Origin of the sequence: Paenibacillus mesotrionivorans (assembly GCF_046098205.1) — a bacterium.
Lineage (GTDB): Bacteria > Bacillota > Bacilli > Paenibacillales > NBRC-103111 > Paenibacillus_AR > Paenibacillus_AR mesotrionivorans.
Map to the genome: position 1 here is coordinate 115,343 of NZ_JBJURJ010000015.1, position 57,671 is coordinate 173,013.

The 57,671-nt window shown below is 52.7% G+C and carries 54 protein-coding genes (2 of these 54 running past the window's edge); 37 read left to right on the forward strand and 17 right to left on the reverse strand.

Features of this window, described 5'->3' with window-relative positions:
- The 6 genes in view from ACI1P1_RS21545 to ACI1P1_RS21570 are tightly spaced (at most 43 nt apart) and all read left to right on the forward strand, a layout consistent with a single transcriptional unit that may run on beyond the window.
- Positions 1-42, forward strand: the 3' portion of a protein-coding gene (locus ACI1P1_RS21545) for an NAD-dependent epimerase/dehydratase family protein (protein ID WP_416218508.1). Its footprint begins 855 nt before the window's first position; 42 of the gene's 897 nt are visible here — the last part of the coding sequence; its start codon lies off the left edge, out of view; it ends in the stop codon at positions 40-42.
- 43 nt (positions 43-85) lie between these two features.
- On the forward strand, positions 86-802 hold the full coding sequence (locus tag ACI1P1_RS21550) for a glycosyltransferase (RefSeq protein WP_416218509.1): 717 nt from the start codon (positions 86-88) through the stop codon (positions 800-802).
- 11 nt (positions 803-813) lie between these two features.
- Complete coding sequence (locus ACI1P1_RS21555; RefSeq protein ID WP_416218510.1) at positions 814-1,524, forward strand: glycosyltransferase; 711 nt, start codon at positions 814-816, stop codon at positions 1,522-1,524.
- Between the two features lie 19 nt (positions 1,525-1,543).
- Complete coding sequence (locus tag ACI1P1_RS21560; protein ID WP_416218511.1) at positions 1,544-2,773, forward strand: glycosyltransferase family 4 protein; 1,230 nt, start codon at positions 1,544-1,546, stop codon at positions 2,771-2,773.
- A gap of 24 nt (positions 2,774-2,797) precedes the next feature.
- Entirely contained in the window at positions 2,798-2,971 is a 174-nt protein-coding gene (locus ACI1P1_RS21565) for a hypothetical protein (RefSeq protein ID WP_416218512.1), read from the forward strand.
- A gap of 15 nt (positions 2,972-2,986) precedes the next feature.
- A complete protein-coding gene (locus ACI1P1_RS21570) occupies positions 2,987-3,574 on the forward strand; it encodes a class I SAM-dependent methyltransferase (protein WP_416218513.1) in 588 nt (195 codons plus the stop codon).
- A 91-nt stretch (positions 3,575-3,665) separates the two neighbouring features.
- Here ACI1P1_RS21570 and ACI1P1_RS21575 read toward each other — a convergent pair whose 3' ends face one another.
- Positions 3,666-4,298 (reverse strand): DUF1796 family putative cysteine peptidase, encoded by a 633-nt coding sequence (locus ACI1P1_RS21575; protein ID WP_416218514.1) that lies wholly within the window; start codon positions 4,296-4,298, stop codon positions 3,666-3,668.
- 260 nt (positions 4,299-4,558) lie between these two features.
- On the opposite strand from ACI1P1_RS21575, the gene ACI1P1_RS21580 reads away from it, so the two are divergent.
- From ACI1P1_RS21580 to ACI1P1_RS21590, 3 genes are read left to right on the forward strand one after another with little or no spacing between them, the layout of a single operon-like run.
- On the forward strand, positions 4,559-4,885 hold the full coding sequence (locus ACI1P1_RS21580) for a hypothetical protein (RefSeq protein ID WP_416218594.1): 327 nt from the start codon (positions 4,559-4,561) through the stop codon (positions 4,883-4,885).
- A gap of 25 nt (positions 4,886-4,910) precedes the next feature.
- Positions 4,911-5,972, forward strand: coding sequence for a glycosyltransferase family 4 protein (locus tag ACI1P1_RS21585; RefSeq protein ID WP_416218515.1), 1,062 nt, complete (start codon positions 4,911-4,913; stop codon positions 5,970-5,972).
- 7 nt (positions 5,973-5,979) lie between these two features.
- A complete protein-coding gene (locus ACI1P1_RS21590; protein WP_416218516.1) occupies positions 5,980-6,372 on the forward strand; it encodes a hypothetical protein in 393 nt (130 codons plus the stop codon).
- A 76-nt stretch (positions 6,373-6,448) separates the two neighbouring features.
- On the opposite strand, the gene ACI1P1_RS21595 is transcribed toward ACI1P1_RS21590, so the two are convergent.
- Positions 6,449-7,381 carry an NAD-dependent epimerase/dehydratase family protein gene (locus ACI1P1_RS21595; RefSeq protein ID WP_416218517.1) on the reverse strand — a complete coding sequence of 311 codons (933 nt, stop codon included), beginning with the start codon at positions 7,379-7,381 and terminating at the stop codon, positions 6,449-6,451.
- A gap of 264 nt (positions 7,382-7,645) precedes the next feature.
- On the opposite strand from ACI1P1_RS21595, the gene ACI1P1_RS21600 reads away from it, so the two are divergent.
- The 11 genes from ACI1P1_RS21600 (at position 7,646) to ACI1P1_RS21650 (ending at position 14,621) form a co-directional block, all read left to right on the forward strand.
- Entirely contained in the window at positions 7,646-7,933 is a 288-nt protein-coding gene (locus tag ACI1P1_RS21600; RefSeq protein WP_416218518.1) for a nucleoside-diphosphate sugar epimerase, read from the forward strand.
- Between the two features lie 16 nt (positions 7,934-7,949).
- Positions 7,950-8,282: a restriction endonuclease subunit S gene (locus tag ACI1P1_RS21605; RefSeq protein WP_416218519.1), complete on the forward strand. Its 333-nt coding sequence runs from the start codon at positions 7,950-7,952 to the stop codon at positions 8,280-8,282.
- The gene (locus ACI1P1_RS21610; RefSeq protein ID WP_416218520.1) at positions 8,279-8,557 is read left to right on the forward strand and encodes an RNA-binding protein; all 279 of its coding nucleotides are present in this window, start codon (positions 8,279-8,281) and stop codon (positions 8,555-8,557) included. Before ACI1P1_RS21605 ends, ACI1P1_RS21610 begins: the two co-directional genes overlap by 4 nt.
- A gap of 548 nt (positions 8,558-9,105) precedes the next feature.
- Positions 9,106-9,564, forward strand: coding sequence for a MarR family winged helix-turn-helix transcriptional regulator (locus ACI1P1_RS21615; protein WP_416218521.1), 459 nt, complete (start codon positions 9,106-9,108; stop codon positions 9,562-9,564).
- A gap of 65 nt (positions 9,565-9,629) precedes the next feature.
- Positions 9,630-10,424: an arsenite methyltransferase gene (locus ACI1P1_RS21620; RefSeq protein ID WP_416218522.1), complete on the forward strand. Its 795-nt coding sequence runs from the start codon at positions 9,630-9,632 to the stop codon at positions 10,422-10,424.
- Positions 10,425-10,538: 114 nt separating this feature from the next.
- Positions 10,539-10,859, forward strand: coding sequence for an ArsR/SmtB family transcription factor (locus tag ACI1P1_RS21625; protein ID WP_416218523.1), 321 nt, complete (start codon positions 10,539-10,541; stop codon positions 10,857-10,859).
- An 18-nt stretch (positions 10,860-10,877) separates the two neighbouring features.
- Positions 10,878-11,948: an ACR3 family arsenite efflux transporter gene (gene arsB, locus ACI1P1_RS21630; protein WP_416218524.1), complete on the forward strand. Its 1,071-nt coding sequence runs from the start codon at positions 10,878-10,880 to the stop codon at positions 11,946-11,948.
- A complete protein-coding gene (gene arsC / locus ACI1P1_RS21635; RefSeq protein ID WP_416218525.1) occupies positions 11,945-12,367 on the forward strand; it encodes an arsenate reductase (thioredoxin) in 423 nt (140 codons plus the stop codon). The genes arsB and arsC overlap by 4 nt, the downstream gene beginning before the upstream one ends.
- Before the next feature lie 161 nt (positions 12,368-12,528).
- Complete coding sequence (locus ACI1P1_RS21640; protein ID WP_416218526.1) at positions 12,529-14,019, forward strand: MDR family MFS transporter; 1,491 nt, start codon at positions 12,529-12,531, stop codon at positions 14,017-14,019.
- 35 nt (positions 14,020-14,054) lie between these two features.
- The gene (locus ACI1P1_RS21645; RefSeq protein WP_416218527.1) at positions 14,055-14,390 is read left to right on the forward strand and encodes an MmcQ/YjbR family DNA-binding protein; all 336 of its coding nucleotides are present in this window, start codon (positions 14,055-14,057) and stop codon (positions 14,388-14,390) included.
- 147 nt (positions 14,391-14,537) lie between these two features.
- Positions 14,538-14,621, forward strand: a complete 84-nt coding sequence (locus ACI1P1_RS21650; RefSeq protein WP_276202654.1) for a putative holin-like toxin — start codon at positions 14,538-14,540, stop codon at positions 14,619-14,621.
- 154 nt (positions 14,622-14,775) lie between these two features.
- Here ACI1P1_RS21650 and ACI1P1_RS21655 read toward each other — a convergent pair whose 3' ends face one another.
- From ACI1P1_RS21655 to ACI1P1_RS21665, 3 genes are all read right to left on the reverse strand, one after another.
- A complete protein-coding gene (locus tag ACI1P1_RS21655) occupies positions 14,776-15,519 on the reverse strand; it encodes a GTP pyrophosphokinase (protein WP_416218528.1) in 744 nt (247 codons plus the stop codon).
- Between the two features lie 147 nt (positions 15,520-15,666).
- Complete coding sequence (locus ACI1P1_RS21660; protein WP_416218529.1) at positions 15,667-16,644, reverse strand: S-layer homology domain-containing protein; 978 nt, start codon at positions 16,642-16,644, stop codon at positions 15,667-15,669.
- Positions 16,645-16,911: 267 nt separating this feature from the next.
- Complete coding sequence (locus tag ACI1P1_RS21665) at positions 16,912-17,316, reverse strand: RidA family protein (protein WP_416218595.1); 405 nt, start codon at positions 17,314-17,316, stop codon at positions 16,912-16,914.
- Between the two features lie 139 nt (positions 17,317-17,455).
- Here ACI1P1_RS21665 and ACI1P1_RS21670 point away from each other — a divergent pair, with 139 nt between their 5' ends.
- Entirely contained in the window at positions 17,456-17,881 is a 426-nt protein-coding gene (locus ACI1P1_RS21670; protein ID WP_416218530.1) for a MarR family winged helix-turn-helix transcriptional regulator, read from the forward strand.
- A gap of 63 nt (positions 17,882-17,944) precedes the next feature.
- Positions 17,945-18,685: a DUF169 domain-containing protein gene (locus ACI1P1_RS21675; RefSeq protein ID WP_416218531.1), complete on the forward strand. Its 741-nt coding sequence runs from the start codon at positions 17,945-17,947 to the stop codon at positions 18,683-18,685.
- Here the strand turns inward: ACI1P1_RS21675 and ACI1P1_RS21680 are convergent.
- From ACI1P1_RS21680 to ACI1P1_RS21700, 5 genes are all read right to left on the reverse strand, one after another.
- Complete coding sequence (locus ACI1P1_RS21680; protein ID WP_416218532.1) at positions 18,682-19,452, reverse strand: tryptophan-rich sensory protein; 771 nt, start codon at positions 19,450-19,452, stop codon at positions 18,682-18,684. The genes ACI1P1_RS21675 and ACI1P1_RS21680 overlap by 4 nt on opposite strands.
- A 73-nt stretch (positions 19,453-19,525) precedes the next feature.
- Positions 19,526-20,203 (reverse strand): DUF554 domain-containing protein, encoded by a 678-nt coding sequence (locus tag ACI1P1_RS21685; RefSeq protein WP_416218533.1) that lies wholly within the window; start codon positions 20,201-20,203, stop codon positions 19,526-19,528.
- Positions 20,204-20,261: 58 nt separating this feature from the next.
- Complete coding sequence (locus tag ACI1P1_RS21690; RefSeq protein WP_416218534.1) at positions 20,262-21,089, reverse strand: MerR family transcriptional regulator; 828 nt, start codon at positions 21,087-21,089, stop codon at positions 20,262-20,264.
- 96 nt (positions 21,090-21,185) lie between these two features.
- Positions 21,186-22,319 carry a glycoside hydrolase family 88 protein gene (locus tag ACI1P1_RS21695; RefSeq protein ID WP_416218535.1) on the reverse strand — a complete coding sequence of 378 codons (1,134 nt, stop codon included), beginning with the start codon at positions 22,317-22,319 and terminating at the stop codon, positions 21,186-21,188.
- Complete coding sequence (locus ACI1P1_RS21700) at positions 22,300-24,054, reverse strand: DUF2264 domain-containing protein (protein ID WP_416218536.1); 1,755 nt, start codon at positions 24,052-24,054, stop codon at positions 22,300-22,302. Before ACI1P1_RS21700 ends, ACI1P1_RS21695 begins: the two co-directional genes overlap by 20 nt.
- A gap of 251 nt (positions 24,055-24,305) precedes the next feature.
- Here ACI1P1_RS21700 and ACI1P1_RS21705 point away from each other — a divergent pair, with 251 nt between their 5' ends.
- From ACI1P1_RS21705 to ACI1P1_RS21715, 3 genes are all read left to right on the forward strand, one after another.
- Positions 24,306-25,421: a glycoside hydrolase family 88/105 protein gene (locus ACI1P1_RS21705; protein ID WP_416218537.1), complete on the forward strand. Its 1,116-nt coding sequence runs from the start codon at positions 24,306-24,308 to the stop codon at positions 25,419-25,421.
- 446 nt (positions 25,422-25,867) lie between these two features.
- Entirely contained in the window at positions 25,868-27,112 is a 1,245-nt protein-coding gene (locus ACI1P1_RS21710) for a nucleoside hydrolase-like domain-containing protein (protein ID WP_416218538.1), read from the forward strand.
- 306 nt (positions 27,113-27,418) lie between these two features.
- Positions 27,419-29,242, forward strand: a complete 1,824-nt coding sequence (locus tag ACI1P1_RS21715; protein WP_416218539.1) for a rhamnogalacturonan lyase family protein — start codon at positions 27,419-27,421, stop codon at positions 29,240-29,242.
- A 241-nt stretch (positions 29,243-29,483) separates the two neighbouring features.
- Here the strand turns inward: ACI1P1_RS21715 and ACI1P1_RS21720 are convergent, their stop codons facing one another.
- Both ACI1P1_RS21720 and ACI1P1_RS21725 read right to left on the reverse strand, forming a co-directional pair.
- Entirely contained in the window at positions 29,484-30,809 is a 1,326-nt protein-coding gene (locus tag ACI1P1_RS21720; RefSeq protein WP_416218540.1) for a HAMP domain-containing sensor histidine kinase, read from the reverse strand.
- Positions 30,802-31,500 (reverse strand): response regulator transcription factor, encoded by a 699-nt coding sequence (locus ACI1P1_RS21725; RefSeq protein ID WP_416218541.1) that lies wholly within the window; start codon positions 31,498-31,500, stop codon positions 30,802-30,804. The genes ACI1P1_RS21720 and ACI1P1_RS21725 overlap by 8 nt, the downstream gene beginning before the upstream one ends.
- Before the next feature lie 177 nt (positions 31,501-31,677).
- On the opposite strand from ACI1P1_RS21725, the gene ACI1P1_RS21730 reads away from it, so the two are divergent.
- From ACI1P1_RS21730 to ACI1P1_RS21750, 5 genes are read left to right on the forward strand one after another with little or no spacing between them, the layout of a single operon-like run.
- Entirely contained in the window at positions 31,678-32,379 is a 702-nt protein-coding gene (locus ACI1P1_RS21730; protein WP_416218542.1) for a TVP38/TMEM64 family protein, read from the forward strand.
- Positions 32,380-32,394: 15 nt separating this feature from the next.
- Positions 32,395-32,916: a CDP-alcohol phosphatidyltransferase family protein gene (locus ACI1P1_RS21735; protein WP_416218543.1), complete on the forward strand. Its 522-nt coding sequence runs from the start codon at positions 32,395-32,397 to the stop codon at positions 32,914-32,916.
- Positions 32,917-32,970: 54 nt separating this feature from the next.
- Complete coding sequence (locus ACI1P1_RS21740; protein WP_416218544.1) at positions 32,971-34,671, forward strand: ABC transporter ATP-binding protein; 1,701 nt, start codon at positions 32,971-32,973, stop codon at positions 34,669-34,671.
- Positions 34,664-36,505, forward strand: a complete 1,842-nt coding sequence (locus ACI1P1_RS21745; protein WP_416218545.1) for an ABC transporter ATP-binding protein — start codon at positions 34,664-34,666, stop codon at positions 36,503-36,505. The genes ACI1P1_RS21740 and ACI1P1_RS21745 overlap by 8 nt, the downstream gene beginning before the upstream one ends.
- 19 nt (positions 36,506-36,524) lie before the next feature.
- Positions 36,525-37,097, forward strand: a complete 573-nt coding sequence (locus tag ACI1P1_RS21750) for a class I SAM-dependent methyltransferase (protein ID WP_416218546.1) — start codon at positions 36,525-36,527, stop codon at positions 37,095-37,097.
- 26 nt (positions 37,098-37,123) lie between these two features.
- Here the strand turns inward: ACI1P1_RS21750 and ACI1P1_RS21755 are convergent, their stop codons facing one another.
- Together ACI1P1_RS21755 and ACI1P1_RS21760 are read right to left on the reverse strand one after the other, a co-directional pair.
- The gene (locus ACI1P1_RS21755) at positions 37,124-38,302 is read right to left on the reverse strand and encodes a chromate transporter (RefSeq protein WP_416218547.1); all 1,179 of its coding nucleotides are present in this window, start codon (positions 38,300-38,302) and stop codon (positions 37,124-37,126) included.
- Between the two features lie 149 nt (positions 38,303-38,451).
- On the reverse strand, positions 38,452-39,501 hold the full coding sequence (locus ACI1P1_RS21760; protein ID WP_416218548.1) for a LacI family DNA-binding transcriptional regulator: 1,050 nt from the start codon (positions 39,499-39,501) through the stop codon (positions 38,452-38,454).
- Between the two features lie 256 nt (positions 39,502-39,757).
- Here ACI1P1_RS21760 and ACI1P1_RS21765 point away from each other — a divergent pair, with 256 nt between their 5' ends.
- A complete protein-coding gene (locus tag ACI1P1_RS21765) occupies positions 39,758-42,100 on the forward strand; it encodes a helix-turn-helix domain-containing protein (protein ID WP_416218549.1) in 2,343 nt (780 codons plus the stop codon).
- A gap of 237 nt (positions 42,101-42,337) precedes the next feature.
- On the opposite strand, the gene ACI1P1_RS21770 is transcribed toward ACI1P1_RS21765, so the two are convergent.
- Genes ACI1P1_RS21770 through ACI1P1_RS21780 form a run of 3 tightly spaced genes read right to left on the reverse strand, consistent with a single transcriptional unit; the run spans position 42,338 to position 45,711 of the window.
- A complete protein-coding gene (locus ACI1P1_RS21770; protein ID WP_416218550.1) occupies positions 42,338-43,849 on the reverse strand; it encodes an extracellular solute-binding protein in 1,512 nt (503 codons plus the stop codon).
- Positions 43,850-43,893: 44 nt separating this feature from the next.
- The gene (locus ACI1P1_RS21775) at positions 43,894-44,772 is read right to left on the reverse strand and encodes a carbohydrate ABC transporter permease (protein ID WP_416218551.1); all 879 of its coding nucleotides are present in this window, start codon (positions 44,770-44,772) and stop codon (positions 43,894-43,896) included.
- An 18-nt stretch (positions 44,773-44,790) separates the two neighbouring features.
- Positions 44,791-45,711, reverse strand: coding sequence for an ABC transporter permease (locus tag ACI1P1_RS21780; protein WP_416218596.1), 921 nt, complete (start codon positions 45,709-45,711; stop codon positions 44,791-44,793).
- Between the two features lie 343 nt (positions 45,712-46,054).
- Between ACI1P1_RS21780 and ACI1P1_RS21785 the strand changes: the two genes are divergently transcribed.
- The 6 genes from ACI1P1_RS21785 to ACI1P1_RS21810 form a co-directional block, all read left to right on the forward strand.
- Positions 46,055-48,049 carry a GDSL-type esterase/lipase family protein gene (locus ACI1P1_RS21785; RefSeq protein WP_416218552.1) on the forward strand — a complete coding sequence of 665 codons (1,995 nt, stop codon included), beginning with the start codon at positions 46,055-46,057 and terminating at the stop codon, positions 48,047-48,049.
- Positions 48,050-48,175: 126 nt separating this feature from the next.
- Positions 48,176-50,197: a pectinesterase family protein gene (locus tag ACI1P1_RS21790; RefSeq protein ID WP_416218553.1), complete on the forward strand. Its 2,022-nt coding sequence runs from the start codon at positions 48,176-48,178 to the stop codon at positions 50,195-50,197.
- 28 nt (positions 50,198-50,225) lie between these two features.
- Positions 50,226-51,710: a serine hydrolase domain-containing protein gene (locus tag ACI1P1_RS21795; protein WP_416218554.1), complete on the forward strand. Its 1,485-nt coding sequence runs from the start codon at positions 50,226-50,228 to the stop codon at positions 51,708-51,710.
- Between the two features lie 169 nt (positions 51,711-51,879).
- On the forward strand, positions 51,880-54,894 hold the full coding sequence (locus tag ACI1P1_RS21800; protein WP_416218555.1) for a family 78 glycoside hydrolase catalytic domain: 3,015 nt from the start codon (positions 51,880-51,882) through the stop codon (positions 54,892-54,894).
- A gap of 28 nt (positions 54,895-54,922) precedes the next feature.
- Entirely contained in the window at positions 54,923-56,296 is a 1,374-nt protein-coding gene (locus ACI1P1_RS21805; RefSeq protein ID WP_416218556.1) for a DUF1593 domain-containing protein, read from the forward strand.
- Positions 56,297-57,549: 1,253 nt separating this feature from the next.
- Positions 57,550-57,671, forward strand: partial view of an L-fucose/L-arabinose isomerase family protein gene (locus ACI1P1_RS21810; protein ID WP_416218557.1) — the 5' portion only. Its footprint extends 1,312 nt past the window's final position; 122 of the gene's 1,434 nt are visible here — the first part of the coding sequence; it begins with the start codon at positions 57,550-57,552; its stop codon lies off the right edge, out of view.

The window sequence follows — 57,671 nt, forward strand, 5'->3', positions numbered from 1 at the left end:
CTGTCGGAGGGGCTTGATTTCTACAGGGGGGCCTTGACATAGGCCGTATGCCCGCCGCACCAGATAGAAGAGGAGGAACCATGCCATGCTTCCCAGAGTGACCATTGTCATTCCATTTTATAATGATCCCTACGTGGAACAGGCCATCTCCAGCGCCCTTGGGCAAACCTACCCTAACCTGGAGGTTATCGTCGTGGATGATGGCTCCACCCTGTACCAGGACAGAATCAATCCCTTCGTCTCCCGGGTCCATTATTTGGGCAAAGCCAACGGAGGAACAGCCAGCGCCATCAATCACGGTGTCCGGATGTCCTCCGGCGATTATATCGCCTGGCTCAGCTCCGACGATTTGTTCTATCCCCACAAAATTGCCCGCCAGCTGGCATTTATGCAGCAATATAATTCCCTCCTGTCCTTTACCGCCTTCGACCAGATCAACGAATTGGGGCATGTGACGGCTCACGCACAAGCAGCCCGTTATCCTTCTCAAAGCGACTTCATCCGGGCTTTCGCAACCTGTGATCCCATCAACGGCTGCACCGTTATGTTCAGAAAGGAATTGGTGGCGCGGGTAGGCCTGTTCGACGAGAGCCTGCGGTATACCCAGGATTATGAGTATTGGATCCGTGCGCTGCTGTGCGGGGTAAACATACATTTTCTGGATGAACCCTTAACCAAGTACCGTTGGCATGACCAAATGGGAACCATGCGGTATCAACCGCATATTCTGGCGGAAGTCCAGGCTGTGCAGAATACCTTCCGCCACCGGCTGGAGGCGCTGGCTTTGGCAACGCCGTATTAAGGAGGTGCGGCATGAATCCGAAGGTAACGGTCGTCATTCCCTTTTACAACTGTCCATATATCGGGCGGGCCATCCAAAGCGTGGTGGACCAGAGTTATCCAAATCTGGAGATTATCGTGGTGGATGACGGCTCGACCCGGCATATGGAGCTGATTACACCTTACGCAGGCCGCCTTCTCTATTACCGCAAGGGCAACGGCGGAACAGCCAGCGCCATGAATTTCGGTATCCTCAAGGCCACCGGCGAGTACGTGACCTGGTTGAGCTCGGATGATATGTATAAGCCGGGTAAGGTGGCCCGCCAGCTGGAATTTATGAGGCGCAGCCATGCGGAGTTTTCCTTCACCGCCTACGCCGTCATGGATAAGGACGATGTAGTGACGGAGAGCTTCGCCGGCACACCCATCACGCAGCACGACGATATTTACCGGCTGCTTGCCAACTACAACCCCATTAACGGCTGTACCATGATGTGCAAAAGAGAGCTGTTTTTCAAATACGGCTTGTTTAACGAAAGCCTGCCATACACCCAGGATTATGAGATGTGGCTGCGGCTGACGGTTAACGGCGTCAAGCTGCACTATTTGCCGGAGGCATTGACGATTTACCGGTTTCATGACCAAATGGGCTCTATCCGCTACCGGCCGGAACTGCTGGAGGAGTTCTTCCGGGTGCATGCGGTTTATAAGGACCGGATGCAGCAATTGCTTGAACGCCTGTAACGGCGAGGAGGAACCATGAATGAAAATATTGTTGGCGACCTATTGGCTGATTCCGCATATCGGCGGCGTGTGGACCTTCATGAACCAAATCCGGAACAGGCTGGAGCGGATGGGGCATGAGGTGGATGTGCTGGGGAACAGTCCCGACTACAAAAGCTTTCACCTCTATAACAAGGGGATTTCCTTGGACAAAAAATATTTGTCTCCCATGCTGGAGACGAAGCTGAATGCAAACCTCTTCCCCCATCTGTTCGAGCAGCCGGTCATCTGGCAGAACGAGTATGACCGCTATTGCATGGAGCTCTCCGCCGCTTACTTCGGGCTGGAGCAATATGATGTGATCCACACCCAGGATGTGATTTCAGCCCGTGCTTTGGCCCGGGTCAAGCCGAAGGGGACGCCGCTGGTATCCCATATTCACGGCTCGGTAGCCACGGAGATGTTCTCCCACTTCAAGCTGCATCCGGAGCTGGGCATCCATGAGAACAGCCCGGCCTATAACTATTTCAAAGCAATGGAGTATTATGGGGCTTCCGGGACAGATCTGTCCATTACAGCCAACCATTGGCAGCGGGATATGCTGGTCAGCCAATTCGGGGTGCCTGCGGAAAAGGTGGCAGTATTCCAATACGGGCTGGATACGGGGCCTTTCTGGGAGAAGGTTGCCGCCGGCACCGATACTGTGCGTCCCCCAGGCAAAAAGGTGATTATTTTTCCGGCCCGCCTGGTTTTTATCAAGGGTGTCCATATTCTGATCGATGCGCTGGCCACATTGAAGCAAGCCCGGTCTGACTGGGTTTGCTGGATTGTGGGGGACGGGGACCAGCGGGCGGCTCTGGAGGACCAGACCCGGAGGCTTGGCCTCCAGCAGGAGGTGGCCTTTTTGGGCAACCGCTCCGATGTCCCCGCCTTGCTCAGCCAATCGGACATTTTTGTACATTGCTGTCTCCAGGATAACCAGCCTTTTTCGGTAATGGAGGCCCAGATGGCGGGTTTGCCTGTTCTGGTATCCTCTGCCGCCGGTCTGCCTGAGATGGTGGAGCATGGGGTGACCGGCATGATCTCTCCAGTGGGGGACCCGGTAACGCTCTTCCAGCAGCTCAGGCAGCTGTTGGAGGAGGATGACTTCAGAACCGCATTGGGGCAGCAGGCTCAAACCTGGGCCCGCAGCCACTGGTCTCTGGATCTGATGATCGGGCGTCTGTTGGATGTGTACCGGAAGGTCATGGAGACTTCAGGCAAGGTTTGACAGAGGATTGAAGGAGGTTGAGGCATGCAGGAGGACAGATTTAAGGTGCTCGGGGATCTGTATAACCGGAGATTTGCCATTCAAACCAGCGATCCCCTATGGGTGGATTATTACGTGTGGAACCGGATTTATTCCGGATTGCCCAAGGATTACCTGCTTCCGGATATGGCGATCTATACCTTTTTACCGCAAAAATGAGAGGAGGACCAAACAGTGAACAACTATTGGGAGCATGTCAATCCTAAGGAATTTCTGCAATCAGCCAATGAAGGGTACAACAAGCCGGTCCGGCAATTGTACAGAGCTTTGCTTAACCAGCTGAATATTAACCGGATGCTTGAGGTTGGATGTGGACCCGGTGTGGATTATGTCGGTGCCGTCAGCAGCCGGCCCGCTATTGACTATACTGGTGTGGACATGACCCAGAATATGGTGGATTACTGCACGAGCCAATATCCCGGAGGTACCTTCCTACAGGGCGACATTCACAAACTGCCGTTTCAGGATGGGAGCTTCGAGCTGGTATATTGCAAGGATGTGCTGAATCATCTGCAGGATTGGGGGACCGGCTTCTCCGAGCTGCACCGGGTCAGCTCCAAATATGTTCTGGTCAATTTCTTCTACGGACTGAGCTCTACCACATTCAGCGGTGTGGAGCATCATGATGGCTTTCTCAACCATTGGGTGGATTGGAATGAGGTGATGACGCAGATTTTTGCCTTCATGCCTGTAGCCATCAATGTGTATCCTCTGGATTGCAATCCCAATGAAGAAACGATGATTCTGATCCAGAAGAAATAACAGGGGGGCGGTCGCAGACGTCCTCATACAATCGGCCAGCGCAACCGCCGGAGTCAGGACTGCCGGGGAGCGCTGGCCGATTGTGTGTGGATCAGGAGGTTCGCAGCTGGATGCCGCTTAAGATTTTCTCCCAATAATAGTGGTTGCCTTCCCATTTGTCCTGGCCGGGAAGCTGAATGGAGCAGATCCGGCGCAGAGGCCAGTTATTCTCCATCAGGGCTACCACATTGGGGTCATGCTGGATCAGCAGCACCTTGAAGTCCTTCTTAACCAGCTTGGAGAGCACCATCTCCAGCTCTCTGGCCTGCTCGTAGGTTCCTTCCGTCCGGATGAACAGAATGTGGTCGGCCGTCTCCATTTTTTCCAGGAAACGCGCCACTCTCCGGTCGTACTTGGCCTTGATTTCGGGGTAGGCCGCCAGATGGGGCGGGAAGTTGTTGGCGGTAAAAAAATCATGGTTGGACAGACAATTGTACTGCTGCTCCAGCACCAGATAAAGCTTGTCGCTGGCATTGCCTACCACCTTCAGATTGGGATAGTCCATAAATCCGGCAAACCGGTTGGCCAACAATCGGTTGACGTCCGACAGATTGTAGGAGGCCATCCAGTCCAGCACACCGGCGTAAGGCCGGAGGTTATACTTTTCCAATTGAATGGAAGCCAGGCATAAATCACCCAGGCTGAATATGGCGTCATATTCGCCTCTCAAATCGCTCAACTTCACGTCGGCTCGCTCCTTTGCAAGGGAATGGTATAAGATGCCTTTCTTTTATAGTAAATGCGCCGCCGTTGTCCCGTGATTGTACACTTATAGACTACAGTGAAATAAATCTATTCATCTCGGCCGCTCTTCACCTTAAGAAGTTGGGTTCTCCCACTCCATGAATGCCCTGCCGTTGTTTGCCCTTATGCATAAAGTAATAAGAGAGAATTCCAATGAAGCGCCATGTGTCTCTATAAAAGGAGGTTGTCGGCTTGTCCATCATGCGTTTGGAAACAATGCCAGGCGGGAAGATCGACTCAAACTATATTACGTCCATGGACCTGTCGGTACAGAATCTGGGTGCGGAGGAGTTTGATTTTCTCCTGCATATGTACTATAACGGTGCGGTCGGGTATGTGGCGCTGCATCATGTGCCAGCGTACGGCTCCGTATGGGTGCCGGATATTCCTACCAATCTGATTCCCTTCTCCATGCTGCTGGTGACCAATATCAATTCGTATGCCACGACGGGCATTATTACCTACGCCAAGTTCAACGGTAATGTGGTGGCCGTTTACAGCCAGGAGGATTTTATTCGATTGCCTTAAAAAGGGAGGAGGGGAGCCCAACGTTATGAAGGTATTGTTCGTATATTACGTGCCCAGCGGAGGGGTAGAGACACTAAACCGGGAGCGGTGCCGCGCCCTCCGGAATGTTGGCATCGAAGGGCATTGCCTGTATTACCGGTGGGGGGCGGGACTGCAGAATTCAACGGATTTCCCGGTATACGTCACCACGGATGACATTGCAGTCAAGCATATTCTGGATACCTACCAGTTCGATGCAGTGGTCGCCGTCACTGACCATTTGGCCTTTCCCCGGCTGCGCCTCTTGGGATATACCGGCAAGCTGGTGCTGGAAATCCAGGGCTACGGCCCCAAACACGTGGCCCGCGAGCAGCTGACTCTGGCAGCCCCTTATATCGATGCGTATGCCAACGGGCTGCTCAATCCTTGTACTCCCCACATTGATGCCTTGTTCAGCGAGCTGTTTCCCGGCAAGCCTCAATTTAAGTTCAACAATTGCTTCGATCATACCCGCTTCACTTACCGGGAAGCGCCGAAGCATGATGCTCCTATCATGGCCTGGCTGGGGCGGATTGAGGATAACAAGAACTGGAGGGAATTCCTGCATATCGGCCACCAGCTGGCGGAGCAGGTTCCCAATCTGGAGATGTGGATGTTCGAGGATCACACGCTCTCCCAACCGGAGGAGCGGGAGAAATTCATGGAGCTGATCAGCAAGCTGAATCTGGGCAAACGTCTGACGGTGCGCTCCAATGTGCCCCATGCACAAATGCAGCATTATTTCTCTGTCATCGGCGATTCCGGCGGTTTCCTCTGTTCGACTTCCAAGGTAGAGGGTGCGCCATATGCGCTTCTGGAGGCGATGAGCTGCCGCTGCCCTGTGCTCACCAGCAATTCCGACGGTGTTTCCACCTCCATCTACCATAATCTGACGGGTAAGTATTATCATTTGGGCGATATCTCCCATGCCGTTGCCGAAGCGAAGGAATTGATGGGCAACAAGGGGCTGCGGGAGGCTATCCGGGCCGGCGCCCAGCAGCATGTAGTGAATAACTTCAATCCGGATCTGTATTGCCGCCAATTTACCGGCATGCTCCAATCCTTGTGAGGTGATAATGATGCATAAAAAATCAGGCTACAAAACAGAAGCGAAAAAAGGGGAGTTTCAGCCCTTTCCCGTTGGGGCAAGTGAAATTGTGCTGACCTCTGTAACCTTGTCCGGCCTGGTGCCGGCGGACCGGGTGCTGCTGCTGCTGGAGATCGGCTGGGATAAGCCGTTGAATTGGGATATGGGCGAGCTGGATATCAGAATCCGCAGAAATTCAGCCATGGGTCCTGTCATATACCAGATGACGGAGGGCTGCTTCTTTAAAGCCCACACCCGGACCAAATACGAGGAAAGCGGGCAAACCGGCACGGTTTCCTATTTCCTCACCGTTGCCTCTCCCGAATTAAAGGCGAGGATTGTCGGGCCTTATGGGCTGGAGGGAGCGGTTTACGGCGCCTGAAGCAAGCAGCTCCCCTAAGCCTGCATACAGATCGCCTCAAAGAAAAACGGCCCGCTGCGGGCCGTTTTTTCTGCGCTTATTCCGTCCGGCTGCCGGGGGAGGGAAACCAGTGGCGGTAGGTTTCGGCAAGTCCCTGCGGGAAGCTGACGGAGGGCTGCCAGTGGAGATGCTTCTGCGCCTTGGCGCTGTCCAGACAGCTGTGCCGGATATCTCCGGGCCGGGCCGGCCCATACTCCACCGGAACCTCTGCCGGATGCAGCTCCTTGAGAAGCTGGGCGATCTGATTGACAGAGGTGGTGTTCCCGGTGCTGATCTGGAAGGTGTCTCCGTCGCCTGCATCCACCGCAGCCAGATTGGCTGCCACCACATCCTTGACGTAGATGAAGTCTCTGGTCTGGCCGCCGTCCCCGTGAATGCGCAAGGGTTTGTTTTTGGCCAGCTTCTCCATGAACAGGGCAATAACGCCACCCTCGCCCTTGGCCGTTTGGCCGGGACCGTAGACATTGCCGTACCGCAGGACGGTATAGGGCAGGCCATGCAGGCGGCGGAACACCTCCAGATATTGCTCCCCGGCCCATTTGGACATGCCATAGAAGGAGATGGGCTGGGGAGAATCCCACTCGGTGATTTTGTCCTTGCTCAATTCCCCGTAAACGGCGGAAGTGGAGGAGAAAATCAGCTTGCGGGCCTGTGCCGCCACACATGCCTTGAGAATCCGTGCCGTGCCGGTGATGTTGATGGCAGCATCCGTATCCGGTTCCTTGATGGAACGCTGCACATCCGCTTGGGCGGCCAGGTGGAATACGATGTCCGGCCGGATGTGGGCCATACGCTCCTCCACCTCCGGTTGGCGGATGTCCATCTGGTGAAGCGTTGCTCCCAGGGGAACCTTGGACGCATGGCCTGTGGACAGGTCATCCATTACATGGACCTCCCACTGCCGCTCCAAGAGCTCCCTGGCCAGGTGGGCGCCAATAAAACCGGCACCTCCCGTGACTAGTGCTTTCATGCCATTTCCTCCTTCGCAAGAAACAGGTCTCCCGTGCGCCGGACCAAGCATAAGCCTGCAAACAGACTCCTGCGGCGCCGATAGACTATCCTACGTGGCCTGCGTATGGCGCGTACAGGACACCCGCCCGGTGCTGGCGGGATTTTTGAGCTGCGCGGAAGGAGGAGGGACAACGGTTGTTTTGTTCCCCTTTTTGGCCGGCTGCATATGCTGTGAATGACGGGTACACGGTTGCACATTTCCGAGAATAAAGGGAGTGAGGGAATGAACGAACGCATCGACTGGATCCTGCACCATATGGCCAAATCTCAACGGGAGCTGGCCCGCATTCTGAAGGCGGAGCGGGACTTGGCCTGTCATGCGGCAGGGCTGGTGATCAATATACCCCACGCTCATATGGCCGGGGCCGGAGTGGAAGAAGTGAAGAGCCAGTCTATCGATCTGTCCAAGAACATTGCCGTGTACTTAAACGGCCTGGCAGATTTGGAGGACGCATTGGGGGACAATCTGGAGCCGGTGGTCAAGGAGCTTCAAGGCCAGGAGGAAGAATGAGAGGAGGCGGCATTTCATGAAACGCAGTGATACTCTACTCGACATGCTGGAATCATCGGCGCTGATGCAGGAGCATATCTCGGTTATTCTGGAAGCCAAGGCGCTGGAGGCGGAGCAGCGCCGGAGCTGGGTATGCGGGCACATGCGCGAAAACTGCTTTCCCGGCTGCGAGGAATTCCATAAGAATGCCCTGGAGCTGCATGAGAATATTGTGGAAGTGATTGCCGGTATTACGCGGATGGAGCAGGGGCTAGCCAAGAATCTGGGGATTCTGATCCAGAAGGCGGAATCGGAAGGGTCCGGAGGCGGTCTGGGGGATCTCTTCGGCGATTCGGGAGATGACGCATGACCCCCAAGGAGCGGGAGATGGAGATCCGGCTGGATATCCTCGGCTCCCTGGCCCGCAGCCAGCATGCCCTGGCGGATATGCTGGAGGGCATCGCGGCTCTGACGCTGGAATCTCCCGAGGCTGCGGAGCAGGTCAGGCGTCAGGCTGAGGTGCTGGTCCGGCATCAGGCGGTGCTGGCGGAGAAGCTCTACGGCATCCGCATTTCCCGGCTGGTGAAGGGGAAACCCGGCAGGGTGTGGCTGTCCGCCAAGGTGAAGCGGGGCCGGCTGAAGTGAAGTGCAGTGTGGTGTTGTTTTCGAGCAGGCAGAGGCCGCGTGAGAGAGACGGACAAAAGTCGGGACTGAGGTATGGCTGAAGCAGAGAAGATTTGTGTGCCATGCTAGTGGATGGGGGAGGGCGGGCCGCTGGACGGGCGCCCTTTTTGTATATTTCCATCCGGTTTGCCGCCGCCTAAACTGTACCTGCCCCGTACCTATCTCGTACCTATCTCGTACCTGTCCCGAACGGACCGACGTTCCGCTATTTCGCGGAAAAACGGGGTTTTCACATTTTCGCGGACCGTAGAGCCGTTAAATGGGGGAGGAGCACCCGAATGAAGGCTACTGGGGGCAAATAGCGTCTCCTGTGTCCGCGAAAGTCATAGAAGGCGGAAAATTCCCCCAATAGCGTACCGTGGGTCCGTTGGAGCCTGGGGGCACCGGGCAACAGCTAAGAGGTGCGCATCCTCAGTGATCCAGCACCTCTCTCTTCGCCATATAGATGAAAAATTAAATAGTTGCAAAAGTCAACTATTATATGCTACCATATGGGCAGGTGATCAAACATGGAATTCAGCTCCGCTCAGGTGAATGTCAGGGAAACCTTGCAGCTTCTCGTCCGTCGCTTTGGCTTGCTCCAGAAGGACAGTGCCCAATGCTGCGGCGTCTCCGTTATCCAAAGCCACATTATCTACGAGATATCCAGACGCTCCCGTCTCTCGCTGAATGATCTGTCCGAGGCGCTAAACGTGGATACCAGCACCTTAAGCCGGCAGGTGCAGCAGCTGGTGGAGGCCGGATTGGTCGGCCGCCATCCTGATCCGCAGGACCGGAGGTACGTAGTGCTCTCTCTCACGGATGCCGGCAATCAGCAGGCTGAGGCTGTCTCAGGACTGATGGAGGATTACATACGAAATCTGTTCCAGCATGTGCCTCCGGATAAACAGGCGCAGGTCCTCGAAAGTCTGCAGCTTCTCAGTGATGCCATGGGCAAAAGCCCCAATTGCTGTACGCCTCCCCTTTAATGGGGAGTTTATAATCCTATATAGTTGCAAAAATCAATTATTGATGAAAACAAGGAGTGAGGAGAATGAATCAATTCAGTCATGATGAAATCAGGCAGGCGGTACGCAAGAGGTACAAAAGCATTGTTTTGCAATCTGGCGCGGAGAGAAGCTGCTGCTCGGGAGGAGAGGCGGCTGGGTCCTGTGCCGCTCCCGACGAGGTTTCGGCAAAGCTGGGGTATTCCTCAGAGGAGCTGGCGTCAGTGCCACAGGGTGCGAACCTGGGTCTCGGCTGCGGCAACCCTCAGGCAATCGCAGCGCTTAGGCCGGGCGAAACAGTCCTTGATTTGGGCAGCGGCGGGGGCTTCGATTGTTTCCTGGCCTCCCGGCAGGTAGGTTCAGCAGGGCATGTAATCGGTGTGGATATGACCCCGGAGATGGTGAGCCAGGCACGACGGAATGCGCTGAAAGGCGGCTTTGCCAACACAGACTTTCGGCTGGGAGAAATTGAGCATCTGCCGGTGGCTGACGGGACGGTGGATGCCATTATTTCCAACTGTGTGATCAATTTGTCTCCAGATAAGCCGCAGGTTTACCGTGAGGCTTATCGTGTGCTCAAACCGGGCGGGAGAATCGCGGTATCGGATGTGGTTGCATCAGTCCCATTGCCGGAAGAAGTGAAGGGAGATATGGACGCCCTCTCAAGCTGCATCTCCGGGGCATCCACCGTGGACGAATTGGAGCAAATACTGAAAGATAGCGGGTTTTCCCATATCAGCATTGAGCCTAAGGATGAATCCAAGGCATTCATCAAGGACTGGGAGCCTTGCTCCAATTTGGAGGACTACGTTCTGGCAGCAGTGATTAAGGCGGTAAAATAAGCGAATGCAAGAAGCCCGTCCGGTTATGGACGGGTTTAGTTTATTTTGGGTCTTTTAAATATAATCATTTAATTATATAATAATATAAGAATCTGATTGAAGGGGGAAGCTGCTTTGGTATCCATTGGGCAATTGGCCGATGAGCTTAAACTAACCGGAGACAAAACCAGGCTAACCATCCTTTCTTATCTCAAGGAGAGGGAATGCTGCGTGTGCGAGCTTGCGGCGCTTTTGCAAACCAGCCAGCCCAATATAAGCCAGCATATGCGGAAGCTGCGGGACGGCAAGCTGGTCAAGGAGACCCGGAGAGGGCAATGGATCTACTATTCGCTGGATCTGGCGGATAAGCCCTATCTGGTGGAGCTGCTGAAGGTGCTGCCCAGCCAGCAAGCGAATTTGGATGAGGTATGCGGCGACAACTGTTGTGATGAATGAGTAGAAGGAGCTTTTGCCATGGACATGATACCGCAAAAACGCCTGTCCTTTCTGGACCGGTATCTAACTCTCTGGATTTTTTTGGCCATGGGAGCCGGACTTGCACTTGGGAACCTGTTTCCCGCGTTTGTTGATTTGCTGAACCGGTTCCAGATCGGGACAACCTCGATTCCTATTGCGGCGGGGTTAATTCTGATGATGTACCCGCCCCTTGCCAAGGTCCGCTACGAGGAACTGGGGAAGGTGTTCCGGAACGGCAAAATTCTGGGTTTATCCCTGGTCCAAAACTGGGTGATCGGCCCCATCCTGATGTTTATCCTGGCCATTGTGTTCCTGCGGGATTACCCGGAGTATATGGTAGGCCTGATTATGATCGGTCTGGCCCGGTGCATTGCCATGGTGATTGTCTGGAACGACCTTTGCCGTGGGGATACGGAATACGCGGCGGGGCTGGTGGCGTTTAACTCCATCTTCCAGGTCCTGTTCTATTCAGTCTATACCTACCTCTTCATTACATGGCTGCCGGGCTGGTTCGGTCTCGAGGGGATGGCTGTGGACATTTCCATGGGGGAGGTGGCCAAAAGTGTGTTTATCTACCTGGGTGTGCCTTTCCTGGCTGGCTTTCTGACCCGGTTCATCGGGACCAAAGTGAAAGGGCGCGTCTGGTATGAGAAGACGGTGCTCCCCAAAATCAGCCCCATTACCTTGATTGCCCTGCTATTTACCATTGTGATTATGTTCTCCCTGAAGGCGGACATGGTTCTGGAGCTGCCGCTGGATGTGGTGCGGATCGCCATCCCGCTGCTCATTTATTTTGTGGTGATGTTTCTGGTTTCCTTTCTTATGGGCAAAAAAGCGGGGGCCGGATATCCCGTCACCTCCACACTGGCCTTTACCGCCGCCAGCAATAACTTTGAGCTCGCCATTGCCGTTGCGGTAGGCGTATTCGGGATTCATTCCGGTGCAGCCTTCGCTGCGGTCATCGGCCCGCTGGTGGAGGTGCCGGTGATGATCGGGCTGGTGAACGTCGCTTTATGGTTCCAACGCAAATATTTCCATACAACCCCGAAAAGGAGCAATCTGAAATGAACAAAAAGCTGGTTTACTTTCTCTGCACCGGCAACTCCTGCCGGAGCCAAATGGCGGACGGCTTCCTGAAGGCGTTGGGGAAGGACGAATTTGAAGTGAAAAGCGCCGGACTGGAAGCCCATGGCCTTAATCCCCGCGCTGTCCGGGTCATGAAGGAGGCTGGGATTGACATTAGCGGCCATACCTCTGACGTGATTGATCCGGAGCTTCTGAACCGTGCGGATATGGTCATCACCTTATGCGGCCATGCTGACGAGCACTGCCCTGCCATTATGAACCCGGAGGTTGTGAAGTGGCATTGGGGCTTTGACGATCCTGCCAAAGCAACGGGCACGGAGGACGAGATTCTGGAGAAGTTCCGCCAGGTCCGCAACGCGATAAAGGCCCGCATCCAACAGTTTGTGGTTGACAAATCCTGATGTTACCTATAAAATCGTTTTGTTGGATCCGTACATATGTTTGCCTTATAGGCGGCAGATGCTGATCGCGAGTGAGGTTCAGGCGACCCGGAATCGGGCTGCCTGATTTTTTTTGGCTTGACAAGCGTTAATGAATTGAAAAACGGAAAGGTTGGGCATACGTGGAGAAGGCAAAACGCAACAACAAAACCTATATCCTGATCGGCGTGATCCTGGCGACATTCCTGGCGGCCATTGAAGGAACAATTATCGGCCCGGCAGGTCCCAGCATTGTCAGCGATCTGGGGAATATCAACCTGCTCAGCTGGATTTTTACCTCCTATTTGCTGACAATGGCGGTCACCACCCCGATCTTCGGCAAGCTGAGTGATTTGTACGGCCGCAAGGCGGTATTTATCATCGGGTGTGTACTCTTCTCCCTGGGGTCGCTTATGTGTATGTTTGCGCACAATATGGAGTCGCTGATTCTCTACCGGGCTATCCAGGGAATTGGGGCAGGCGCCCTCACCCCGGTTACCTTTACGATTATCGGGGATACCTATGAAGCAGAGGAGCGGGGCAAAATCCAGGGGGTCATCAGCTCCGTCTGGGGAATCTCCTCCTTGGTCGGTCCGCTGCTGGGCGGTTATGTTATCACCTATTTCGGATGGGAATGGATTTTTGGCTTTAATGTCCCGTTTGCCATCCTGGCGGTATTCTTTATTGCCCGCTACTTGAAGGAAGAGCCCCGCAATCAGACCGTACGACTGGATTGGGCGGGAGCCGTCACCTTCACAGCGGGAATGACAGCGCTGCTTCTGGTCATTACACTGGGCGGGCAATCCTTGGCCTGGTCCTCCCCATACCTGCTTCTGCTGGCTGCCGGGTCTGTGGTTTGCCTGGTCAGCTTCGTCCAGATCGAAATGCGTGTTCCCGAGCCGATGGTGCCCCTGAAGCTGTTCCGCATCCGGGCCATTCTGTTTTCGTGCATCGCCGCATTGTTGGTCAGCTCGCTGATCATCGGCTTAACCAGCTACCTGCCGCTGTGGGTGCAAGGAGTGCAGGGCGGAGATGCGGCCTCTTCGGGGCTGGCACTGCTGCCTATGTCTATCGGCTGGCTAATCAGCTCGATTATCGGCGGCCGGATTCTGTTCTCGCGGGGCTCCCGTCAGACCAGCCTCATCGGGCTTACGTTTGTGGTGGTAGGCGCTTTGGCTCTCATTGCCCTGCAAACAGACACGACTTACTGGTATCTGTCCATGTCTACCTTCCTCTATGGAGTGGGCTTTGGCTTCAGCACCATCGTGTTTACGATTATTTCCCAATCGGCAGTCGGCTACCATTTGAGGGGCTCCTCCACAGCGCTGGTTACCTTCCTCCGAACCTTGGGGCAAACCATCGGCGCCGCGGTATTGGGTTCTCTGCTCAGCAGCCGGATTTCCAGCGGAGCGGAAGCAGGCGGTTTGTATGCCCAAGGCATAACCCAGGGCGACATTAATTCCCTGCTGTCTCCCCATGGCCGCGAACTGAGTGAAACCGTAGCTGTGCTGCTCCGTGGTTTATTGAATCAGAGTCTGCATACCCTGTTTATCATAATGGCAGTCATTGCCGGGGTAGGCTGGCTGGTGGTCTGGGGGCTGCCCAACCGGGTTCCCAAGACAGAGACGGAATAAACGAGAAACTCCGGTCATGAGGGAGTGGAGAGAACATGGAAACAAGAGAAGCAGCCATCCGGTATTGTTTGAGTCTGGGGAATGTCTATGAGGATTACCCCTTCAACGACGCCAACTGGACCCTGATGAGGCACCGGGGTAACCGGAAGGTGTTTGCCTGGATTTTCGAAAAAGAGGGCCATATCTGGATCAATGTGAAGTGTGAGCAGGGATTTCTGGAGCTGTGGAGGCAGATGTATGCCTCCGTTATTCCCGCTTACCATCTGAACAAAAACCATTGGAATTCCATTATCCTCAACGGCTCGGTGCCGGAGGAGGATATCTGTGAGATGATCAGCCACAGCTTCTCCCTTACGAAGGGGAAGAAATAAAAGGCATGTAAAAGAGCCGCCGGATGCCCATCAAGGGTCCTGGCGGCTTGTTTTTTTACGGTATGCGGGTCTATCAAAATCTGGTATAATTGAGTTAGTGCAGGCTTTCAGGGCGGTCGGCTATCCTCTCGGAAGGGAGGTGATGCCATGGAGGTTTACCAAGCGTTGTCTTTGATGTTCATGTTCGGCATGTTCATCCTAGCCTTGCTTAACTACCTCAAAAAGAAATAGACCGCCCTCGCCAAAGGTTAACGGTCTATTTTTGAGCCAGTTTACCTGAAGCCGACCGCCTTTCAAGCGGTTGCTGCACAATCGAGGGGCTGTTCACGCAGTCCCTCTTTTTCTTATTCTACCCACAGTATAACATACATATGTCTTTTTTGTCTTACCAATTCGGCGAATTGGCCAGCTTCAGGAGGGCTTGCGGGATATTGACCTCCTGGCTTAGAGGGGGAAGCAATTTCTCCAGAGCAGTTGTGTTATGGGTGACATCGGTTAATTTAATGGTTTCGATTTCCTTATGCAGCTTCTCCATCTTCATGTCCAGCGCCATGGCAGAACTCGCGGCGTCCGTCAGTTCATCCAGCAGGCGCTTGGGCACGTCGCCTTCGTACTTGTAGAAAATCTTGTGCTCCAGACTGGCCCAGAAATCCATGGCGATGGTGCGGATTTGGACCTCTACATACACCAGCTCCTGCCGGTCCGACATAAATACGGGAACCTGGAGAATCAGGTGAAGGCTGCGGTAGCCGTTGGGCTTGGGGTTCTGGATGTAATCCTTCACCTCCACCACGGTAATATCCTCCTGGCTTTGCAGCATGCTGCTGATCCAATAGATATCCTCGGTGAAGGAGCAGGTTATACGCAAACCCGCGATATCCCGGATGTTCTCCTTGATGCTGGAAAGCGAATCGCCTACGCCCTTACGGGAAAGCTTCCTCAGAATACTCTCCGGCGATTTGACCCGGGACTTGGTATGCTCAATAGGATTATATTCATGCAAGGAATGAAATTCATCGTTCAAAATCCTTATTTTGGTTTCAAGCTCTTCCAGAGCAAACTTATACATCATCATAAAGCGGGTCAGATTATTTTTGAGCGTTCTAAGCTGTTCAAGCTGGTTGTCCATTTTAAGTCTCCTGTCCAAATCAAAGTCCTCGAAGCGGCTGCTTCACCTATGAGGATTCCTTGAGGTATGCCCTCATTTTATCATGCGGGCCATAGGCAAGTAAATTGTATGAAATTGGGCCGCGGTTTCCGAAGGGCAATGGTTCCGTTATGGCGATTGGAAATATACAGAATAATTCTTCGCTATAATGTCTTTGGCCAAGGATAGATACTCGTTTTTCAAATGGATATCCTCCACGTTATATTGGACATCGGAAGCGGTTCGGATGGTGAATATACGGTTTCCCATTTCTCCTATTTTTTCAACGCGCATAGCTTTTACCACATCTTCTTCTTGAATAGACCATTCCTCCACCGGCCAAACGGTAATGGCAAACAGGTTTCCGCCAAAAGCCTTATTCGCGGTATGGATGAAATCGTAGGTTTCCGTCTGATCTTGATTTCGATGGACTGTAACTTCATATTGTCGGTTCCAACTCTTAGGGAGCAGAATGGTGAAATTCTTGTTTTCATATACCTCAAAGTCAATGGTCCGGTCGTACTTGGATTCAGGTCCCGGACTAGCATGCAAAGTGCTGTAACGAAGCTGGAAACGTTCAATAAAGGCAACAGCTTCCGCTCTTGTCAGCTTGCCATCTTTTTCATATCCGCTTAGGTGTTTTCCGTTTTTTCCGTCACTTAACCCCAGATCCAGCAAATATTGAACTGAATCCTCCACATTAAGTTTTTTCCCCGTAGCATTCACCAGGTATTGAGCCGCTTCTCCTCTGGTAAAAGCCAGGGAATCACCGTTGTTAGGCTTCCAGTCCATTTCTGTCGCATAGGCCCAATAGGGATCTGCCCAGCTTCCATTTGCCGAGGTTCCCTTCAAGTCCACGGGTTTATAGGCACGGATCAGCATGGATACAAATTCATCGCGGCTGATGGCCGAATTTGGCCTGAAGGTACCGTCAGGATAACCGTCAACGATTTTTTGATCAATGGCCCATTGAATATGGGCCTGCCCCCAAAAATCCGCGGGTACATCACGAAAAGCTGCGGCTGCAGCGGACACGGTAAGACTTCCGGCAAAAACTCCGATTGAGAGCATCGCCGCTAATTTCGGTTTCAATCTTATCATTTTCATGGAAAAAGCCCCTCACTTTGTTAAGACATAGAACATTTCCATTTTAATGTAAATCCTTAGTGCAGAGCAAGACAAAACTTGCCATCAATTTGCGGGGGAGCAGGCCCAAAACCGCAGAAGCCAGGAGTTGCCGCTCATGAGTGAGAATTGGCACCAGCCCCTGAAAAACAAAAACCGCGAGAAATGGTCGCGGCTGGTAAGGGATTTTTTTTGCAGATGAGCTTTCTTCAAGTCAATATCAAGGATGTCTGTATCCTGTTAGGCCTTTTATGCTCTTACCGCAATGGCCTCCACCTCGATAAGCAGCTCGTCCCGGACAAGTCTGCGCACCTCAACGGCAGAGCTTGCCGGCGGGTTGGCCAGGTTAATGTATTCGTCCCGGATACTCCGGACCACTGGCATCAAGGAGATGTCCGTCAGGAAAAAGGTCAGCTTCACCACATGCCGGAAGTCAACGGAAGCGGCCTCCAAGGCGTGCCTGATATTCTCGAAAACCTGTTTGGTCTGGGCGGCCAGGTCACCTGCTCCGACAATTTCCCCTGCCGGGTTTAACGCAATCTGCCCCGATATGTAGATGGTGGTTACATTGGTGGCCTCCACCACACTGCTGTAGCCCGGACCTGCCGGCATGGAGGCGGGATTGATGAATTTCACATGCTCCTCGATGTTCATTAGCGGTTGCACTCCTTTTTTGGGGTTGAAGCGATATCCTCCCATCTTAGTCCTCCTTGTCTTCTTGTTCAAGACATATTGACGGGCATCTGGAAAAAGAATACAATACGGTTGTCATGACAACTGAGGTGAAGAAACCATGGATTTTCGATTGGAAGAGTCATTGGGCTTTATTCTGAACAAAACCAACACCAAATTGAAGAACCAGCTGTTCCAGCGGTTCAAGGAGGATGACATTACGCCTGAGCAGTGGTCTGTCCTGACCTGCCTGTGGCAACAGGAGGGGATTTCGCCCAAGGAGCTGGCTGATCTCATCTACAAGGATAAGCCTAACACCAACCGGATATTGGAGAAGCTCCAGGCCAAAGGACTGATCCTGCGTAAGCCCCATCCTATAGACAGAAGGGCATACCAGATTTATTTGACCGAACTGGGCTGGGCTATCAAGGATAAATTGATTGCGAAGGTTACACAGCTGCAGGATGAAGTGACCGCGGGTATGGAGCAGGCACAAGTAGAGGAAATGAAACGGCTGCTTAATCAAATGTATGCAAATTTGAAATAAGTTTTTTTGGCTATAAAGTTGTCGTGACAACTAAATCGTGGGATTAAGAAGGAGGCCGCATGTATGGAAAGCCGTTTGGCGAAGGAATTAGGCCTGAAATTTGAACCGGTGGCGGTGCTGCTGAGCGATGAGAAGCCGGAAGGGGCCCTAGAGAGCAAGGAAGGGCGCTGGAGCTGCACCATTCCGTTATTCCTTGCCGCAGCCAAAGGGAGAACGGTGGTGTTCGAGCGGAAAACCACCGGCTGTCCCGGTGCTAAGGCGGGTTTGGGCTTCGGGCAGTTTCCCAACTATCCCGGTGGAATCGAGTATTTCCTGTCCGTAGGTCAAGAGGGCAGGTTTGAGGGGGAGGGGTACCTGAAGAACCCGGAGCTTGGGGAGGACTTTGTCCGATGTCTGCCGATAACCGCCATTCCTTATTCCTACATCATTATGAAGCCGTTATCCCAGGTAGATGCAGCCGTGGAAAGGCCGGAGCTGATTAGCTTCTACGTCAATACCAACCAGCTGTCCGCCCTCACGGTTCTTGCCAACTACTATAGGCCCGGCATTGAAAATGTGATGATCCCCTTCGGCTCCGGCTGCCAATCCGTCTTCCTGTTGCCCTATGCCGAGGCGCAAAAGGAGAATCCAAAGGCGGTTGTGGGTTTGCTGGACATTACCGTACGTCCTATGGTGGGCGCGGATATGCTATCCTTTTCCGTCCCGTATTCCATGTATCTGGACATGGAGGAGCAGGTGGAGGGCAGCTTCCTACAAAAGGAACTGTGGCATAAGGTTGCGGCGAAAATGGAGCAGACGGTTTAACGCCCTGCACTCCGGCGGCCGGAAAGCTTCAGATAGACAATCCACACGGTGTAAACCAGGATTAATCCGGCCAGGATGAGGGCGGTCATGTACACCCGGGAGCTGTCCCGCTGCTCCACCGCAATGGCCACGTAGGCCCACACGAACACCAGGGGGTACGCCCAGTTCCGGTACGGATAGCTGACCAGAACCGCAAGCAACGCACCGACACACAGCATAATCACTGCCCAAGCGGTATCGGAGAGGCCGAAGCCGTCCCAGCCGTTTTTCTTGAGCACGATGCTTACATTGACGATAGTGGCTACGGAAATCCAGCCCAGGTAGATACTGAAGGGCAGCTTGACCAGCCAGCCTTCTCCGGGAGTAGGGGAGACCAGCCCGGCCGTCTTCCGGTAGATGACGATCAGGGAAACCAGAAGCACCACCATGGCGGCGACGGAAAGCTCAATTTGCAGGTTATGCCACAAGAACAGCCAGGTCATATTGGCCGCACAGCTGACGATAAAAGGGATGCTGATCGAGCGGATCAGCTTCGCAGAATCGCCCCGTGCCCGGAATTGATAAAGGATAAAGCCGGCCAGAAGCAGATAAATGAGTCCCCAAATAGAAAAGGCATAGCCAGCCGGGGTGATGGAGGTATGGTACTTGTCCGAAATCTCCCCGGTGCTGTTGCCTCCCAATGGAAGAGTTACGGCAAGCACATTGACCACAATGACGCCCAGATAAAACAGCAGATTGATAAACTTGTAGAGATTATTTTTGGACATAGGCGGAACGCTCCTTCGGGTATGTATTTACTACAATATACCCGGGAGATGCTGGAATCAGACATGCTTTTTTTTATAAAGCGGATCTGACGGCGATAAAGATCACCGGTACCAGAAGGGCCGGAAGCAGATTCATGGTTTTGATGTTACCCACGCCAAGAATGCTTAACCCGGAGCAGAAAATCAGCACGCCGCCGATGATGGAGGTTTCGGTCAGAAGCTCCGGTGTAATGAAGCCGGCCAATGCGCTGGCTGCCAAGTAGAGAGCCCCCTGCCAGCAAAAGAGCACCACGGCGGATATCATTATGCCCATGCCGAAGGTGGACGCCAGCACAATCGAGGTGACCCCGTCCAGGATAGCGTTGGTGAACAAGTAGGTGTGATTGCCGCGGAGTGCACTTTCGATGGGTCCCAGAATGGACATGGTTCCCACACAGAAAAGCAATATGGCCGTCGACAGACCTTCAGCCAAATTCCCCTTGGAAAACCGGGCCACGGCCTCTTTGAAGCGCTGCTCCAGATCAAGCTGCTGGCCAATTAATCCGCCTACTGCCAGACTGACAATAAACAGTACCGGATATTGGCTTTCCGGCATATAAGAAGCGATCCCGTTTATCCCCAGTGCCGCCGCTGCCAGTCCCATAGCTTGCATAAGAACCGTTTGGCTGCTTTCCTTCATTCCTTTCCTGAAAACACTTCCCACCAGACTCCCCGCAAGAATTGTAGCGGTGTTTACGATAGTTCCGATCATAGCTGCTCTCTCCTCTATCCTGTTTGAAAAGAGCATAAACCCTCCAGCAGCTGGAGGGTCAAGACGGTTTTACCGGCAGACGGATTTCCGTTACGAATCGGGAGGTATCCTGGGATAACCCATAATCCACATAAGTGATTTCCAGCGCATCCTCCGCCGGGCTGTATTTCTTTTCTCTGGCATAGGCCAGCAGCCGTTCGTAATAGGGAGCAGCATCCGTATGGGTACCGATGAAACGGACCAGCAGGTATTGTTGTCCGGCAAGAATCTTCAAAGCCGTTGACTGGGGTGGCGGCTGATCCGGCTCCACGAAGACAAAGATGGAATTGTATTCGTCGAACTGACCCTGCTCCAGATTAGCGGCGGATACGGTTAACCCCACTTGCCCCAGAAAGATGCTGGATGTCAAGTTGCCGCTATTCTCCAACAACCGGATGGACATCTCCAGATTGTCCCCGGGCTGAATCCGCTGCTTCAGCAGGATCAGCTTCTGCTCCGGAAGCCATACTTCCCGGATATTGAACAAATCCTCTGTTTTTGACACATCCTCAATCTGGCGGATCAGCTTGTCCAATTTCTGTTCGATCCGCCGATATTCCTGCAGCTTCTCTTCCGTTCTGGTTTTTTGCTCCTTCAGCAAAACGAGAACATCATCCATATTCCGGTTGTCGATAAACTGCTTCATTTCCTTCAGCGGAATATTCAGCGCCTTGAGATAGAGAATCGTATTTAACCGTTCGAATTGCTCAATGGCATAATACCGGTAGCCGGTCTGTTCATCCACCAGAGCCGGGGTGAACAGCCGGATTTCATCGTAATAGCGCAGTGTCCGGATATCGATCCGGAAGAGCTTGGAGATTTCGCCGATCAAAAACAGCTTGCCCATGGGTCACGGTCCTTTCTTAAACGATTCCATTATACACCAAGAGCCCGATGGGCATATCCCCATCAGGCTTTTGGTTAGACGTATGCATGTTTTCAGTTACCAGATTAAAAAGTCCTTATCCAACAGCCGCAGCATGGCCTCCAGGAAGAAATAGTCGCCGTAGATGATGGGCACTTCCCGGTCCGATTCCCGGTGGTATCTGCCGGAGCCGTGGGAAACGATGGAATCCACCGCAGGGTCCCATTGGCAGAATTTCTCGTCGATCTTCCGCAGCAGACGGAGCGCTGCCTTCACGTACAGGGGCTTCTCATATTCGCCGACGAATTCGGAGAGCTCCAGCAGTCCGCAGGCGGCGCACACGGCGGCGGTGGTGTCATAATAAACCGGTTCTTCCGGCGCACGGAAATCAATGACCACCTCGTAATCATTTACCGCCGCATTGGCAATGAAATAATGGGCTGCCCGTTTGGCGGCGTCCAGGTAATCCTTCTTTCCGGTATACCGGTAGGACAGAGCCATCCCGTAGATAGCCCAGGACTGGCCGCGGGTCCAGGAGGAGCCGCTTTCGTACCCTTGGCCTCCCGGATTGTCCAGGTATTCGCCGGTTTCCGTGTCGAATACCACCAGGTGGTTGGCGGAGCCGTCCGGACGCAGCACGTACTGCAGGGCCATATCGGCATGCTTGACGGCAATCTGCCGCATGCCGGAATCCTTGCGCTGCTCTGCGGCCCAATACAGCAGGGGAAGATTCATCAGGCAGTCCACAATGGCGATGCCGTCCTGCCCTTCGTTCCAGGCCCGGATATATTCCCCGGCGGGCTGGAAACGTCCGGCCAGAATACTCGCGGCATGAAGCCCGCGGATCCGGGACTTGGGGTTTCCGGTAAGCCGGTAATCGGCCACCGCCGTATGCAGCCACAGGAAACCCAGGTCATGATCCAGACCCATATAATCCTCCAGCCCCTGATCCAGCCGGGCTTCGATTTGCTCAGCCGTTTCCTTGTAGGCCGGGTCGTTGGTGGCGTTGTACATCTGCCAAAGGATGCCGGCCCAGAAGCCGTTGGTCCACCAAACCAGATTCCGCTCCGCCATATCCCCATAAGCGCCGTTCTCCGGAATATAGGGCATCTTCGGCCCGACCCGCAGGCATTCTTCCTTTAATTTGACCGCAAGCTTATCCCAGATCCCGGCCGCCCACTGGCGGTCCGCTTCATGAATTGCATACTTCATAACCGTTACCTCTTCCTATCTGGATTTGAACCTCTCTGAATTCCGTTTCGATCCGGGTTTCGAAGCTGATGGTCCCCTGGGGAATCCGGTATTCCATGGCCGGAATTTTCGCTGTGGGGAAGATCAGATTGGTATTGGGCGCACTGGTGATGACGATAGCCTTACCGGTTTCCGAGGCGACGCTGCTGCTTCCATTGGCATCCGCCACCTTCGCGACGCCTTGGCTGCAGTTGGTGCTTGTGTGCTCCATTAAGTCCGGATAAGCAAAGCCGCAGTCATATGCGGTGCATTCCAGCTGACTGGTAATGGTGTGGCGCCGGATATGGCCTTTATCGGTGGGAATCAGCCGGGTTTCCACCTCAATCCCCTCTACGGGACTCCAACGGGAATATACCTCCGTCTCCGTAACGGAATACTCCAGGCAGGCTCTCCGCACATAAATCATGTTGTGGACATGGAAGGCCAGCATGCTGTCGGGTGCCGCCTCATGCAATTGGCAATATGACCGGGGGCAGCTGAAGCCAAACCGGGTGGAGTAGGCAAACTTGGCATATTTCTCCGCCGCATGGGTCAGCTGCAGCACCGGATATTGCCCCGCCGTAAGCGCCGTGACATCATAGCCCCGCCGGAGCATAAGCATATCGCACTCGGGAATAACCCTGCGCGCCTTGAGCGGCGGAAGCGGCTGACTCTCCGCCTTCCAGAAGGCATGCTCCGCAGGAAGTGCCAGCAGTGCGAAGGTTTTGAAGGCCCAATAAGGGGAACCGGAGGCATTGTACCCTTCGGAAATATTCAGGTTGGGGTATGCGTAGCCGATAGAGAGAACCCCGCCATTGTCAAAAATCGGCTGGCGGAGCCATTGCTCCATATGCCGTCCAATTAATCCCTTCAATACGCCCATGGGGAGCACGTCCAGCTCCAGCATGGCGCACATACTCCAGAAGGCCCCTTGTGCGAAGCGGTAGGTCATGGACCGTCCGAAGGGCAGCGCTTTGCCCTCATCGTCGAACCAATACAGGAACGTGCCGGCGAACTCACAGGCCCGTGCCTTGAACAATTCCGCCCGGACCGGGTCCTCGCCGCCCATCAATTTCGCATACAGCAGGCAGTAGAAATGGATGGCGAAGGAGATATAATAATCCTTCTGTGGCCGCAGACCGTCGGAATACCAGCCGTTGCCCAGATAGAAGGACTCATACTTGGCCATGGCCTCTTCCAACCGCTGCGTGCTGTGGGGTCTGCCCACATGCTTCAGGGCCAGATTGGTGATAACGTTGAAATACTGCCAATTGTTTTCGGCAAGCGAATACAGATTAATCTGCCCCAGCCATTCCGCCAGATGGGTCCGGGTTTCTTCGGATAAGGGTTCCCAGAGCTTCTCTGGAATCATCAGCATCCCATAGCCGATAGCGGCCATCTCTACCATCCGCTGGTCCTTGTTTTGCAGATCGCCCCAATATTCAGGGGAAGCAGGATTGGTCCCGTTGGCCAGTCCCTCCCAAAAAACGGGCAGCAGGCTTTCATCCGTACCGCCGCCGGCCCAATAGGGAACCATACCCCATAACAGCCGGGAGAAACCCTCCATTCCGGCTACCCGGTATCCATAGCCTGCGGTTTCCGCACCCAGCTCCAATCTTGCCTTTCCCGGGCTGAACCGCCCCTTTAAGGGCTCTATCATAGAAAGCAGCAGGCCTTCATAATACGCCCTGCTGCCGTGATCCATTATTGCTTCCATCGTTCCTTTCCGCCTTTCCCCATAGACTCATACCCTACAAATCATGCTTTACTATAAGGCAGAATCCGGTGCATTGTATATCTTCAGTACATCCAATGAGCTCGGCATTATGCCCAAACGAATAGGCATTTTGTCCAATAGCGGACTTTGACGAAGCAGGACTGCTAGGATCCGGACCAATTGTTGACCAGTGGCGGCCAATCAGGATATGCTACATTCGTAAAGACGAGAAAGTGAAAGGAGCCAACAATATGAGTCAAAGATGGTCCATGGCTATGGCCGATTCCTTCATGCAGCACTACCCCATCGTGTCGGACATGCCCTATCAGAGGGAACGCAGCTGGAATTATGAGAACGGTGTCATTATTACGGCGCTGGAGCGGCTGTGGAGGGAAACCGGCGAGGAGCGGTATTACCGGTACATCAAGGAGAACATGGATCTGTTCGTGCAGGAGGACGGCTCCATCGATACCTACGAGCTGAATGATTATAATGTGGACCGGGTGAATCAGGGGAAAGGTTTGTTCGTGCTGTACGAAACCACCGGCCAGGAGAAATATAAACAAGCGCTGGAGGTGCTGCTTGTCCAGATGAAGAGTCATCCCCGGACCAGCGGCGGCGGATTGTGGCACAAGAAAATCTATCCCTACCAAATGTGGCTGGATGGAGTGTACATGACCTCGCCGCTATTGTCCGCCTATGGGCGGATGTTCAGCGCACCGGAATGGTTCGATGACGTAGCCCACGAAATCCTCTTGATGGAGAAGGTTTCCCGGGACCCGGCCACAGGGCTGCTTTATCACGGCTGGGATGAATCCAGGGAGGAGCGTTGGGCGGATAAGGTGACAGGCTGCTCGCCCCACTTCTGGGGCCGGGCCGTCGGCTGGTTTATGATGGCTGTGGTGGATGTGCTGGACGACCTGCCCTTGGACCATCCCAAGCGTGGAGAGATTATCGGTATCTTCCACAGGCTGGCCCAAGCGGTGATACGGGTTCAGGATGAGGAGAGCGGCATGTGGTATCAGGTGCTGGATCAGGGGAGCCGTGCCGGCAACTATCTGGAGGCATCGGCCACAGCCATGTTTGTCTGCTCTCTTGCCAAAGGTGCGCGGTTGGGTTATCTGGGCCGCAATGCTCTGGAATCCGCCCGGCGGGGGTATGAGGGTTTGCTTGCCCGCTGCGTGGAGAAGACGGAGGATGGGAAGCTGCATCTGAACCATATCTGCGGCGTAGCCGGGCTGGGCAATAATCCTTACCGGGACGGCTCCTACGAATATTACATCGGCGAGATCATCCGCCAGGACGATCCCAAGGGTGTGGGTCCTTTTATTATGGCATGTCTGGAAATTGAGATGGCGGGTGCATAACAAGTTCTCAAGGCCTGTCCCAAAAGACTTCGGATTTTCCATGTGAACATGAAATTTCGAATATAAAAGGGGCAAACCGGGCCTAAGGGAGGCGTTAAACACGATTTTTCAACTATAAATCCGGTAATAGGGGCTGGATGGACACAGTCACACCAATAAAGTTGAACAGATAAACATAAGTTTTTCTGTTCAGCTTTTTTATTTTGGGGCTCTTCTGAGAGCCTCTTTTTTGTATTTGTGGTAAACTAAAAACAGAAACGATTAACTTAATTAATAAATTTATTTAGTTATAGTTTTATTTTAGTTTACTAAATACGTATTGACTATCCCCTCATTTTGATGATAATCTTAGCTTATGCAGGGTTCGGATTCTCTTCTTAGAATAGATCTATTTAGATTGTTTAGGTTTGTTTATCCCAAAATGTTCTGGTAAAGGTGATGACAACATGATCCATAATAGCGGCGGGGCATTAGCCGGTGAGCGGTACAGAGTGATTGTTTCCACAGATATCGGGGGCAGCGATCCAGATGACTTCCAGTCCATGGCGCATTATTTGCTCTACTCCGATTTGTTTGATACCGAGGGGCTGATTTCCTCTCCGTGGGGCGCAGGCACTGCCGGAGATATCCTGGAGGTAATCGGGCATTACAAGACCGACTACCCCAATCTGCGCACCCACTCCGACCGTTACCCGGAGCCGGATTATCTGCGGTCCATAACCAAACAGGGCACAATGGACATCGCTCCCTTCAAGGGCTACAGCCAAAGCACCGAGGGTTCGGATTGGATTATCCAATGCGCCCGCAAGGAGGATAACCGGCCGTTGTATGTGCTGGTTTGGGGGCTCCTGGAGGATGTGGCACAGGCGCTGCACGACGATCCCGGAATCAAGGACAAGCTGCGTGTATACTATATCGGCGGACCCAATAAAAAGTGGGGTTTGAACGCGTATGAATATATCCGGGAGAATTTCCCCGACTTATGGATCATCGAGAACAACTCCACCTACCGCGGCTGGTTTGTGGGCGGCAATCAGGAAGGGGATTTGGGCAATCTCAGCTTCGTCATGACCCACGCCCTTCATCACGGTGCCTTGGGGGATTATTTCGCCAAACATCTGGGGGGAGTGATCAAGATGGGGGATACCCCATCGGTAACCTACCTCATGAAGGGCACGCCGGAGGAGCCGGAAAAGCCGGGCTGGGGCGGAAGCTTCGTCCAAGTGGGCAACCGGCCCAAAGCGGTCTTCCACCGGAATACCACCGAAAAGGACGAAGTTGAAGTGTTTGCTGTGCTGGAGCTGGTATTCCAGGGTCCTGAACTGGACAGGGATACGGAGGAGTCCGTTTTCACCTTGGTGGTGGACGGGCAGGAGTTTGAGGGCTTTTACTGCGGCGGCACGGAATACCGGGTGCGCTTTATGCCCAAGTCCCAAGGAAGCTGGACGTATACGACGAAGAGCAGGTTACCGGAGCTGGATGGACAGAGCGGCGCTTTTACCTGCGTGGAGGAAACCCCGGCAGGCCGCATAGGGGAAGAAGCCCGTTACCCCAACTGGTGGGCGGATGTGCTGGATCCCGAACACGAGGAGCATCCGCACAAAGGAGCCAAAACCGTAAGCATGTGGCGTGAGGAATTTTTGCGGGATTTCCAGACCCGGTTCGATTGGGCCTTGCACCCGAGGAAATAAAGGAAAATCATATAAGCCATACCGTGATCCATGCGGTATGGCTTTTTTGACGATTCTGCCTAAAAGTGATATTTATCCAAAAAAGTCTGATTCTGATATGCCGTTTGAAACGGGCAGTTTGTACATTTTGCCGATGCTTGGGTGAAAGTGAATATGTACAAGGAGGAGCCGCAGGATTAAGATTCCAATGAAAGCATTTACATACCTAATTCAGGGTGTGGGGGAGGAGATGAAGCCTAGCTTTTTGCAGCATGCCCAGTCAGCAGAACAGACGCAAGCCACTATTAGTAGAGAGGATGATCGTTAATGACATGCAGCAGATTATGGAAAAGATTATTCAGCATTTTGGTTGCTTTGGTGCTCGCAGCTTCATCTCTTATTCTGCCTTCCGGCTCGGTGGAGGCGGCAGCGGGACCCCGACAGATGGAAAATCTGGGGCGGGGTGTGGTGGCGGTCCGCACCGGCGCCAAGGTGTTCATCAGCTGGCGTCTGCTGGCTTTGGACCCGGCGGGAATCAGCTTTAATGTGTACCGTTCGGCGGCCGGCGGCGCAGCAGTGAAATTGAACGGCTCAGTGCTCACCGGAGGCACCAACTACACTGATACAACTGCCGATCTGACCAAGGCCAATACCTATTATGTAAAACCTGTGGTTAACGGGACGGAACAGGCGGCCAGCGCTTCCTTCACCCTTACGGCCAATCATGCCGATGAGCCGGTGGTGACCGTCCCCTTACGTGCCGGGAATGAAATTAAGAATGTATGGGTAGGGGATTTTGACGGGGATCATGAGTACGACTACCTGGTGGACCGGGCGGGAACACCCCAAACGCTGGAGGCTTATAAGCGGGACGGTACGTTCTTATGGTCGGTGAACCTAGGGCCCAACAGCACCAACCAGGATAACATCTCTCCCGGCTCCGCCACCATCAGCGTTGGCATGTGGGACGGAGTGACGGTTTATGATCTGGATGGCAACGGAAAAGCCGAGGTGGTGCTGAAGATTGCCAATGGCGTAACCTTCGGCGACGGCACTGTATGGACCAACAGCAGCGATACCAAACAATGGCTGGCCGTACTGGACGGTATGACCGGCAAGCTGAAGAATTATGCCGCATTGCCGGATGACTATCTTTCTGTGGGGCCTTTGGGCGTCCAATTGGGCATCGGCTACCTCAACGGAACCACCCCCAGCATTGTAGTGTTCGCGAAAAACCGCAATGCGGATAAATCCTTCAACTGTGTGGTCAGCGCCTACCGGTGGAGCGGCTCCAATCTGAGCATGGAGTGGAAATGGCTGCGCGGCTCCCAGAATGCACCCGACGGCCATCAGATGCGCATAGCCGATGTGGATGGCGACGGCAGGGATGAGATTGCGGAAATCGGCTTTGTCCTGAATGGAGACGGCACACTGCGTTATTCCCTGGCCGGCAGCAATGTGGTTCACGGGGACCGCTTCTACATCGGCAAGCTGGACCCCAACCGCTCCGGCCTTCAAGCCTACGGCATCCAGCAGGATAATCCTTACGGGCTCTTGGAGTATTATTACAATCCCAACTCCGGGGCCATGTTCTGGCAGCACACCACCACCCCGCCGGCAGGGGACGTGGGGCGCGGTGATGTGGGAGACATTGACCCCCGGTATCCGGGATACGAGGTTTGGTCCTTCTCCGGTATTTATAACGGGGCAACCAACACCAAAATCACCTCGGAGCCCACCCGCCCGTATCCCGCTTTCCGGTTATGGTGGGACGGGGACCTGCTTAGTGAAAGCTATAATGACGGGAAAATTGAAAAATGGAACTACAGCTCCAGCACTGTTTCCCGCTTGGTCACCACATGGAATTACCACAGCGCAACGCGGAGCGAACGAGGCGCGGCCATGTTCTATGCCGATCTGTTCGGAGATTGGCGCGAGGAAGTGGTATTGGCCAAAGGCGGGGATTACTCCGAGCTGGTGATCTTCACCACCAATATTCCTACCAATACAAGGCTTTATACGCTTCCGCAAAATCCCCTGTACCGCAACAGCATGACCATTACCGGGTATAAGCAATCCCATCTGCTGGATTTTTATCTGGGAGACGGCATGACAACACCTCCCATCCCCAATATTTATTTGGCGCCGTAAGCGGGAGGTGCAGCCTGGTTATTCCGGCGGTTGAGGTGGCCTTTGCTGGTATAGAATTGCTTGGCGATGTCCTCCCAATTGCAACGGATTGCTAAAGTGCAAATTAATATGGCGGACAATATCGGTAACTTTCCGCTGAACAGGAGAAGGCTCTTCCTCAAGAGGGGGAGTCTTTTTTTGTATGTGCCGGGCCGTGATCACCAAGAGCTCGACGGCTATGCTGGGACAAGTCAGGGAGTAGTTAGATATGCCCGGCATGAGCAGCCAAGGAAAGATGAACCGTAAAAACTTCCTTTGTTTTTGCCGCGGAAAAATGACCGTACTGCCTCTCCATAATCCGCTGGCAGGTTTTGATGCCGATTCCCGTGCCTCCCGCCTCCTTCAGCTCTTTGTTGATGTGGTTTTCAATGCTCATCACCAACAGGCGGTCCTTCAGATAGCTGGTGACGACTACAGGCTTCGATTGATCCGCGTATTTGATAATGTTGGAGAAGAGGTTATCGAAGACTCGGCGCATGGAAATCAGATGGACTTCGAGGTGATACGGTTCAGCGCAGGTATGGAGCCGGTACTGAAAACCATTGTTATGCAGGTGAAGCAATTGCTCCTCCAGAAGCTGGTCCATCAATTCATTCCCGTTAAAGAGCTCCAGCTGCAAATCATCCTCATCCGTCTTAAACACAGTGAAGTATTCGAACAGCTTGTCGGAGAGCTCCTTGATCTGGTAAGCCTTGTCCCTGCTGTTATGGATATACTTCAATAAGTCGTCCTGAGATTGATATTTGTTGTGGATGATAATGTCCAAATACCCGACCAGCGCAGTCAGCGGAGTTCTCAGGTCATGGGACATGGCTGTAATAAGCTCCTTATTGGCGGTTTTGGCATTATCCTCCCATTCTATCCATTCAATGAAAGAAACCCGCATTTCATTAATACTCTCCGCCAAGGAGGACAGCTCATCATTTCCCCGGATGGAGATCGGATAATGGAGCTCGCCACCCTCCAGAATCTTGATTTCATTCTCAAGCACGCCGATATAGGAGGTTTTCCGGCTAATAAAGAAGGATATCAAGATAATCAGAAAAACAACACTCACGATTACATTCAGCACCATAACGATGTAATAGTACTTGTATTCAAAAAAACATTCCATGTACACCTTGGTATTCGTATCGGCGAATGAAACATCATAGAAGGGTTCATTCTTCAGAATAATATCGAACAGATACTCATTACCTTCAATGGCTGTGTCGAAGCCGTCTGTGGAGAAGATCATCTTGTTTTCATGGAAAATAAAGATGTTTATATATTTCGCGTGACGGACCCAGTTTTTCATTTTCTCATGATCTGCCGTGGTGATTCCATTCTGGGCAACGAATTCCCGGAATTCCGCAATCGACTCCTCCTTCTGCTTGGTGATAAAGGAGGTTTTGTTCAGATGATTAACGATAATATCCTCACTGGTGACTTGGAGCACAATGAATATTCCCGCGGAAACGGCGAGGGAGAGGACCAAAGCCAGCATCAGCTTATATTTCAGCTTTCCTTTACATGGCTTTCTATTCAATCCGGTACCCCTTTCCCCATACCGTTCTGATATACTCCGGGTTTTGGGGATTATGCTCCAGCTTCATCCTCAGGTTCCGGATATGAACCATCACTGTATTGTTGCAGCTATGAAAATAGGGCTCCTCCCAGACACTTTCGTACAGATTTTGGGCGGAAAATATTTTCTTCCTGTACGTTGTCATCAGCAGCAGGATTTTATACTCAATATCAGTGAGTGAAATCTCCTTATTCTCCATATAAACCTCGTTGGTCACCGTATTGATCCGCAGCCCGTTAATGGTAATGACATCCGGCGGATTGGGCTTGTCCTTGCCTTTATAGACGTAATACCGCCTCAGCAGAGCCTTGACCCTGGACACTAATTCCGTATAGGAGAACGGCTTGGACAGGTAATCATCACTTCCCGCGGAAAACGCCATAAACTTATCCGAATCATCTGTTTTGGCCGTCAGAAATAGAATGGGAGCACTTGTTTTTTCGCGGATCTCCACACACGCCTTAAACCCGGATTTCCCCGGCATCATAATATCCAGAATAATCAAATCCACGTTTTCATCCACTTTGGCCACCGCATCGTCCCCGTCTACGGCTTCTGCCACCTGGTATTGCTCACTCTCCAGCAGCACACGGACAATCTCTCTGATCTCCTGATTATCGTCCGCAATCAGTATTTTCTTATCCGATTCCATCCAATCTCCTCCCCCCAAACATAACAAGGTCCCTTAAGTATAATGTGCAGGTTGCGAATAAACCATGATTCCGGCGGCACTTAAGAATTATTAAGATCTCCTTTGGTGGCTTCTTAAGAACCCGGGCCTACAATCATGTTGTACGTAAGGCCAGACCAATGAGAAAGGATACATGGCGTGGAGAATGCAAAGAAACAACTTGTCTGTAAGGTGATCTTGGCGGTTATCGCGATCCTGTTGGTATTTCTGGTGATCCGGTACTTTCCGCAGATCGTGAAAATGACCTTGTCCATTGATGAATTCCGCAATTATATTCTTTCGTTAGGGAAGTCCGGTCCGATCGGGTTTGTGCTTTTTCAGATTCTGCAAACCGTCATTGCCCCTATTCCGGGAGAGGTGATACAGATTGCCGGGGGATATATTTACGGGGTGACGTTAGGAACGGTTTATACCGTTGCGGGGCTTCTGGCGGGGGCTATGATCGCTTTTTACTTTACCCGTTTTTTGGGAGGGGATTATGTCCAGAGGCTGCTGGACAAGAGCCAATTCAAGTGGATGGCCGACATGCTGGACAATAAGAAGTTTTCGGTTTTTCTGTTCATCGTATTCATCATACCGGGGCTGCCCAAGGATATGTTCATATACGCCGCAGGATTAACGCCCATAAAGCCGCTCCGGTTTTTCACCATTTTGCTTGTGGCGCGGTTCCCTTGGCTGTTGGCCTCCGTCAGCATCGGAGCGAATATGTACCACAAAAACTATCTGTCCACGATCATCATATCCGCGGTGGCCATCATTTCCTTCATCCTCGGACTGATCTATAAGGACAAGCTCATTCAGAAGCTATCGCAATTGAACAAAAGCACGGGTAAATCCTAAATCGGGGTGGAAATCATGTTAAGAAAAAGTGTGCCTAATCTGCTTACATTTGCCAATTTGTCCTTCGGTGTTCTATCGCTGCTGGCGGTTCTGAAAGACAATTATATTGCCAGTGCGGTCTACATCATTATCGCGGCGCTCATTGACAGGTATGACGGAAGGATCGCCAGACGGTTAAATGTGACCAGCGATATCGGAAAAGAGCTGGATTCCCTGGCCGACCTGGTTTCCTTCGGAGTTGCGCCTGCCTTGTTGATTTTTCATAAGTTCGCTTTCTCTGATGTTCATGGTCTAAAGCTGGCGGGAGTCGGGTTCCTGCTGCTGTACATCATCAGCGGGTGTTACAGGCTGGGGCGTTATAATGCCAGCACCTTCGACGGCAATTTCAGCGGGGTGCCGATTACCATTGCGGGACTTATTCTTTCGGTATACTCACTGATGGTGCCAAGCAGCCCTGTTTTCCTGTTTGTGTCGGTGGTTTTGCTGCTGGTGCTTTCCATCCTGATGGTATCGAAGCTCAAGCTTAAGAAAATATGAGTGAAAGGATAGCTTATGTATAGACTGCTTCGGTTTTTCAGGCCACACCGGCTTATGCTGGGGATAATTATTCTTCTTACCTTCCTGCATACCTTCGGGACCTTATATATTCCCACGTTAACCGCGGAAATTGTGAATCGCGGTATTATGGCAGGGAGCATGAGCCATATTGTCAGGTACGGCGTATGGATGCTGGGTGTTGCTGTTCTTGCCGGGGCCATCGCCATTCTGGGCTCATGGCTGGGCACCAAGGTGGCCTCGCAGTTCTCGGGAAGTGTACGTGAGGCGGTTTTTGGCAAAGCCCAGTCCCTTACCACCAGCGATTTTAACCGGATCGGCGTCGCCTCGATGATTACAAGGGCAACGGGTGATGTCAGCTCAGTTAGTCAAATGTCCGTGATGTTCCTGCAGATGATGCTTCCTGCTCCGCTTATGGTGATCGCGGGTTTGGTGCTTGCCTTCACCAAAAATCAAACCTTGGCGCTGATGATTGTGGGCACCATGCTGCTTTTTATGCTGTTCACCCTGTTCTTCGGCAGAAAAGTGATTCCCTTATTCAGAATGGTGCAGGTCAAAATGGACCGGATCACCCGGATTCTCCGTGAGAACATCATTGGGGTCCGCGTCATCCGCGCTTTTCACAGGGAGGCTTATGAGAAGGGGAGATTGGATGAAGCCGCCGCGGATTATGCGGGCAATTCCATCCGGATCAATAAGCTCTTCGCCGCATTCCAGCCGGCGGTCCTGCTGATTGTTAATGTATGTGTCATCTTCATCATATGGATAGGCGGAAAAAGTGGGGTTCAAATCGGCGATATGATTGCCATGGTGGAATATTGCTTTCTCATTCTCCACGCCTTAGTGATGGCGCTGTTGATGTTTATGTACATTCCCAAGGCCCAAGCCTCCGCGGACCGGATTAATGAAGTGTTAGACATGCAGCCAGAGAAAACAGAGGCGGCAGCGGATAAGCAGGAGAATCCGCTTGATGCCCACGTGGTATTTCATCAAGTGACCTTCCAGTATCCGAATGCGGAAGCTCCCGTGTTGGACCGGATCAGCTTTGAAGCCAAACGGGGAGAAGTGACGGCAATCATAGGCGGGACAGGGTCCGGAAAATCCACCATTGCCCAGCTGCTTCTCCGTTTTTTTGATATTCAGGAAGGCTCCATCCGGGTGGGTGGAGCGGATATCCGCACCATGCCGCAGAAGCAGCTGCGGGATAAAATCGGCTACGTCCCGCAAAAGGCATTTTTGTTCAGCGGAACCATTGCCGATAATATCCGGCATGGCAAAGCCGATGCCACCGATCAAGAGATTGCACATGCCGCCGCGGTGGCCCAGGCAGACGGGTTCATCAGGCAAACCCCGCAGGGATACCGCTCCTCTGTGGCCCAAGGGGGAAGCAATTTCTCAGGCGGGCAAAAGCAGCGGCTGTGTATTGCCCGGGCATTGGTGCGCCGGCCGGACATCTATGTGTTCGATGACAGCTTCTCTGCACTGGATTTCAAAACAGACGCGATGCTGCGGAAGGCTCTACAAGGTGAAACCCGCTATGCCACGGTTATCATTGTGGCCCAGCGGATCAGCACCATTCTTGATGCCGACCGGATTATTGTCCTGGACGAAGGCAGGATTGCCGGAACAGGCACCCACCGGGAGCTTATGAAAGCCTGTACGGTATACCGGCAAATTGCCCAATCCCAGCTTAGTGATGATGAGCTTGCAGAAACGGAGGGAGGAGCAGATGAGTGAACATATGAGCCAGGCTGAGCTGCAGAATGACGGCGGGTTGGACGAATATTCGGTGGAAAAAGCACGGAACCCCAAGCTGACTACCAAAAGACTGCTCCGGTATTTGTTCAAGCAAAAAGCAAAGTTTATTGTGATTCTGCTTTCGTTGATCATAAGCTGCGGTTTGATGATTGCCGCTCCGTTGGTAGTGGGGCAAGCCATCGATATCCTGTTCAAGGGTATTCAGAGCAAAACGCCTTTCTCCGCATTAGCCGGGGATATTGGCAGAATACTGACGGTTTTGGGTCTCTTGTACCTGTTCAGCTCCGTGTTCTCGTATATCGCCCAATATTTCATGGCGGGTGTCTCGCAAACCCTAACCTTGACGCTGCGGCAGGAAATCAGCCTCAAGCTGAGCCGTCTGCCCCTGCATTATTATGACTCCCATCAAAAAGGCGACATTCTCAGCCGGGCCACCAATGACCTGGAGCGGGTGGGCGACAGCCTCCAGGAAGGTTTGATGCAACTCATCAACGCTGTGATAACCATTGTGGCTGCTGTGGTGATTATGATGACCATCAGCCCTACGCTGACCCTTATCATCATTGCGGTTTTGTCCGCTTCCTTGTTTGTGACCGGGAAGCTCTCTCCCAAAATTGAAAAGCGTTATGCCGATAACCAGCAGACACTGGGCAGCCTCAACGGTGTGATTGAAGAAACCTTTACCGGTATGGCCCTGGTGAAGGCCTTTAACAGAGAAGAGGCTTCGATGGCGGCTTTCCGGGAGATAAACGGACAGCTTGTGAAGACCAACTGGAGGGCGCAATTCTCCGTTTACGCGGTTTCTCCCTTCGTTAAGATTTTGGGCAAAACCGGTTATGTTGCTGTAGCGGTCATCGGGGGTGTTTTTGCTGTCAACGGGACGTTATCTCTTGGACGGATACAAGCCTTTATCCAATATGTAGATATGTGTCTGGAGCCTGCCCACGAGGCTGCTTACGTCATGAGTATGATGCAGTCTGCGGTGGCCTCGGCAGAACGGGTATTTGCCCTGCTTGATGCTCCGGAGGAAGTGCCGGATACCGCCGGCAACAGCATGATTGTAAACCCAAAGGGCAAAGTGGAATTCCAGCATGTCAGCTTCGGTTATCAGGAAGGCTCCCTTCTGATGAAGGATATCCATCTGTCCCTGAATGCAGGAGATATGGTAGCCATCGTAGGACCCACAGGTGCAGGCAAAACCACCCTGATCAATTTGCTGATGCGCTTTTATGAGCTTCAGGGAGGACGGATTACCGTGGACGGTTATGACATCAGCCGCCTGAACAGGGGGCATCTGCGAAGGATGTTCGGGATGGTGCTGCAGGACACCTGGCTGTTCCACGGAACTGTGCTGGATAATATCGCATACGGGGATCCGAATGCCACACAGGAGGAGATCATGGAGGCGGCGAAGGCGGCCCGTGTCCATCACTTTATCCAGACCCTGCCCCTGGGCTACCGGACGATGCTGGATGAGGACGGCTCCAACCTGTCCCAGGGACAGCGCCAACTGCTGACCATTGCAAGAGCCATTCTGGCCAAGCCGGCTATTCTGATTCTGGATGAAGCAACCTCCAGTGTGGATACCCGGACAGAGGCGGAGATTCAAAAGGCGATGAAGCGGCTTATGCAAGGACGGACCAGCTTCGTGATTGCCCACCGGCTGTCCACGATCCGGGATGCGGACCGGATTCTGGTCATGAAGGACGGGACCATTATCGAGCAGGGAAGCCACCATGAGCTTATGTCCCAAAAGGGCTTCTATGAAGAGCTGTATAACAGCCAGTTTGCCGCCAAGGCTAGTGTTCAATAAGCGAAGCGGGGAGGAATTTATGATGGGATCGGAATTGTTGTCATTCATGAGGCAGTATCTGAAAAACCCAAGAACCGCAGGGGCACTGCTCCCCAGCTCCAAATATGTGGCACAGCGGATGATGGAAAAGATAGATTTTGAGAATGCCCGCTACTTGATGGAATATAGCCCCGGTACAGGGGCTTTTACCGGGTATCTGTTGAAAGCAAGAAAAAAGGAAACCGTTGTGCTGCTTTTCGAAAGCAACAGGGAATTTTGTGAGCTGCTGCAAAAGAAGTTTGGGCATGAACCTAACCTGCATATCATCCACGACTCGGCTAAGGCTATTGGCCAATATATGGAGAAGCATAATATCCCCTGGATTGATTATGCGGTGTCCAGCGTACCGCTTACCCATATATCCGTTCATGAGGCAACAAGCCTTCTGCATCAGAGCAAGAAGCATTTGATCCAAGGAGGAAGGTTTGTAAGCCTTCAATATTCCCTGACCAAACAGGGGCTGTTCCAAGCCTACTTCAAGAAGATTGAGATTACCCGGGAAATGAGAAACCTTCCTCCTGCGTATGTGATGTGCTGCAGCTGCAGCCGGTGAGGATAACCGGGAAGATAAGCTGGAATTCAGAGGAAAAGGGACGTTACCTGTCCGGCAGCTGCCGACAGCAGTACAACAACCCAAGGGGGAAGCTTCCACAGCATAAGCAGGCCGAATGCCAACAACGCCAGGCAAAAATCAAGAGGCGTGTGGACAGCGCTTGTCCATACCGGATTGTATAAAGCGGCCAGCAGGATGCCTACAACTGCCGCGTTAATGCCTTTTAATGCAGATTGAAAATGGGAGCGACTGCGGATGGTTTCCCAAAACGGCAAAGAGCCGGCGACTAATAAGAAGGACGGCAAAAACATGGCGGCAAGGGCAATAAGCCCGCCCAACCAGCCGTTCATGACTGTGCCCAGGTACGAGGAGAAGGTGAACAAGGGGCCCGGCACTGCTTGGGCTGCGCCGTAACCGGCAAGGAATTGGGAATCCGTCAGCCACCCTGTCTGCACCACTTCGGTTTGCAGCATTGGCAGCACAACATGTCCGCCTCCGAAGACCAACGAGCCAACCCGGTAGAAGCTGTCAAATACGGCCAGAAAATGCGATTGAATCCCTTGCCTGAGCAGAGGCAAACCGGCCAGCAGCCCGAAGAATAAGGTCCAGGCTACAACCCCTGTCCATTTGCTGAGGGGAATGCCCTGCCGCGGAGTCTCGGGAGTTTCCGGCTTTCCCAGAAAGAGCCTGCCGAATAATCCGGCGGCAGCGATAAGGACCAGTTGGCTATATGGGGAGGTCCATAACAAGGATAGGATGGCCGTTAGGATTGCAATGCTTCCCCGGGTCCGGTCCGGCGCAAGGGAGCGGGCCATTCCCCACACGGCCTGGGCTACTACGGCAACCGCCACAATCATCAGCCCATGCAGCCAACCGGCGCTGCTGACATTGTAGCTTTTTAACATAAAGGCAAACATCATTAACGCCAACGCAGACGGCAAGGTAAACCCGCACCAGGATGCAAGTCCGCCCCATAATCCGCCGCGCAATATCCCGATAGAAATTCCCACCTGACTGCTGGCTGGCCCCGGAAGAAACTGGCATAGGGCAACCAAATCGGCATAGCTTTTTTCATCCAGCCATTTCCTGCGTTTGACATACTCGTCTCGAAAATATCCCAAATGAGCAATGGGGCCGCCGAAGGACGTGAATCCCAGCTTGGCGGACACGCCCAGAATTTCTAAAAAGGAACCCTTTTGCCGCATCTCTGCCTCACCTCATCTCCAAGTTACAAAAACCGCTTCTATTGTATCACTGATGGGAGGGTGCCAATGTTGAGATTTTATTAAAAGTACAGCAAAAAGAGGAACCGGCTTAATCGGCTCCTCTTTTTATTCAAATGCAGAAACTGGCTTCAGCTTCTCTCCGCACCCGGCTCCGCAGTGGACATCCGCTCCACCAGATGGGTATCCACCAGGATCTTGGCTGTCACCGCGGAATCGGACTGGATAATATCCATGATCATGTCCACGGATAATTGGGCCATCCGTTCCTTCTCTACGTGGATGGTGGTGAGCTCGGGGGTAATAATCCGCGCTTCGGAGATGTTATCAAAGCCGACCACAGATATATCCGCCGGAACCCGATAGCCCAGCTCCGTCAGGGATTTGATGGCGCTGATGGCAATGTAGTCGCATTCGCAGAAGAAGGCGGTGGGCATGGCATGTCCCTTCTCCAGATAAGCGGACAGCTGTTTCTTCAGGGACTCCTGGGAGGACAGAATGGTGGGCGCCACGGAAAAGGCATTCTCCGCCGCCAGCTCCACGCCGTTCTCCTGTAAAGCCTGCATAAAGCCGGCCCGGCGGTCGTCGAAGTTGCGGATCCGGATATCCGAGGCAATATAGCCGATGTGGCGGTGACCGAGACCGCACAGGTGGGAGCCGGCCTGATACCCGCCCAGAATATTATTGATATGGACAAAGGGGATGGGCAGCGTTTCGAAGCAGGTGTCCAGCACCACCAACGGCCCTTTCCATTGGGCGGCTACCTGCTCCAGCAAAGCCTTATCCAGGTTGGTTCCCAGGAGAATGATACCCTCGCTGCGCTTCTCACCGGAGATGGCACGGAGGTTTTCCTGGACACTCCCCATGTCTGCGGAGGTGTACAGAAGGGAATAGCCATGGGAGCGGCACCGCTCCTCGATATAATGGAGCAGCTCCCGGAAGAAGGGCTGCTGGTAGTATTCCTCCAACACAATGCCCGAATTGGCAAATACAAGGAAGGTAATCGAGCCGGCCTGCTGCTCCCGCAGGGAGGCTCTAGCTTTGGGCTGGTAGCCGTTTTCCCTGGCGATTTGAAGGATGCGTTCGCGGGTTTCGGGACCGATGCCCGGTTTGCCGCTGAAGGCCAGGGAAACGGCCGCTTTGGAAACTCCCGCCAGCCTGGCGATGTCATCCATTTTCATGTTGAAGCCTCCTGCAATGAGTTTAGTAAGTTTAGTTTACAATGGGAGGAGTTTATTTGCAAACATTTAGTTTCATTCATGCGGGATTATGTTTTGTTTAGTAAAAAGGGTCTATATAATCATATTTGCAGAAGCAATTTATGGAGAAATGACACCATGAACAGGCCTTCTATAAAGAACTTTTGACCTCCCTTACTGCCGAATTATGTTATGATGGAGGGAAAAGAATAGAATCGATTAGGGGGCTTTTATTGGAATGAAAGGGTCACAAAGCGGTTTGATCGCGCGTATTTTTCATAAGCTGCCATTGAATGATCACCGCAAATTCGCTGTATTTTGTTTCGCAATAGCCGCTTTGCCGGTTATTATCCTCGGCATCTTCTCTTATATGAAATCCTCCAGCATTGTACTCGACAATGTAAGCAAAGAGAAAATCCTGAACATGAGGCAGCTGCAAGCCAATATGGAGCAATTGCTTGTAACTGTAGAGCGGTCTTCCACCCATTTTCTCCGGTCAAGCACTGTGCGCACCGCATATTATGAACCGTTGTCTCCGGGCCAGTTCGATATGTTCAATACCATCAAGGAAGAGTTGAATCATCTGCAGACCCTTGACAGCGGCATTTCGGATATTGCCTTATACAGCAAGGATGGTAATTGGATCATTAATAATAAAGGACTGAACCGGGTGAATGAATGGCCTGGAGCAGCACCTTATCTCGAACTTGCGAATAAAGCGCTCACAAGTGAATGGATGGTGCTGCCCGCATCTCCCGGCTCCACGGACGCAGGCTGCGAATCCACCGTTCAATTCATACACAGGCTTCCGGTAGGCGCTTATGAGCAGACAGGGCTTTATGTGGTGACCATTCCTTCCTGCAATCTGGAGAAATTATTTGCCTTGAACCAACAGAAGGAATTTGTTGCTGTTCTGGACCAAAGCGGACAGGTGATTGCCTCCGACGGGAATCTGGCAGAGGGGTTGATCAGCCAGTTCCGTCCGGCCATCACCAAGGAAAAGAGCCCCGATGCTTCAGGACAGAAGAAGGTTAAACTGGACGGCAGGGAGTACAGCATATCCTACAACCGATCGGACTATAACGGCTGGGTTTATGTTTCGGTGATTACGCTGACACAATTGACCTGGCAGTCCAAGGAGATCGGATGGTTTACCTTCTATATATGCCTGAGCCTGCTAACTTTGTTTCTCTTCATATCCTGGAACGGCACTAAGAGATTATATCTTCCCATTTTGAATCTGTATCAGCTGGTCAGCAAACATTCCAACGACCCTGAAAACAAACGGGGGGGTGAGCTTCGATATATCGGGGAGCAGTTAAATCGTCTGATCTACACCAAATCGGAGCTCGAAAGTAAGCTCCACAATCATCTGGAGCAGTCCCGGACCTTGTTTATGGTGCGGCTGTTCCAGGGGTACCTGAAGCGGGAGGAAATCAACCGGCATCTGGAAACCTTCGGGCTCCGGCATATGCCTGCCCATGGACCCTTTGCAGTGATTGCCCTGCAGATCAAGGACCTGGATCATACCCGCTTTGAAGAAAAGGACAGGGACCTTCTGATGTTCGCAGTCAATAATATTGTCGGCGAGCTGATCCCTCCGGAAAAACGGCTGTATCCCATATTACTGGGGCAGGCACAGGTGACAATGGTTTTGGTGGAGAGTATGGAGACGGAGCGTTTTACAGTGGAAATAAACGGCATTGTCCAAAGCATTGCTGCAGCGGCCGAGGAATATTTGGACCTTTCTGTGCGGATTGGCATCAGCAGCCCGTTTGAGGAATGGAGCATGGCGCCCCGGGCATTCGAGGAAGGGATGGAGGCTCTGCATCACGGAATCCGGAATCAGGGGGAGGCCGTTCTTTATTTCAGGGATTTGGGTGAGGATCACGGGCTTCATAATGCCTTTCCCCATGAAATCGAAACCCGGCTCTTCGATGCCATTAAACAAGGGGACAATGCGGCAGCCCGCCAGGGTTTGGAGGAAATCGTCGGTTATGCCTTCGCTCCGCCTGTAAGCTACAGCGCCAGTCAGGGCTTTTCCCAGCCCTTCATTCTGATCCGGCTGCTCATCGACCTCTTGGGTCTTATGCAGAGCTTCGGCATCAAGACTGACCGGTACGAGGGTTTGGAGCAGTCCTTATTCGATCAGCTGTTCAAGCTAAAAACGATGAATGAAGCTACGGTTTGGTTCGATGCCGCCATGGTTCAGCCGCTGGTTAGCCATATCCGGGACCGGACGGAATCCCGCCACCAGCAGCTCACGCAATTTATGCTCCAGATGGTGCAGGAGCAGTTTGAGACGGAGCTTACCATTGATTCCTGTGCGAAGGAGCTTCATTATAATGCCAACTATCTGAATACTATTTTCCGCAGGGAAATGAATATGCCCTTCGGGGCCTATCTGGCCCAATACAGGCACCAGATGGCCGTCAAGTGGCTGGCGGAGACCGATATGTCCGTCAAGGAAATCTCCGAGCGGCTGCACTACAACAATTCGCAGAACTTCATCCGTTCCTTCCGCAAGACGGAAGGTATCACACCGGGTGAATACAGGAAGCTGCGTAAGGAGCAGGCATAACAGGTACTCCAAAAAGGGCTGTCCAGAAAGTCAGTGAAAACTGGCTTTCTGGATGCCTGTTTTAGCGAAAAGCCGGAGAAATCCGTGAGCTATGCCCGGCGTTAAATTGGAGGTAGCAAGCCTCCGCCTCGCCACTTTTTTATGTATAAGCAGGCATGCAAAAAAAGTTGGACGGAAAACATTATGTTTTCTCGCCCAACTTTTTATTTTGGGGCTTATTGGACAGTCCCTTGTGTTTTACTTGTTTCCTTTATATTGCGAGTTTAATTCCTCAATAATTTTGTCTCCGCCGCCTTTACGCCATTTTTCGACTTCCTTATTGAAGCCGTTGGCGTCAATCGTACCCAGAATGAACTTATAGGTGGCATCGGTGATAATCTTCTGCAGCTCCGTTCCCTTCTCCGCCTGAGTAGTAGAAATCAGGTTGGCTGCCGGGTTCATAACGGCAATGCTCTTATTATCTGCAATGGCATCCAACTGCTTCTGTGCCAAGGGCAATTGTTTCACCTTATATACGTTGAAGTTGGCAAAGTGGAGAACATTGGACCATGGGCTAATCTCATTGGTACGCAGATCGGCTGCCTCCGGGAGGAATTCGATGGTCTTATCATCCAACATTTTGTAGTGGACACCCTCAACGCCGTTAAACAGCTTGTACACATCCGGCTCCAACAGCTTGTTGAAGAAGGCGAGGATTTGTCTGAGCTCCGCTTCCGTCTTTACACTGGTTTTGGGGAACAGATACAATGTAGCTACCCCGGTACCGCCGTAATTGAATGTCCCTCTGGGGCCTTGAATCCGATTGAAGACATCCAGTTCCGCGTTAGGATTGACCTTTTTGATATTGTCCGGCTTGGCGAAGATATTGCCGATCATCATGCCGCCCTTGCCATTTAAGAACTTCTCATCCTGTTGAGCCGGTGTGGTAACGGTGAAATCCTGGTTAATCAGCTTTTCATCATAAAGCCGCTTCATGTATTTCATAGCATCCATATAACCAGGGAAGGTAAAGTCTGGCATCAGCTTTCCTGAATCGTCAACTCCCCATTCGTTGGGGGTCCCGTACCAGGTGGCGATATTCTTGAACGCGCCATACGGAAGCTCGTTGCGGTCAACGTTGCCGTAGGTGTCCTGCACCCCGTTACCGTCAGGATCATTATACGTAAATGCCTTCATCACTTCATACAGCTCATCCAGATTGGTCGGTACCTTCAGCCCCAGCTTATCCAGCCAGTCCTTCCGGTATTGCACCCCGGTACGGGACAGATCGATTTCATAGAACAGACTGTAGAGCTTGCCAAAATATTTGGTTCCCTCCAGGACTTTAGGGTCCTGGTATTTGACCAGATTGGGATAATCCTTGATCAAGTCACCGATCTCCCAGAACATGCCGGAACGGATGGCATTCACCACGGCCGTATTTTTCATCTCTACACTGTGGACCTGAATGACCTTCGGCATTGTATTGGCCGCAATGGCTGTGGTCATTTTGTCCGTATATACAGATCCGGGTACCCAAGTAAAATTAAGCTTGGTATTAGTGGCTTCCTCCAGCATCTTTTGTAAAGGACCAGACGGCGGATTGGCCCCATACATGGTAGCCAACATTGTAATTTCTAAAGGTTCATTAGAAGCGGGTTTAGCGCTATTCTCCGCTGCCTTATCGGAACTGCCGCAGCCCGCCAGCGTTCCTGCCGCCAATGCGGCTGTAATCGCAGTAATCGTTGTTGTTTTTCTCCAATTTGCCATGCCTGCTTCCCCCTAATCAGATATAGACTGCTCATATGAATCCCTTAGCCCTTAATAGATCCGAGAAGCGCCCCTTTGGCAAAGTGCTTCTGCAGGAACGGATATACCAACAGCACCGGCACGGTCGCGACAACGATAACCGCCATCTTGATGGTTTGCTCCGGAGGCGGAACATAATCCGGACTCATCGCCTCCGTATTGGTGGAGAGTCCTGCCGCCATGATGACAATTTGGCGCAGTAGAACTTGAATCGGCCACTTGTCGTAATCATCGATGAACAGGACCGCCTGCATGAAGGTGTTCCAATAGCCTACGGCATAGAACAACCCAACAGAAGCAAGAACAGCCTTGGAGAGTGGCAGAACAATACGGAACAGAATGCCAATATCATTGCAGCCATCGATCTTCGCTGACTCCTCCAGTCCATCGGGCAAGCCCATAAAGAAGTTCCGCATAATAATCAAATTGAAGGCGCTCACGGCGCTTGGAATGATCAGCGCTCCATAGCTATTGATCAGCCCCAGCTGCTTGACAATCATGAAGGAGGGGATCATACCCCCGTTGAACAGGATGGTGAATACCACCAGGAACATTAATACTCTGCGGCCGCCCAAATCCCTGCGGGCCAGACCATAAGCCATGCATGAGGTGAAAACCATGCTCACCATTGTTCCTACCAATGTAATCCCTACTGTGACGATCAGGCTGCGGGATACGGTACTGGTGCTAAAAATGAATTTATACGCCTCAAGGCTAAACTTGGTTGGGAACAGCATAAAGGTACTCTTCAGATATTCCTCGGGCGTGGCAAAGGATACGGCAACGACGTTAACAAAGGGCAGGATGGTTATCAGTGCTATTAATCCCAGCAAAAACAGATTGACAGCCTCAAACAGCCGTCCGGATAAGCTGCGGTGCTCCAACTTCACTTCCTCCTCTCATCAGTAAATTCCTTCTTCGCCGAACAGCTTGGCGATGCGGTTGGCAATCAGCACCATAATCAAACCGACAACGGATTTGAACATCCCGATGGCTGTACTGTAACTGAACTGCCCCTGCTTGATGCCTGTGGTGTACACATATGTATCGAAGATCTCGGCAACTTCCCGGTTCATAGAATTCAGCATGAGGAAGATATGGTCGAAGCCCAACTCCAATACAGAGCCTACCTTAAGGATCAGCAGCATAACGATTACACCGCGAATTCCAGGAAGCGTGATATGCCACAGCTGGCGGAGGCGCCCTGCTCCATCCATTCTTGCCGCTTCGTACAATTGTGTATCAATGCCTGCCATTGCGGCCAGGTACAGAATGGTTCCCCAGCCTGCCTCTTTCCATATAATCTGGATAATATAGATAGGCCTGAACCAAGATTCACTAGCGAGGAAGTTGGTCGATTGTCCGCCTAACGCTTCGATCAATTTATTGATCATACCGCCTTCAGGGGTTAACAGAATAAAGGTCAATGATACCACAATCACCCAGGACAAAAAATAGGGCACGTATACCATCGTTTGCACCGTCCGCTTAAAAAAGGGCTGGCGGACTTCATTAAGCATTAAAGCCAGAATGATGGGGACAGGAAATACAAAAACCAAATTGAGCCCAAACAGAATCAAGGTGTTTTTAAACAGCATCCAGAAGGTCGGTTCTGTAAAAAAACGCTCAAAATGCTTGAATCCCACCCATTCACTGCCCGATATGCCCAAGAAGGGCAAATAATCCTGGAATGAGATGATCAAGCCCCAAATCGGGACATACTTAAACAGAAAAAAGTAAATCAGCCCTGGTGAAATTAGCAGGTACAGATACCGGTTGCGGATGGCGTTTTTTAGCCATCTGGGTAAGGTTTTTTTCTTTATAGAGACGCCACTTCCGGTTGGTATGGTGACTTTGCCTACCGACAAGCCAGTCCCTCCTCTCCTATTGCCTTCATTGCTGCAGGATGCGCATCCCCCTTGCATGATCTACGATATCGCGCTTACTGTCGAAAATCTACAATCACTTTGACAACTTCTGCTTTGTAGGCGCGGAGTGTGGGCAAACCCGCGCCAAACAAGGGATTAAGCCCGTTATAATCATGCCTCTAGATCCTCTTTCTTGCCCAATGACACCCCAAAAAGCGGCTCTCAGGGTTGATTTTATGATTTAAAGGCGGTATCTTCTCCAAGACGGCATGGCAGACTTTTAAAGGAGAATCAATGTATGACCGCTAAGAAATTCAATTTTTCCGCTGTGCCCAAACAGGGGTTTGTCCAGGTGACCGGCGAAGATGGCAGGAGTCTTCCGTTATATGATTCTACGGCCGGATATGGCTTTATTACCGAAACCAGCTCCATGCCTCCCAGAGAGGTCCACCTTCCGCAAATTGCTGCGGACGGTACAGGTGTAACGGTCCGTGAAGCGGAGTTTATGGTGGAGACAGGTTTTGAAGCGGACCATTATAACAGGTACGGCTTCGCTTTCCGGATTGCCGCTGAGCCTGGGGCTTATGGGATCCGTGTCCGGACAACCTGCCCTGCGGAAGAGGTTACTATTGCTGTGTCCGCCATGAATACCGAACGGCTGCTGACCTTACGGGGTGCGGCATGGGATGCGGCCCAGCTGGTCAAGGTCGGTATGGTCCCCGTTGTTCATAAGAGGGAATGGATATTCAGCTATGTGAACGGACGGGAGTTCATTGACATCGAACTGGAGCCCAAACATTTGAAAGTTCCCGTTGGCCTGGAATCCATTGAACTTATTCCGCTGCTGATAAACCGGAGACCCATAGGAGAATTGCCGGTGATATATTTGCTGGGAGACTCCACGGTGAAGACTTATACCTTCGATGAAGCTCCAATGAGCGGCTGGGGGCAGGTTGTGCACCGTATGTTCGACCCGGATAAGGTGAAGGTCATCAACTATTCCATGGGCGGCCGTTCCTTCAAGAATTCCTATTGGGAAGGGCGCTTCAATGATATTCTGATGACCGGCTGCGCGGGGGACTATCTCTTCATCCAGTTCGGCCACAATGACGAAAGCCTGGATGAGTACCGCCGTTTCGGAAGGGGCTCCACAGAGGAATCGTATGAGCGGTATATCAGAGAAATATATCTGCCTGCCATCAGAGCGAGAGGCATACATCCGGTCTTTGTGACGGCTATGTCCAGAGCACCGGGCGATGCAGCGGAAGGGCATGTATATACCTGCTCCTTCGTCAACCGCAAATTTCCTGATATTATACGTCGTATGGGCAAGGAGCTGAATGTGCCGGTCCTGGATCTGAACGAAGCCAGCATCCGCTATTATAATCAGATTGGCGTGGAGGCGGTTACCGCTATTGTCATGTCCATTGAAGCAGGCGAAACTCCCGGTAAAACCAATGACGGCACCTATGCCAACGGACATCCTGCCAACAAGGTGGACGGCACCCACTATAAGGAGGCGCTGTCCAAGCAGTTTGCCCGCCTGGTGGTGACCGAGCTGTATAAGGGTGCAGCGTCCGGCGATACCCGCATCGGTGAACCCGCAGCCTGGCTGACAGAAGAGGTCCTAAGCGCGGTCACCTCAGAGGACTGGTCCAACATATTCCCGGAAATGGCCGTGGACACCACAACCGGCAGAGGCGCATATTACCGCAACCAAATCGAAAAGCTGCTCCAGCTTGGCATACTGGACAAGGACAGCAACGGCTGCTTCCATCCGGAGGCGCCTATTACGGTTTCCGCCTTTTCCGAAGCTCTGGCAAAAGCCCTTGATCTGAGTCCGCAGCTGCTTCCCGCATACCCGGAGGTCCTTCTGACAAGAGAGGTCATGGGGGTGCTGCTGGATGATGCTTATCATGCAAAATTCAAAGAAGCCCCGAAATTCATGACCGACTATAACGGCAAGACGCTGCTGCCCGGAGATCCGGGCTATGATCCCAATTTGGACACCGGGGTGCAGGGGTTGACCTATTATCCGCTGGTTCCGTATGAAAACCTGCTGGACACCCATCTGCTCAGTCCGGAGTACGCCGCCAAAATCAAAGATGCTTATGAGCTGGGGTTGTTCCGTTCGGAAAAAGGGATTGCCAGGGGTAAACTGGCGAACGGTCTGGAGCTGGAGCCCTTGCAGCTTGTTACCCGGGAGAAGGCCGCCAAGGCCCTCTATTTTATGTGGGTGCTGCAGCAGCCGGTGAAGGGCGAAAATCATGTTTTACCAAATAAACAAATATAATTAAGTTTATAAAAAATAGACAAGTAAACATCCAAAATCTTGCGCATATTTGCTCTATAATGATTCATATAAGCAGATTGGATGAAATTCTTGTGCGGTAAAGAAAAGAAAGGAGCATTCATGGCAATGACGATGCAAATCAATGTGGACGCCCGGGGTCGCGGGGATTACGCCACCGTTCAAGAAGCGGTGCTGGCAGTTCCCGACTATTCCGCAGAGCCGGTTACCATATTCATCCGTAAAGGTGTGTACGAGGAGAAGCTGGCGGTGCCCAAGGAAAAGACCAATATCCGCTTTTTGGGTGAGGATGCCTATGAAACGATTCTCACCTTTTCGGACAATGCTTATACCCCGGACGGGGAAGGCAAACCCATGGGTACCTTCCGGAGCGGCAGTGTGATCGTATCGGCAGATGATTTCACCGCCGAAAATCTGACCATCCGCAACTCCTCTGGACCGGGCACCGGCCAGGCTGTTGCCGCTTTTATTAACGGTGACCGTGCCGTTTTCCGCCATGTGCGGTTTTTGGGGGACCAGGATACGCTATATACCGGCCCGGGACGCCACTATTATGCGGACTGTTATCTGGAGGGGGATGTGGACTTTATTTTCGGTCCTGCCACAGCAGTATTCGAACGCTGCCGGATCCATTGCAAACGGGATGGCGGTTATTTGACCGCCGCCTCCACTCCCCAGGATGCGGCTTACGGTTATGTGTTTCTGGATTGTACCGTGACCTCCTCTCCCGCAGCCGAGAATGTCTATCTGGGCAGGCCCTGGCGGGACTATGCGGCTGTTGCCTTTATCCGCACCTGGATGGACGCTTCTATTGCTCCGGCAGGCTGGCATAATTGGAGCCTTCCCAACCGGGAGCAGACCACCCGCTACAGAGAGGCCGGCACCCGCGGCCCCGGTGCGCTTCTGGCCGATCGTGTGGATTGGGCCAAGACTCTCAGCCCGGAGGATGCCGCCGGTTATGATATTCCCACCATCCTCCAGGGGGCGGACGGCTGGAATCCGTTGACTGCGGGGCAGGACCAGCCCAAGCTGTCCGCGCGGATGGCCGATCAATGGATCAAGGATTGGGACTCCATCGGAGAGCATCCCCGCACCAGCAACAAATGGAATTACGAAATCGGACTGTTCCTTAAGGCTGTTTCTGTGCTGGAAGGCCTCACCGGACAGGACCGTTATTTCCGTTATGTGCTACACAATATGAACCAGTTTGTGGGAGATGAAGGCTTCATTCGTACCTACAAATTGGAGGACTATAATCTGGATCAGATTAATCAGGGGAAGCTGCTGCTGTATTTGTGGAAAAAAACCGGGGAAAACCGCTACAAGCAGGCAGCGGATGTGCTGGTCAAACAATTGGAGAGCCATCCCCGGACCGCAGAGGGCGGCTTCTGGCATAAGAAAATCTATCCCCATCAGATGTGGCTGGACGGCTTATACATGGCCATGCCTTTCCTGACGGAATATGCCCGCATCTTCGACAGGCCGGAGCTGCTGGATGAAGCGCCACAGCAGCTTCTGCTGATCGACCGGCATAACCGCGACCCGCATACGGGCTTGTACTACCACGGCTGGGATGAAAGCCGCAGCCAAGAGTGGGCGGACAAGGAGACAGGCTGCTCGCCCCACTTCTGGACCAGGGCCATCGGCTGGTATGCCATGGCGATTGTGGATACACTGGAGCACCTGCCCCGCCAGCATCCGGGCTACGCCCCTGTTGCCGCTGTTCTGAACCGCTTGGCTGAAGCAGTGGTGAAGGTGCAGGACCAGGAGTCCGGACTGTGGTACCAGGTAACGGATCAGGCGGGCCGTGAGGACAATTATTTGGAATCCTCCGGCTCGTCCATGCTGGTGTATGCCTTGGCGAAGGGAGTGAAGGCGGGGAACCTGACTCCCCACTATCTGGAGGCAGCTCGCCGGGGCTACCACGGCTTGGCCAACCGGATGCTCCGCAAGGATGGACAGGGGAAGCATCATTTGACATCAGTCTGTCTGGTGGCTGGACTTGGCGGCAATCCATACCGTTCCGGCTCTTACGATTATTATGTTCATGAGAAGGTGGGCGAGGATGATCTGAAGGGCATCGGCGCCTTCCTAATAGCGATGGCTCTGGTGGAAGCGGCAGGAGCGTGACGCTGATGCATAGGAAGGAGAGGGCAGCATGATTGCAGCACCTGAGCTTAAACGTGCGCTGCCTGAGGCGGTTGGTATAAACCCCAAGGGCATTGAAAGATTTATGGAACTGGTATATGAAAGACAAATCGCGCTGCACAGCTTTATGCTCCTGCGGCACGGCAAGGTGGCGGCGGAGGCCTATTATGCGCCGTTCCGCAGAGGAGAGCTCCATCACATTTTTTCTATTAGCAAAAGTGTCACCTCCGCTGCTGTGGGCATCGCCATCGGTGAAGGAAGATTCGGGCTTCAGGATAAAGCAGCGGATCTGCTCCGTAGGCATGTCACCGGAGAAGTCCACCCGTATACGGCGCAAATGACAGTGGAGCATCTGCTGAAGATGGCGACGGTCTACAGAAGGGCTCCATATTCTGAGGCAGAGGGCTGGATCAACCTTTATCTGACCTCCCCTCCACAGCATCCGCCGGGCTTCTCCTTCGCGTACGATACGGCGGGAACCAATATGCTGTGTGCCATCGTGCAGGAGACAACCGGCCAAACCGTACATGAATACCTCCAGCCCCGGTTGTTCGACGCCATTGGCATGGGTCCCCTCGAGTGGAAATCCTGTGCCGGAAACATCAACAATGGAGGAAGCGGCATCCGCTGCACCACCGATGGGTTGGCCCGCTTAGGCCAGCTTTATCTGCAGGGCGGCATATGGGACGGCAAACGGGTGCTTCCGGAGGGATGGGTGGACCGGAGTACAGCCCGCCAGGTGGATAATTCCGGAGCCAAAACCATGCTGGACGGCAAGCCCGGTTACGGCTACCAATTCTGGCGTTTGCGCAACAATGCGTATTGCGCCTTTGGGTTGGGCGGGCAATTTGTGGTGGTGATGCCAGACTGTGATGCGGTTTTTGTCTCCACAGCCAATACCCAATTTGTCCGGGACGGCCAACAGCAGATTCTGGATTGTCTCTGGGAGGCTCTATATCCGGCAATGAAGGAGATGGCGTCTGACGGTGCCGGTTCGGCTAACGGAGTAAGCTTGGCGGGAGCATCTGGCTCTGCCGCGGACGGAGAATTGGCCAAGCGGCTGGCATCGCTGCAGCTTTCATTGCCGCCGGGACAAGCCCATTCCGAGCCTGCAGCTCAAGTGAACCGCCGTACCTACCGGCTGCACGACAACCGTTACGGGTTCACCGCCTGCACATTCGATTTCGCGGGACAGGCCTCCACCCTGAGCTTTACCCGTGCCCCGGGCGCCGAAGAGGTGATTCTGGGTTTCGGCATCCACCACTGGGTGACCGGAACGGACCGGGTGTTCAGCGGCACGGAGTCCTGCTGCAGCGCAGCCACCTGGGTAGACGGACAAACCTGCATTATTCATATGCATCTATTGGACACCGTCCAGATGGTCATGCTGATTTGCCATTTTGAAGCCGATACGATGATGATTCAAATTGTAATGCCGGGTATTTATTTCAACGAAGAAATGGAATGCGATTTAATCGGAGCGGCGTCCGAGTAGGGCACCGACTTGATTGATCACTATGATGAACAGAGCCGTTTTGCTGATCCAGCAGAGCGGCTCTTATTTTATAATTCAGTTTAGTTTAGTTAAAAAAGTACATATTGTGTATTTGTTAAGTGTGTAGTAAACTATTCTTGTTTAGTTGGATGAATAGGAGGGAGCTGTATTGTCCTTGTCAACGATTACTCAATTGGTTCAGCTAAAGGTCGAATACAAAGTGAATCCTCTGGGGATCGACAGGGATAAGCCGCGGTTTAGCTGGAGGATGAACTCCGGTGAAGCGGAGCAATACCAGACGGCGTATCAGCTGCTGGTCGCCAGTGATCCCGTATGTTTAACGGCTGGAGCGGCAGATATCTGGAATAGCGGACGTGTGGATTCCGGCCAATCGGCAGCCGTTATTTATGCCGGTCCGGCTCTTTTGGCCAGTACCCGCTATTATTGGAAGGTGATTGTGTGGGATAAGCACAATATACCCGTTCATTCCGGTGAAGGGAGCTATTTTGAAACCGGTCTCAGAAGCATAGATGGAATTACCGGGTGGGAGGGGGCACGGTGGATTGCCATGGAGGGCAAAGCTCCGAACAGTCCCGGCGCTCCCATGCTCCGGAAGTCCGTCCGGCTGAACGGGAACGTAGCCTCCGCGCGGCTGTATATTTCCGCACTCGGTACCTATAAGGTGCATATCAACGGAAGGGTGTTGGGCGCTGCGGACGAACACGGCAATACCGTTTATGAGCTGCTGCCCCCCGGATGGAGCAACTACGACACAACGGTCCACTACATGACGTATGACGTGACGAATTACCTGGTGGACCAGGAGTATGCCGTGTTAGGAGCCGTTCTGGGCAACGGCTGGTATAACAGCAGGATCTCCAAAGGAAGCAGATATTACGACGAAAAGGGGAATGGGCTTGCTTTATTGGCGAAGCTGCTGATTACCCTGGAGGATGGTACCACCCAGGTCATCGTAACGGACACCGGCCCGGGCTGGAAAGCGACAGACGCCGGACCTTACCGGGAAACGGATATCTACGACGGAGAAATTTACGACGCCACTCTGGAAATGAATGGATGGGATCAGACCCAATTCAATGATTCCCATTGGTCAAAGGTGAAGGAGCATGGGTTCGCCAGGAATTTTCCCCAGGCAAAGGTGGTTTCGTACAAAGGGGATCCGGCCAGAATTCTGGACGCCCTGGACCAGCATCCGCAAACGGTGACAGTGTACAAGGGCACTCTTCATGAAGGGAGCGGCAGGAATGGCCGAGGGGAAATCGGGCTTGTGGAGCAGCGGCGCCTGCCGCGTGCAGATCTGCTTCCGGTGACCCTCCGCCCGGAGGAACACGTCATTTTTGATTTGGGACAGAATATGGTGGGAGTCCCTGAAATCACAATGAAGGGGAGAGCCGGGACGAGGCTTAGTATCCGTTTCGGGGAAATACTCAATGACGACAGCGAAGGAGCGGACGGTCCCAAGGGCTCCGTGTATTATGCCAACCTGCGGAAAGCGAAACAAACGGCCTTTTATACGCTGAAGGGGGAACCGGACAGGGAAACCTATCGGCCTGCTATGACGTTTTTTGGCTTCCGGTACGTGGAGATTACGGTGGTTGGCGGAGATTCCGGCCTGGAGATCGTGGAATTGACGGGAAAGGTAGCCTCCAGCTTTATGAACCAGACAGGCCATATTGAAACCTCCGACGCGGACATTAACAAGCTGTTCAACAACGTGATTTGGGGGCACCGGGGCAATTATTTGTGGATTCCCACAGACTGTCCGCAGCGGGATGAACGCCTGGGCTGGACGGGAGATACCCAATTATTCGCCAATACGGCTTTGTATAATGGGGACTGCCAGCTGTTCCTGGAAAACTATATGGATATTCTGGTAGATTCCCGGCGTACTTACGGCCCTGACCATGCATCCTTCACCTCAACGGCTCCCGGATTTAAGCTGTCCAATTTCTACAGCCGTTTCCGGACGGGAAAAGGGCCGGTGGGCCAGTCCGGCTGGGCCGATGTGGGGATTATCCTCCCTTGGACAGTATGGCAAATGACCGGGGATACCACCATGATGGAAGAGCATTATGCTTCCATGACCGCGTACATGGACTGGATGTATGCCCAAACCGGTGAGCAGTACAAAGGGCCGGGCAGCATCGGTGACTGGCTTGGGTTCCAAGGAACGGGCAATCAATTGATGAGTGATGTGTATTATGCCTATGACGCCATTCTGATGGGCGAAATGGCCAAGGTGCTTCACAAAAATGAAGACGCCGCCAAATTTGAAGCGCTGTACTTGAACATTAAGGAAGCTTTCCTGAAGCGGTATATGTCCTGCGATGAGAATGGCCGGGTGACGGTGAAATCCTCCATTATTGAGGATCCGGATGATGAGTTTGAGGATGGTATTGCCGTCTACAGGTCTGTGAAGGAGGACGACACTCAGACAGCCCTGCTGTGGTGCCTCAAGCTTGGACTTTATGCCGGCGACGATCAGAAGCAGCAGCTGATCCGGCTTCTGGAGGACAATATCCGCAATACGCCGGAATTCAAAGCCGCCCATCCGGACAGCACCCGGGTCCATTATCCCGAAAACACCCTGTCCATCGGTTTCCTCGGCGTTAATATCATTGCCCCTGTTTTGACGGATATGGGGCTGGCCGAGCTTGCCTATTCTCTGCTGCTGCAGGATCAGATGCCGTCCTGGCTGTATTCGGTCAAGAATGGGGCGACCACCATATGGGAGCGCTGGAACTCGTATTCCGCGGAGCAGGGCTTTGGGAATGTGGGGATGAATTCCTTCAACCATTATGCGTACGGGGCGGTTGCCGAGTGGATGTACAAATATATGGCCGGGATTTCCCCTGACCCAACCAATCCCGGGTTTAAGCACATCCTCTTCAAGCCTGTGCCTGATCCGGAGAGGCGCATAACATATGTAAAAGGCTCCTATGAATCTCTCTACGGATCCATTTTGTGCGGATGGGAGCTTGAAGAAAACAGCTTTACCTGCAGGATTTCCGTTCCGGCTAATACCAGTGCCACGCTGTATATGCCGGCACGCTCCGAGTCTGAGCTTCACTCGGAGGAGGGATTGAAGCCGGTGGTATTCGGCGGGGGACAGGCGGTTTATCAGGTGAAGTCCGGCCACTACACCTTTGTTTCGAAGCTATAAATAAACTCATCATTCGGAGGACGTTATAATGAATCTTCATGAACCGGAATTGAAGCCGCGGGTGCTGGTGCTGACGGACATCGAGAATGAGCCCGATGATGCCATGTCGCTGGTGCGTTTCCTGACTTATGCCAACCATTGGCAGGTGGAGGGTTTTGTAGCCACAACCTCCATTCATCTGAAGAATAAGACGGCGGCCTGGCGCATCCGCGACATTGTGGAGGCTTATGGCCAAGTCCGGGATAACCTGGAGCTGCATGAGCCGGGTTTCCCTAAGGGGGAGGAGCTGCTTTCGCTGATAGAAGAAGGGCTGCCCCTGTACGGGATGGAGGCTGTGGGCCCTGACAAGGATTCCTCCGGCTCCGAGCTCCTGATCCGGGCCGTGGACAAGGATGATCCCCGCCCGTTATGGGTTCTGGTTTGGGGCGGCCCTAATGTGCTGGCCCAAGCTCTGTGGAAGGTGCAGAACACCCGGACTGCTGAGGAGCTTGAGACCTTTGTAGCCCGGCTCCGTGTCTATGCCATCTCGGACCAGGATGATTCCGGTCCTTGGATGCGGAAGACCTTTCCGCAGCTGTTTTATATCGCAAGCCCCGGCTTCCACAGCGGCGGCGCGTATCATTTTGCCGCGTGGAGCGGGATCAGCGGGGATCATTTCCATGGCCGCTTCACGGGAGCGGACCACAGCATCGTGGATAATCCGTGGCTGGATGAGCATATCCGGAGCAAGGGAATGTTGGGCGCGCAGTATCCCCAGGCTACCTTCCTGATGGAGGGGGATACTCCGACCTTTTTGTATCTGATCAATAACGGCTTGGGCAACCCGGAGCACCCGGATTGGGGAAGCTGGGGCGGACGTTATGAATATTACACTCCCCGCACCCGCAAGCACTTCCAGGAGCCGGAGACCCGCCCGTTCTGGAACGACGCCGAGGATGAGGTGCTGGGGGTGGACGGCTTCTGGCACACCAGCAATAAAGCGACCATTTGGCGGTGGCGGGAGGCCTTCCAGCTTGATTTTGCCGCTCGGATGGACTGGACGGTCAAGCCGTATGCGGAGGCTAACCATCCGCCGGTTCCCAAGCTGGGCCATGCGGAGTATTTGACTGCCAAACCCGGTGAAGAGGTGCATTTGAGCGCGGAGGGGTCCTTTGATCCCGATGGGGATGAGCTTACGTATCATTGGTTTTATTACGGGGAGCCGGGCAGCTTCAGTGTTTCAACGGCGCGCACCGGGGACCCGGTGGTGATTCATGGCGCGGATCAGGAGAAGGCGTGGTTTACGGTTCCGACGGAGCGTGTGTTCCGTAACGGGACTATGCATATCATTCTCGCTGTAACCGACCACGGAGCGCCGCCGCTGACCCGGTACAAGCGGGTTATTGTGAATGTGGAGGAATAGTCGGGTGGGGTAGCGATGCTGCTTTTTTTTGGTGCACGGGTGCGCTGTCGTGGGGGTGTGGGCGTAGGTTGTGGAGTTGAGATGCGATGGGGTGAGGGAGAGGAATGGGAATGATAGGGCGATGAGTGCTGGGGCGATGGAGAGAGGAACGATGGACTGATGGAATGATCGAATGATCGAATGATCGAATGATCGAATGATCGAATGATGGGGGGATTGGGAAATGAAGCGATGAGGCGATGGGATGATGGGGTGCCAGAGGGTTGCGTCGGCCGCGGATTCTAACGGAACTCAGAAGCACTTTAGAAGCCCAAACCCGGCGGTTTGGAAATGTAACGGAACTCAGACGCTCTTAGAAGCCCAAAACCGGCTGTTTGAAATTGTAACGGAACTCAGAAGCTCTTAAACTGGAAATCCGGCGGAATTATACTCCATAACACCTGCTAAGAGTCGCTAAGTTCCGTTACAACCGCAAACACCGTCTTTTCCACGTCTAACGGTCGCTGAGTTCCGTTACAGTTATTGCAGCCTGCCCCAGCCACCGTACCGTTCGCAGACAGCTTACCGTATACCCAGCCATTGTACCGTTCGCAGACAGCTTACCGTATACCCAGCCATTGTACCGTTCGCAGACAGCTTACCGTATACCCAGCCACCGTACCGTTCGCAGACAGCTTACCGTATACCCAGCCATTGTACCGTTCGCAGACAGCTTACCGTATACCCAGCCATTGTACCGTTCGCAGACAGCTTACCGTATACCCAGCCATTATACCGTTCGCAGACAGCTTATCGTATACCCAGCCATTATACCGTTCGCAGTCAACGTACCGTATCCAGCCAACGTACCGTATCCAGCCACCGTACCGCACCCAGCCGCCGGATCTTACTCCACGCCGTTCTGGGACCAGACTATGTACTGCTCTCAAACCATGTTCCCTTTTGCATACAACGTAACTTTGTCCGCTCTTCCCAGACACCGTTCCTTTCCAACACGCCCGCCTTTCCCAGACACCGCTCTTAAACCACAGCCCGGAGGATGAACCTGATCCCCGGGATATTTGGTATGGGAACAATGGCGGCAGTCATAAAAATATTAGTTAAGTTAATAGTTTAGTAATTACGACGTAATTTTATCAGTAAGTTCACTAATTTAAGTTGACTATCGCGGTTTCCACATGTAATATGGGTGTATAAAGAGCTTTCATTCGAAATCCTGCACATAATTGTTTACTAAACAAGGAGTAGTGTTTATGAAAAAGTTTAAGCTTGGTTATGCACCAACACGGCGTTTTACGTTCAGTGCGGAAGACGCTTACAAGTATAAGGTTCTGATCCGCAATAAAATGGAGAGCTTCGGTTTGGACATGGACAT

Excerpts from the sequence above, each read along its gene's own strand:
- ACI1P1_RS21590 (WP_416218516.1), top strand. The coding sequence starts at position 5,980 with ATGATGCATAAAAAATCAGGCTACAAAACAGAAGCGAAAAAAGGGGAG.
- ACI1P1_RS21580 (WP_416218594.1), top strand. The coding sequence starts at position 4,559 with ATGCGTTTGGAAACAATGCCAGGCGGGAAGATCGACTCAAACTATATT.
- ACI1P1_RS21645 (WP_416218527.1), top strand. The coding sequence starts at position 14,055 with ATGGAAACAAGAGAAGCAGCCATCCGGTATTGTTTGAGTCTGGGGAAT.
- ACI1P1_RS21560 (WP_416218511.1), top strand. The coding sequence starts at position 1,544 with ATGAAAATATTGTTGGCGACCTATTGGCTGATTCCGCATATCGGCGGC.
- ACI1P1_RS21790 (WP_416218553.1), top strand. The coding sequence starts at position 48,176 with ATGACGATGCAAATCAATGTGGACGCCCGGGGTCGCGGGGATTACGCC.
- ACI1P1_RS21735 (WP_416218543.1), top strand. The coding sequence starts at position 32,395 with ATGTTAAGAAAAAGTGTGCCTAATCTGCTTACATTTGCCAATTTGTCC.
- ACI1P1_RS21680 (WP_416218532.1), bottom strand. The coding sequence starts at position 19,452 with ATGTCCAAAAATAATCTCTACAAGTTTATCAATCTGCTGTTTTATCTG.
- ACI1P1_RS21705 (WP_416218537.1), top strand. The coding sequence starts at position 24,306 with ATGAGTCAAAGATGGTCCATGGCTATGGCCGATTCCTTCATGCAGCAC.
- ACI1P1_RS21725 (WP_416218541.1), bottom strand. The coding sequence starts at position 31,500 with ATGGAATCGGATAAGAAAATACTGATTGCGGACGATAATCAGGAGATC.
- ACI1P1_RS21670 (WP_416218530.1), top strand. The coding sequence starts at position 17,456 with ATGGATTTTCGATTGGAAGAGTCATTGGGCTTTATTCTGAACAAAACC.
- ACI1P1_RS21740 (WP_416218544.1), top strand. The coding sequence starts at position 32,971 with ATGCTGGGGATAATTATTCTTCTTACCTTCCTGCATACCTTCGGGACC.
- ACI1P1_RS21750 (WP_416218546.1), top strand. The coding sequence starts at position 36,525 with ATGATGGGATCGGAATTGTTGTCATTCATGAGGCAGTATCTGAAAAAC.
- ACI1P1_RS21685 (WP_416218533.1), bottom strand. The coding sequence starts at position 20,203 with ATGATCGGAACTATCGTAAACACCGCTACAATTCTTGCGGGGAGTCTG.
- ACI1P1_RS21605 (WP_416218519.1), top strand. The coding sequence starts at position 7,950 with ATGAAACGCAGTGATACTCTACTCGACATGCTGGAATCATCGGCGCTG.
- ACI1P1_RS21650 (WP_276202654.1), top strand. The coding sequence starts at position 14,538 with ATGGAGGTTTACCAAGCGTTGTCTTTGATGTTCATGTTCGGCATGTTC.
- ACI1P1_RS21615 (WP_416218521.1), top strand. The coding sequence starts at position 9,106 with ATGGAATTCAGCTCCGCTCAGGTGAATGTCAGGGAAACCTTGCAGCTT.
- ACI1P1_RS21665 (WP_416218595.1), bottom strand. The coding sequence starts at position 17,316 with ATGAACATCGAGGAGCATGTGAAATTCATCAATCCCGCCTCCATGCCG.
- ACI1P1_RS21805 (WP_416218556.1), top strand. The coding sequence starts at position 54,923 with ATGAATCTTCATGAACCGGAATTGAAGCCGCGGGTGCTGGTGCTGACG.
- ACI1P1_RS21655 (WP_416218528.1), bottom strand. The coding sequence starts at position 15,519 with ATGGACAACCAGCTTGAACAGCTTAGAACGCTCAAAAATAATCTGACC.
- ACI1P1_RS21710 (WP_416218538.1), top strand. The coding sequence starts at position 25,868 with ATGATCCATAATAGCGGCGGGGCATTAGCCGGTGAGCGGTACAGAGTG.
- ACI1P1_RS21585 (WP_416218515.1), top strand. The coding sequence starts at position 4,911 with ATGAAGGTATTGTTCGTATATTACGTGCCCAGCGGAGGGGTAGAGACA.
- arsC (WP_416218525.1), top strand. The coding sequence starts at position 11,945 with ATGAACAAAAAGCTGGTTTACTTTCTCTGCACCGGCAACTCCTGCCGG.
- ACI1P1_RS21660 (WP_416218529.1), bottom strand. The coding sequence starts at position 16,644 with ATGAAAATGATAAGATTGAAACCGAAATTAGCGGCGATGCTCTCAATC.
- ACI1P1_RS21765 (WP_416218549.1), top strand. The coding sequence starts at position 39,758 with ATGAAAGGGTCACAAAGCGGTTTGATCGCGCGTATTTTTCATAAGCTG.
- ACI1P1_RS21620 (WP_416218522.1), top strand. The coding sequence starts at position 9,630 with ATGAATCAATTCAGTCATGATGAAATCAGGCAGGCGGTACGCAAGAGG.
- ACI1P1_RS21700 (WP_416218536.1), bottom strand. The coding sequence starts at position 24,054 with ATGGAAGCAATAATGGATCACGGCAGCAGGGCGTATTATGAAGGCCTG.
- ACI1P1_RS21565 (WP_416218512.1), top strand. The coding sequence starts at position 2,798 with ATGCAGGAGGACAGATTTAAGGTGCTCGGGGATCTGTATAACCGGAGA.
- arsB (WP_416218524.1), top strand. The coding sequence starts at position 10,878 with ATGGACATGATACCGCAAAAACGCCTGTCCTTTCTGGACCGGTATCTA.
- ACI1P1_RS21745 (WP_416218545.1), top strand. The coding sequence starts at position 34,664 with ATGAGTGAACATATGAGCCAGGCTGAGCTGCAGAATGACGGCGGGTTG.
- ACI1P1_RS21755 (WP_416218547.1), bottom strand. The coding sequence starts at position 38,302 with ATGCGGCAAAAGGGTTCCTTTTTAGAAATTCTGGGCGTGTCCGCCAAG.
- ACI1P1_RS21795 (WP_416218554.1), top strand. The coding sequence starts at position 50,226 with ATGATTGCAGCACCTGAGCTTAAACGTGCGCTGCCTGAGGCGGTTGGT.
- ACI1P1_RS21675 (WP_416218531.1), top strand. The coding sequence starts at position 17,945 with ATGGAAAGCCGTTTGGCGAAGGAATTAGGCCTGAAATTTGAACCGGTG.
- ACI1P1_RS21785 (WP_416218552.1), top strand. The coding sequence starts at position 46,055 with ATGACCGCTAAGAAATTCAATTTTTCCGCTGTGCCCAAACAGGGGTTT.
- ACI1P1_RS21595 (WP_416218517.1), bottom strand. The coding sequence starts at position 7,381 with ATGAAAGCACTAGTCACGGGAGGTGCCGGTTTTATTGGCGCCCACCTG.
- ACI1P1_RS21760 (WP_416218548.1), bottom strand. The coding sequence starts at position 39,501 with ATGAAAATGGATGACATCGCCAGGCTGGCGGGAGTTTCCAAAGCGGCC.
- ACI1P1_RS21555 (WP_416218510.1), top strand. The coding sequence starts at position 814 with ATGAATCCGAAGGTAACGGTCGTCATTCCCTTTTACAACTGTCCATAT.
- ACI1P1_RS21600 (WP_416218518.1), top strand. The coding sequence starts at position 7,646 with ATGAACGAACGCATCGACTGGATCCTGCACCATATGGCCAAATCTCAA.
- ACI1P1_RS21770 (WP_416218550.1), bottom strand. The coding sequence starts at position 43,849 with ATGGCAAATTGGAGAAAAACAACAACGATTACTGCGATTACAGCCGCA.
- ACI1P1_RS21550 (WP_416218509.1), top strand. The coding sequence starts at position 86 with ATGCTTCCCAGAGTGACCATTGTCATTCCATTTTATAATGATCCCTAC.
- ACI1P1_RS21715 (WP_416218539.1), top strand. The coding sequence starts at position 27,419 with ATGACATGCAGCAGATTATGGAAAAGATTATTCAGCATTTTGGTTGCT.
- ACI1P1_RS21695 (WP_416218535.1), bottom strand. The coding sequence starts at position 22,319 with ATGAAGTATGCAATTCATGAAGCGGACCGCCAGTGGGCGGCCGGGATC.
- ACI1P1_RS21690 (WP_416218534.1), bottom strand. The coding sequence starts at position 21,089 with ATGGGCAAGCTGTTTTTGATCGGCGAAATCTCCAAGCTCTTCCGGATC.
- ACI1P1_RS21610 (WP_416218520.1), top strand. The coding sequence starts at position 8,279 with ATGACCCCCAAGGAGCGGGAGATGGAGATCCGGCTGGATATCCTCGGC.